This window comes from Novosphingopyxis sp. YJ-S2-01, assembly GCF_016093175.1.
GTDB classification, from domain to species: Bacteria; Pseudomonadota; Alphaproteobacteria; order Sphingomonadales; family Sphingomonadaceae; genus Novosphingopyxis; species Novosphingopyxis iocasae.
Window position 1 is genome coordinate 1,266,361 of the sequence record NZ_JAEDAI010000001.1, and the last position, 56,673, is coordinate 1,323,033.

53 protein-coding genes, 1 other RNA gene and 1 pseudogene (1 of these 55 only partly in view) are annotated in these 56,673 nt (G+C 64.0%); 23 read left to right on the top strand and 32 right to left on the bottom strand.

All coding sequences use genetic code 11. The features are described from left to right. The 13 genes from I6A82_RS06070 to astD all read right to left on the bottom strand — a co-directional run. Nucleotides 1-533: the 5' portion of a glutathione S-transferase family protein gene (locus I6A82_RS06070; RefSeq protein ID WP_187335573.1), read on the bottom strand. 139 nt of this gene lie to the left of the window's left edge; the window shows 533 of its 672 coding nt (coding positions 1-533); it begins with the start codon at nt 531-533; its stop codon lies off the left edge, out of view. A 45-nt stretch (nt 534-578) separates the two neighbouring features. After that, the gene (gene yihA / locus I6A82_RS06075) at nt 579-1,199 is read right to left on the bottom strand and encodes a ribosome biogenesis GTP-binding protein YihA/YsxC (RefSeq protein WP_198094154.1); all 621 of its coding nucleotides are present in this window, start codon (nt 1,197-1,199) and stop codon (nt 579-581) included. A 400-nt stretch (nt 1,200-1,599) separates the two neighbouring features. Next, nucleotides 1,600-3,354 (bottom strand): membrane protein insertase YidC, encoded by a 1,755-nt coding sequence (gene yidC / locus I6A82_RS06080; RefSeq protein ID WP_198094155.1) that lies wholly within the window; start codon nt 3,352-3,354, stop codon nt 1,600-1,602. A 51-nt stretch (nt 3,355-3,405) separates the two neighbouring features. Next, nucleotides 3,406-3,618, bottom strand: coding sequence for a membrane protein insertion efficiency factor YidD (yidD, locus tag I6A82_RS06085; protein ID WP_187335576.1), 213 nt, complete (start codon nt 3,616-3,618; stop codon nt 3,406-3,408). Further along, a complete protein-coding gene (rnpA, locus tag I6A82_RS06090; protein ID WP_232343324.1) occupies nt 3,615-3,989 on the bottom strand; it encodes a ribonuclease P protein component in 375 nt (124 codons plus the stop codon). Before rnpA ends, yidD begins: the two co-directional genes overlap by 4 nt. Before the next feature lie 29 nt (nt 3,990-4,018). Further along, complete coding sequence (gene rpmH, locus I6A82_RS06095; protein ID WP_187335577.1) at nt 4,019-4,153, bottom strand: 50S ribosomal protein L34; 135 nt, start codon at nt 4,151-4,153, stop codon at nt 4,019-4,021. Nucleotides 4,154-4,247: 94 nt separating this feature from the next. Further along, nucleotides 4,248-4,658, bottom strand: a complete 411-nt coding sequence (locus I6A82_RS06100) for a BLUF domain-containing protein (protein WP_198094156.1) — start codon at nt 4,656-4,658, stop codon at nt 4,248-4,250. 149 nt (nt 4,659-4,807) lie between these two features. Further along, nucleotides 4,808-5,566, bottom strand: a complete 759-nt coding sequence (locus I6A82_RS06105) for a phosphoadenylyl-sulfate reductase (protein WP_198094157.1) — start codon at nt 5,564-5,566, stop codon at nt 4,808-4,810. Next, complete coding sequence (locus tag I6A82_RS06110; RefSeq protein WP_187335580.1) at nt 5,559-5,987, bottom strand: DUF934 domain-containing protein; 429 nt, start codon at nt 5,985-5,987, stop codon at nt 5,559-5,561. The genes I6A82_RS06105 and I6A82_RS06110 overlap by 8 nt, the downstream gene beginning before the upstream one ends. Then, nucleotides 5,980-7,614 (bottom strand): nitrite/sulfite reductase, encoded by a 1,635-nt coding sequence (locus tag I6A82_RS06115; RefSeq protein WP_198094158.1) that lies wholly within the window; start codon nt 7,612-7,614, stop codon nt 5,980-5,982. The genes I6A82_RS06110 and I6A82_RS06115 overlap by 8 nt, the downstream gene beginning before the upstream one ends. A gap of 5 nt (nt 7,615-7,619) precedes the next feature. Further along, nucleotides 7,620-7,910: a DUF2849 domain-containing protein gene (locus I6A82_RS06120; RefSeq protein ID WP_187335582.1), complete on the bottom strand. Its 291-nt coding sequence runs from the start codon at nt 7,908-7,910 to the stop codon at nt 7,620-7,622. Further along, nucleotides 7,907-8,698: a uroporphyrinogen-III C-methyltransferase gene (cobA, locus tag I6A82_RS06125; protein ID WP_198094159.1), complete on the bottom strand. Its 792-nt coding sequence runs from the start codon at nt 8,696-8,698 to the stop codon at nt 7,907-7,909. The genes I6A82_RS06120 and cobA overlap by 4 nt, the downstream gene beginning before the upstream one ends. A 109-nt stretch (nt 8,699-8,807) precedes the next feature. Further along, entirely contained in the window at nt 8,808-10,244 is a 1,437-nt protein-coding gene (gene astD, locus I6A82_RS06130) for a succinylglutamate-semialdehyde dehydrogenase (RefSeq protein ID WP_198094160.1), read from the bottom strand. 180 nt (nt 10,245-10,424) lie between these two features. Between astD and I6A82_RS06135 the strand changes: the two genes are divergently transcribed. The 3 genes from I6A82_RS06135 (at nt 10,425) to I6A82_RS06145 (ending at nt 11,776) form a co-directional block, all read left to right on the top strand. After that, nucleotides 10,425-10,970 carry a hypothetical protein gene (locus tag I6A82_RS06135; RefSeq protein ID WP_198094161.1) on the top strand — a complete coding sequence of 182 codons (546 nt, stop codon included), beginning with the start codon at nt 10,425-10,427 and terminating at the stop codon, nt 10,968-10,970. 44 nt (nt 10,971-11,014) lie between these two features. After that, nucleotides 11,015-11,358: a transfer-messenger RNA gene (gene ssrA / locus I6A82_RS06140) on the top strand. A gap of 73 nt (nt 11,359-11,431) precedes the next feature. Next, complete coding sequence (locus tag I6A82_RS06145; RefSeq protein ID WP_198094162.1) at nt 11,432-11,776, top strand: hypothetical protein; 345 nt, start codon at nt 11,432-11,434, stop codon at nt 11,774-11,776. On the opposite strand, the gene I6A82_RS06150 is transcribed toward I6A82_RS06145, so the two are convergent. The 9 genes from I6A82_RS06150 to I6A82_RS06190 all read right to left on the bottom strand — a co-directional run bounded on the left by I6A82_RS06150 (nt 11,769) and on the right by I6A82_RS06190 (nt 22,014). Beyond that, on the bottom strand, nt 11,769-12,005 hold the full coding sequence (locus tag I6A82_RS06150; protein WP_198094163.1) for a hypothetical protein: 237 nt from the start codon (nt 12,003-12,005) through the stop codon (nt 11,769-11,771). The two genes, I6A82_RS06145 and I6A82_RS06150, sit on opposite strands and share 8 nt — an antisense overlap. Nucleotides 12,006-12,115: 110 nt before the next feature. Next, nucleotides 12,116-12,583, bottom strand: a complete 468-nt coding sequence (locus I6A82_RS06155; RefSeq protein ID WP_198094164.1) for a DUF1203 domain-containing protein — start codon at nt 12,581-12,583, stop codon at nt 12,116-12,118. Nucleotides 12,584-12,871: 288 nt separating this feature from the next. Continuing rightward, nucleotides 12,872-14,125: an N-succinylarginine dihydrolase gene (locus tag I6A82_RS06160; RefSeq protein ID WP_198094165.1), complete on the bottom strand. Its 1,254-nt coding sequence runs from the start codon at nt 14,123-14,125 to the stop codon at nt 12,872-12,874. 9 nt (nt 14,126-14,134) lie between these two features. Beyond that, on the bottom strand, nt 14,135-15,157 hold the full coding sequence (locus tag I6A82_RS06165; protein ID WP_187335589.1) for an arginine N-succinyltransferase: 1,023 nt from the start codon (nt 15,155-15,157) through the stop codon (nt 14,135-14,137). Next, entirely contained in the window at nt 15,154-16,362 is a 1,209-nt protein-coding gene (locus tag I6A82_RS06170) for a hydrolase (RefSeq protein ID WP_198094166.1), read from the bottom strand. Before I6A82_RS06170 ends, I6A82_RS06165 begins: the two co-directional genes overlap by 4 nt. Before the next feature lie 58 nt (nt 16,363-16,420). Beyond that, the gene (gene rsmA, locus I6A82_RS06175) at nt 16,421-17,242 is read right to left on the bottom strand and encodes a 16S rRNA (adenine(1518)-N(6)/adenine(1519)-N(6))-dimethyltransferase RsmA (protein ID WP_198094167.1); all 822 of its coding nucleotides are present in this window, start codon (nt 17,240-17,242) and stop codon (nt 16,421-16,423) included. Next, a complete protein-coding gene (gene pdxA / locus I6A82_RS06180) occupies nt 17,239-18,246 on the bottom strand; it encodes a 4-hydroxythreonine-4-phosphate dehydrogenase PdxA (protein ID WP_232343325.1) in 1,008 nt (335 codons plus the stop codon). The genes rsmA and pdxA overlap by 4 nt, the downstream gene beginning before the upstream one ends. Before the next feature lie 13 nt (nt 18,247-18,259). Next, nucleotides 18,260-19,600, bottom strand: coding sequence for a peptidylprolyl isomerase (locus I6A82_RS06185; protein WP_198094169.1), 1,341 nt, complete (start codon nt 19,598-19,600; stop codon nt 18,260-18,262). Between the two features lie 110 nt (nt 19,601-19,710). Further along, nucleotides 19,711-22,014, bottom strand: a complete 2,304-nt coding sequence (locus tag I6A82_RS06190) for an LPS-assembly protein LptD (protein ID WP_232343326.1) — start codon at nt 22,012-22,014, stop codon at nt 19,711-19,713. A 154-nt stretch (nt 22,015-22,168) separates the two neighbouring features. Here I6A82_RS06190 and I6A82_RS06195 point away from each other — a divergent pair, with 154 nt between their 5' ends. Genes I6A82_RS06195 through I6A82_RS06210 form a run of 4 tightly spaced genes read left to right on the top strand, consistent with a single transcriptional unit; the run spans nt 22,169 to nt 24,747 of the window. Further along, nucleotides 22,169-23,617: a leucyl aminopeptidase gene (locus I6A82_RS06195; protein WP_198095518.1), complete on the top strand. Its 1,449-nt coding sequence runs from the start codon at nt 22,169-22,171 to the stop codon at nt 23,615-23,617. 10 nt (nt 23,618-23,627) lie between these two features. Continuing rightward, nucleotides 23,628-24,104 (top strand): DNA polymerase III subunit chi, encoded by a 477-nt coding sequence (locus tag I6A82_RS06200; RefSeq protein WP_198094170.1) that lies wholly within the window; start codon nt 23,628-23,630, stop codon nt 24,102-24,104. A gap of 50 nt (nt 24,105-24,154) precedes the next feature. Further along, complete coding sequence (gene ndk / locus I6A82_RS06205) at nt 24,155-24,577, top strand: nucleoside-diphosphate kinase (protein ID WP_187335595.1); 423 nt, start codon at nt 24,155-24,157, stop codon at nt 24,575-24,577. Nucleotides 24,578-24,588: 11 nt separating this feature from the next. After that, on the top strand, nt 24,589-24,747 hold the full coding sequence (locus tag I6A82_RS06210; protein ID WP_198094171.1) for a DUF2256 domain-containing protein: 159 nt from the start codon (nt 24,589-24,591) through the stop codon (nt 24,745-24,747). 9 nt (nt 24,748-24,756) lie between these two features. Here the strand turns inward: I6A82_RS06210 and I6A82_RS06215 are convergent, their stop codons facing one another. From I6A82_RS06215 to purM, 3 genes and pseudogenes are all read right to left on the bottom strand, one after another. Continuing rightward, on the bottom strand, nt 24,757-25,413 hold the full coding sequence (locus I6A82_RS06215; protein ID WP_198094172.1) for a YoaK family protein: 657 nt from the start codon (nt 25,411-25,413) through the stop codon (nt 24,757-24,759). 30 nt (nt 25,414-25,443) lie between these two features. Continuing rightward, nucleotides 25,444-26,007, bottom strand: a pseudogene (gene purN / locus I6A82_RS06220) (phosphoribosylglycinamide formyltransferase); the annotation flags it as partial. Between the two features lie 32 nt (nt 26,008-26,039). After that, nucleotides 26,040-27,146 carry a phosphoribosylformylglycinamidine cyclo-ligase gene (gene purM / locus I6A82_RS06225; protein WP_198094174.1) on the bottom strand — a complete coding sequence of 369 codons (1,107 nt, stop codon included), beginning with the start codon at nt 27,144-27,146 and terminating at the stop codon, nt 26,040-26,042. A gap of 62 nt (nt 27,147-27,208) precedes the next feature. Between purM and I6A82_RS06230 the strand changes: the two genes are divergently transcribed. From I6A82_RS06230 to I6A82_RS06245, 4 genes are read left to right on the top strand one after another with little or no spacing between them, the layout of a single operon-like run. Next, nucleotides 27,209-28,489 carry a heavy-metal-associated domain-containing protein gene (locus I6A82_RS06230; protein ID WP_232343328.1) on the top strand — a complete coding sequence of 427 codons (1,281 nt, stop codon included), beginning with the start codon at nt 27,209-27,211 and terminating at the stop codon, nt 28,487-28,489. Between the two features lie 17 nt (nt 28,490-28,506). Continuing rightward, nucleotides 28,507-29,109 (top strand): DnaA/Hda family protein, encoded by a 603-nt coding sequence (locus I6A82_RS06235; RefSeq protein ID WP_198094175.1) that lies wholly within the window; start codon nt 28,507-28,509, stop codon nt 29,107-29,109. A 1-nt stretch (nt 29,110) separates the two neighbouring features. Continuing rightward, on the top strand, nt 29,111-31,276 hold the full coding sequence (locus I6A82_RS06240; protein WP_198094176.1) for an RNA degradosome polyphosphate kinase: 2,166 nt from the start codon (nt 29,111-29,113) through the stop codon (nt 31,274-31,276). Then, the gene (locus I6A82_RS06245) at nt 31,273-32,766 is read left to right on the top strand and encodes a Ppx/GppA family phosphatase (protein ID WP_332310941.1); all 1,494 of its coding nucleotides are present in this window, start codon (nt 31,273-31,275) and stop codon (nt 32,764-32,766) included. The genes I6A82_RS06240 and I6A82_RS06245 overlap by 4 nt, the downstream gene beginning before the upstream one ends. Nucleotides 32,767-32,899: 133 nt before the next feature. Here I6A82_RS06245 and I6A82_RS06250 read toward each other — a convergent pair whose 3' ends face one another. Both I6A82_RS06250 and rnd read right to left on the bottom strand, forming a co-directional pair. Next, on the bottom strand, nt 32,900-33,220 hold the full coding sequence (locus I6A82_RS06250; protein ID WP_198094177.1) for an I78 family peptidase inhibitor: 321 nt from the start codon (nt 33,218-33,220) through the stop codon (nt 32,900-32,902). Next, a complete protein-coding gene (gene rnd, locus I6A82_RS06255; RefSeq protein WP_198094178.1) occupies nt 33,217-34,389 on the bottom strand; it encodes a ribonuclease D in 1,173 nt (390 codons plus the stop codon). Before rnd ends, I6A82_RS06250 begins: the two co-directional genes overlap by 4 nt. Before the next feature lie 268 nt (nt 34,390-34,657). Here rnd and aspS point away from each other — a divergent pair, with 268 nt between their 5' ends. The 3 genes from aspS to I6A82_RS06270 all read left to right on the top strand — a co-directional run bounded on the left by aspS (nt 34,658) and on the right by I6A82_RS06270 (nt 37,592). Next, entirely contained in the window at nt 34,658-36,475 is a 1,818-nt protein-coding gene (gene aspS, locus I6A82_RS06260) for an aspartate--tRNA ligase (RefSeq protein WP_198094179.1), read from the top strand. Nucleotides 36,476-36,544: 69 nt separating this feature from the next. Continuing rightward, complete coding sequence (locus I6A82_RS06265; RefSeq protein WP_198094180.1) at nt 36,545-37,351, top strand: polyphosphate kinase 2 family protein; 807 nt, start codon at nt 36,545-36,547, stop codon at nt 37,349-37,351. 46 nt (nt 37,352-37,397) lie between these two features. Beyond that, complete coding sequence (locus I6A82_RS06270) at nt 37,398-37,592, top strand: hypothetical protein (RefSeq protein ID WP_187335606.1); 195 nt, start codon at nt 37,398-37,400, stop codon at nt 37,590-37,592. Nucleotides 37,593-37,608: 16 nt separating this feature from the next. Here the strand turns inward: I6A82_RS06270 and I6A82_RS06275 are convergent, their stop codons facing one another. Next, nucleotides 37,609-38,118, bottom strand: a complete 510-nt coding sequence (locus tag I6A82_RS06275; protein ID WP_198094181.1) for a GreA/GreB family elongation factor — start codon at nt 38,116-38,118, stop codon at nt 37,609-37,611. 11 nt (nt 38,119-38,129) lie between these two features. Beyond that, complete coding sequence (locus I6A82_RS06280; RefSeq protein ID WP_198094182.1) at nt 38,130-40,382, bottom strand: lytic transglycosylase domain-containing protein; 2,253 nt, start codon at nt 40,380-40,382, stop codon at nt 38,130-38,132. A 104-nt stretch (nt 40,383-40,486) separates the two neighbouring features. Here I6A82_RS06280 and dapA point away from each other — a divergent pair, with 104 nt between their 5' ends. The 9 genes from dapA to I6A82_RS06325 all read left to right on the top strand — a co-directional run bounded on the left by dapA (nt 40,487) and on the right by I6A82_RS06325 (nt 53,372). Then, nucleotides 40,487-41,362, top strand: coding sequence for a 4-hydroxy-tetrahydrodipicolinate synthase (gene dapA, locus I6A82_RS06285; protein WP_198095521.1), 876 nt, complete (start codon nt 40,487-40,489; stop codon nt 41,360-41,362). 224 nt (nt 41,363-41,586) lie between these two features. Next, a complete protein-coding gene (gene smpB, locus I6A82_RS06290) occupies nt 41,587-42,069 on the top strand; it encodes an SsrA-binding protein SmpB (protein ID WP_187335609.1) in 483 nt (160 codons plus the stop codon). Next, on the top strand, nt 42,062-42,658 hold the full coding sequence (locus I6A82_RS06295; protein ID WP_232343329.1) for a DUF2062 domain-containing protein: 597 nt from the start codon (nt 42,062-42,064) through the stop codon (nt 42,656-42,658). The genes smpB and I6A82_RS06295 overlap by 8 nt, the downstream gene beginning before the upstream one ends. 158 nt (nt 42,659-42,816) lie before the next feature. Next, complete coding sequence (locus tag I6A82_RS06300; protein WP_198094183.1) at nt 42,817-44,916, top strand: M13 family metallopeptidase; 2,100 nt, start codon at nt 42,817-42,819, stop codon at nt 44,914-44,916. A gap of 78 nt (nt 44,917-44,994) precedes the next feature. Further along, complete coding sequence (locus I6A82_RS06305; RefSeq protein WP_198095523.1) at nt 44,995-47,352, top strand: hybrid sensor histidine kinase/response regulator; 2,358 nt, start codon at nt 44,995-44,997, stop codon at nt 47,350-47,352. Between the two features lie 120 nt (nt 47,353-47,472). Further along, entirely contained in the window at nt 47,473-48,537 is a 1,065-nt protein-coding gene (gene recA, locus I6A82_RS06310; RefSeq protein WP_187335611.1) for a recombinase RecA, read from the top strand. An 88-nt stretch (nt 48,538-48,625) separates the two neighbouring features. Next, nucleotides 48,626-49,921 (top strand): M24 family metallopeptidase, encoded by a 1,296-nt coding sequence (locus I6A82_RS06315; RefSeq protein ID WP_232343330.1) that lies wholly within the window; start codon nt 48,626-48,628, stop codon nt 49,919-49,921. 95 nt (nt 49,922-50,016) lie between these two features. Then, nucleotides 50,017-52,665 carry an alanine--tRNA ligase gene (gene alaS / locus I6A82_RS06320; protein ID WP_198094184.1) on the top strand — a complete coding sequence of 883 codons (2,649 nt, stop codon included), beginning with the start codon at nt 50,017-50,019 and terminating at the stop codon, nt 52,663-52,665. Further along, on the top strand, nt 52,665-53,372 hold the full coding sequence (locus I6A82_RS06325) for an NAD-dependent deacylase (RefSeq protein WP_198094185.1): 708 nt from the start codon (nt 52,665-52,667) through the stop codon (nt 53,370-53,372). The genes alaS and I6A82_RS06325 overlap by 1 nt, the downstream gene beginning before the upstream one ends. Before the next feature lie 54 nt (nt 53,373-53,426). Here I6A82_RS06325 and I6A82_RS06330 read toward each other — a convergent pair whose 3' ends face one another. The 3 genes from I6A82_RS06330 to sucC all read right to left on the bottom strand — a co-directional run bounded on the left by I6A82_RS06330 (nt 53,427) and on the right by sucC (nt 56,589). Then, nucleotides 53,427-54,356: an electron transfer flavoprotein subunit alpha/FixB family protein gene (locus tag I6A82_RS06330; protein ID WP_187335614.1), complete on the bottom strand. Its 930-nt coding sequence runs from the start codon at nt 54,354-54,356 to the stop codon at nt 53,427-53,429. A gap of 1 nt (nt 54,357) precedes the next feature. Continuing rightward, on the bottom strand, nt 54,358-55,104 hold the full coding sequence (locus tag I6A82_RS06335; RefSeq protein ID WP_198094186.1) for an electron transfer flavoprotein subunit beta/FixA family protein: 747 nt from the start codon (nt 55,102-55,104) through the stop codon (nt 54,358-54,360). 285 nt (nt 55,105-55,389) lie between these two features. Continuing rightward, complete coding sequence (gene sucC / locus I6A82_RS06340) at nt 55,390-56,589, bottom strand: ADP-forming succinate--CoA ligase subunit beta (RefSeq protein WP_198094187.1); 1,200 nt, start codon at nt 56,587-56,589, stop codon at nt 55,390-55,392. Between the last annotated feature and the right edge of the window lie 84 nt (nt 56,590-56,673).

The window sequence follows — 56,673 nt, forward strand, 5'->3', positions numbered from 1 at the left end:
TCATAGGTGCGAAAGCGCGAGGCGACGGGCGCGTACATGATGTCCGCCGCGCTGAACGTACCGAACAGGAACGGGCCAGCCTTGCCGAAGCGGGCGCGGGCCTCCGCCCATAATTGCAGTACGCGGATGGCATCGGCGCGCGCATCTTCGCTGATTTCATGATCGGGGAACTGGCGGCGCGTGTTCATCGGGCATTCGCGGCGCAGCGCCATGAAGCTGCAGTGCATCTCCGCGCACATGGATCGGGCCATGCCGCGTGCGACCTCGTCCTTGGGCCAGAAGCGATCCCGCCCGGTCTTGTCGGCCAGCCAGTCGACGATCGCGATCGAATCCCAGATTACGCTTTCCCCGTCCCACAGGATCGGCACCTTGCCGTGACTGGGCGCCATGTCTTCCTCGCGCTTCCGGTCATCCCAGTCGTCGGTATAGAGGGGCACGAGGATTTCCTCGAAGGACAGGCCGGATTGCTTGGCCGCCAGCCAGCCGCGCATGGACCAGCTGGAATAGGCCTTGTTGCCGATGATCAGTTTCATGTGCCTGGGCCTAACGGTTGGCGGGGAAGGGGGGAAGGGCGTTGCTCACTCCGGCACCGCGTCGAGCACGGCGTTGCGCAGTTCCTCGATGCCATAGCCTTTTTCGGAAGAGGTCAGGATCAGGCCCGGAAAGGCGGCGGGGTGCTTGCGCAGTTCGGCCTCCACTTTCGCGGCCACCGCGTCGCGCTCGGTCTGTTTCACTTTGTCCGTCTTGGTAAGGACGGCGGCATAGCTGACGGCGGCGGCATCCAGCATGGCCATCATCTCCTCGTCCATCTTGCCGATGCCGCGGCGCGCATCGATCAGCAGGAAGGTGCGCGTCAGCACTTGCCGCCCGCGCAGATAATCGTTCACGAGATAGCGCCAGCGCTGCACCGTTTTCACGGGCGCCTTGGCGTAACCGTAGCCGGGCATATCGACGATGCGGAAGAGCGGCGGGGTGCCGACTTCGAAGAAGTTGAGTTCCTGTGTGCGGCCCGGCGTCACCGATGTCCGCGCGATCGCCTTGCGGCCGAGCAGCGCGTTGATCAGCGAAGATTTGCCGACATTGGAACGGCCCGCAAAGGCGATCTCGGGCGCGTCCGGCTCGGGCAGGAATTCCAGTTTCGGCGCGGACTTCAGGAAGTTCACCGGCCCTGAGAAAAGGGCGTTGTGGTCTGCAATCACGGGCGCGTCTCCTGATCGATCGAATCGATGAATAGGGCAGCCGGTGATCGTAAGGTCACGAACGTCCGCATACGGGGGAGGCTGTTTTCCCCCGCCCTATTGAGAGCGTGCGGCATGTAGAGGCTGGGCGTGTCGGTCATGCAGGCGATCCTAGGGGAGGGGGGCCGAGTAGGATAGAAAATCCTACCTGCGCAAAAGAGCGGATGATGGAGCGAAACACCTCGATCATCCCAAATCCGTAGGTGCTGAGCTTGTCGAAGCACGGTTCTCGAACGAGAAACGCCCTTCGACAGGCTCAGGGCTACGGAATCGTTTCGGGATGCCGTTCAGGCATAATCGAAGGCAATCTCGCGATTGTCTGGAAATCCTCCCCAAACCCCGGGCCCGGGGAGGATTTCGATCAGTTCGAAGCCTTTTTCGCCTCGCGTTCGCGCTGCTTTTCCTCGGCGTCGCGCTTCATCTGCTCCTTCAGCTCGGGATGGCGGGCGTAGAGCAGGCGCTGCTGGGCGATGGTGAACAGGTTGCTCGCCACCCAGTAGAGCTGCAGACCCGCGGCGAACGGCGCCATGAACACCATCATCACCCAGGGCATGATGGAGAACATCTGCTTCTGCACCGGATCGGTCATCGGCTGCATACGGAACTGGAAGAACATGGTGACGCCCAAGAGGATCGGCAGCAGGCCGATGTGCAGCATGCCGGGCGGATCGAACGGCAGCAGGCCGAACAGGTTCACCGGCGTCAGCGGATCGGGCGCGGAAAGATCCTGAATCCACAGCGCGAAGGGCTGGTGGCGCATCTCGATCGACAGCATGAGCAGCTTGTAGAGCGCGAAGAACACCGGGATCTGAAGGAACATCGGGAGGCAGCCGGCCAGCGGATTGACCTTCTCCTCCTTGTAAAGCTTCATCAGCTCCTGCTGCTGCTTCTGCTTGTCCTCCTTATGCTTTTCCTGAAGCTTCTTCATCTTCGGCTGGATGGCCTTCATCTGCGCCATCGATTTGAACTGCTTCTGCGCAATGGGGAACATCAGGCCGCGCACAATCAGCGTCAGGCAGATGATCGCCACACCGAAATTGCCGGTCAGATCGTACAGCCAGGTGAGGATGTAGAGGAACATCTTCTCGATCGGCCGGAACCAGCCCCAGTCGATCGCGAGCGAGAATTTCTCGAAGCCCAGCTTGTCCTGATAGGCATCCAGAACGTCGGTTTCCTTCGCGCCGACGAAGAAATAGCTGCGCTGCGTGATCTGCTTGCCCGGCTGAATGACGCTGGGCGTCTTGCGCAGCATCTCGTCCTGATAAACGTCTCCAGACGCGCGGAAGGCCGCGTCGATCGGCGATTTCTGGTCGGGCACCAGCGCGGTCAGCCAATATTTGTCGGTGAAGCCCAGCCAGCCGCCGGTCGTCTCGAACTGCGCGCCCTTGGGCCCGGCTTCCTCGACATCGTCATAGTTCCAGTCATAATCGGCGGCGCCGTCGAACACGCCCATCGGGCCGACATGGATGGTCCAGGTGCTCTTGTCGGGAGAGCCGCCGCGGCGGCTGATGAGGCCGTAGGGGCGCACCGCAACCGGGCCGCCGCCCTGATTGGCGACCTTCTGATCGACGGTGATGAGATAATTGTCGTCGATCGACAGCACCAGTTGGAAGATCTGCCCGGTGCCGTTCCGCCAGCTGAGTGTGACCGGGGTCTCGGGCGTCAGGCGCGGGCCGCTTGCCTGCCAGACGGTCTTGTCGTTGGGTAGCTCGATGCCCTCGCCAAGCCAGCCGAAGCGCGAGAAATAGGCGTCCTTGGTGCCCGGAGGGGCCAGCAGGCGGACCTCCGGCGAATCCTTGGCAAGGCCGACGCGATATTTCTTCAGCATCATATCGTCGATGCGCGCGCCGGTGAGGCTGATCGAGCCGTCGAGCTTTGGCGTATCGACCTGGATGCGCGGCCCGTCGGACAAGGCGGCCTGCAGATTGCGCTGCCCCGCCGCGCTCGTGGGCACGACCACATCGGGATTGGCTGGCGGCGCGGCTTCATCCGTGGTGGCAACCGGCGCGGACGCGGCCTCGTTGTTCGGAAAGAAATGGCCCGTGATATAGGGCCAGCCAAACAGAATGATGCCGATCAGCAGGACGGCGATGATGATATTGCGGCGATCTTCCACGTGGGTTCCGTTGGTCAGTGGGGACGCGAGACGAACAGGCCTCGGAAAGCGTCAGGGCACGGGGTCATGGCCATGGCCGCCCCAAGGTTGGCAGCGCAATAACCGCTTCGCCGCAAGCCAGCTACCCTTAATCGCGCCGTGGCGCTGCAGGGCTTCGATCGCGTAAGCGGAACAGCTGGGCGTGTAGCGGCAGGTGGGCGGCAGGATGCGCGAGGGGCCGAGCTGCCATCCGCGCGCGATCAGGATCAACGCGCGGGCGATCACTGGCCAGCTTTCCCGAAATCGCTAGGGCTTTCGGTCTTGGGGGAGGGCGCGCGCACCGTTTTGGCCAGCGCCTTTGCCAGCTCCGCGCGCAGCGTCTGATAATCGCGCTCGATCCCGCCGGCGCGTCCGATCAGCACATGGTCCGCGCCGGGCTGGCCGCCTCCCGGCAGCGCTGCGCGCGCGAGTTCGCGCAGGCGGCGCTTCATGCGGTTGCGCACAACCGCATTGCCGATTTTCTTGGTGACGGTGTAGCCGACGCGAATCGAGGGATCGCCGTCTCGCCGGTCATGGACGAGCAGCACGAAACCGGGCGCCGCAAAGCGACGCCCGCGATTGGCGGCAAGAAAGGATTTGCGATCCCGCATCTTCATGAGAGGCGGGAGCGCGGGCCGGCTTTCGCTCAGGCGGACAGCTTCTTGCGGCCGCGTGCACGGCGGGCGCGCAGAATCTTGCGGCCGCTGGCAGTCGCCATGCGCTTGCGGAAACCGTGGCGGCGGGCGCGCACGAGATTGCTCGGCTGAAAGGTGCGCTTCATGACATCAAGTCCACTTCGTCAAAACAAAAAGGGCCGCCGTCTCCGGCGACCGCGAATTTCTATGTGCGGCTGCATAACGCCGCGCGCGTGAAAGTCAATCGGCCCGCAGCATATTGATGCGCTCGATATCGTGATAGCCAGCGCTGACCACCATCGGCTCCCCAGATACGTTCTCGAACCCGCGATCGAGCAGTTGTACCGCACGCTCGTCATTCTCGCAGATTACCGCCATCGCCCACTGCCCAAATTCACGCTCGGGAATATCGCGGCGGCTTATCACCTCAATCTCATGATGGCGCCCGTCGTCGGCGATCTTTTCCATCATCAGCTCTACGGCGCTGCGCGGCCCTTCAAGCACTTGGATGAACATGCCATCTTGGTGACAGAGAAGACCGGTAAGGCCGAAGGTTGGATTCCGTTCCTCCGCCTGATGCCCGATGCATGCGAGAATCACGGGCGACACTTCGATGTCGGCTCGGCTCCGATAGAGCAACTGGTGAATCATAAACTAACCACGGCTGAGCATATGGGGTAGGCAATCAGACGCATGAGCCATGCGCGCGGTTCCGGTCTCTGACAAATTTATGTCAGTTAACGGTCGCTGTTGCTGCCGCGCAACGAATGACGGAAATGGCGGAAGGTTCCCGCGCGTTTTCAGAATACCGCCTGGTCGCCGTCCGAATGGATGCCGCACTCGGTCTTGTCCCAGCCGGACCAGCGGCCCGAACGGGGGTCTTCACCTGGGCGCACCTTGTTGGTGCAAGGCGCGCAGCCGATCGAGGGATAACCTTCGGCCACCAGCGGATGGCGCGGCAGATCGTGACGCTCGAAATAGTCCTCGATCCGCGCGGCGTCCCAATCGGCCAGCGGGTTGATCTTAAGCCGCCCCTCGCCATCGCCGGTATCGATCTCGAACCGGGGCAGGCCGCGGCGGGTGGCCGACTGGAACCCCTTGCGCCCGGTGATCGAGGCATCGAAGCGTTCCATCGCCCGGGCGAGCGGACGCACCTTGCGGATGTCGCAGCAGCCGTCAGGATCATAGGACCAGCGCAGGCCCGACTCATCCTTTGCGGCCAACTCGTCCGGATCGGGCACAAGGTTGATAAGGTTGAGGCGCAGCCGCTCGGCGAGCTTATCGCGATAAGCGAGCGTTTCGGGGAAGTGCTTGCCGGTTTCCAGGAAGAGCACCGGAAGATCGCGGTCAACCTGCGACACCAGATGCAGCAACACCGCGCTTTCCGCCCCGAAGGACGAAACAAGCGCGATATCCCCCGCAAGTTGATCACGAATGACGCTTTCCAGCATTTCCGCCGTGTCGCGTCCCCGGAACATGTTGTTCAGGCGAATCGCATCGCTCTCCACGAAACGCGGCGAAACGTCGATCCGGTCGCGGATGCGCACTTCCTTACCCATGGCGCAGCTTCCAGACCGGCACTGCGTCGTCGGCGGCGGGCTGATAGACATGGTCGTAAAAGCCGAGCGCTCGTTCGACGGCAGCCTCGTCCAGCGGCTCGTCCGGCGCAAAACTGTCGAACCCGCAGCGGCGCATATAGCGGATCTGATCGACCAGCACGTCGCCGCTGGCGCGCAGTTCGCCCTTATATCCTGCCTCGCGCAAGATGCGGGCGGCAGAATAGCCGCGCCCATCCATGAAGGACGGGAAATGCACGATGACGAGCTTCAGCCGGTCCAGCACGGGCAGCAGCTCGCGCGCATCCTCGCCCGATTCGAGCAGGACAGTGGAGGCGTTGGTCTGGCCCTGGAAGGCTTCGACCGAAACAGCCGGTTCGGCGGACGGTTCGTCGTCGCGGTAGCGGAGTTGGACGTCAGCCATAAAGCGCCTCCTTGAATGGCTCCATGCCGATACGGCGATAGGTGTCGACGAAGCGTTCGCCTTCTTCGCGCCGTTCCAGATAGAGGTTGGTCGCGGTTTCGATCGCATCGACCACGCCGTCCTCGGTGAAACCGGGGCCGGTGATCTTGGCGAGGCTCACATCCTCCGCGCCCGATCCGCCGAAGAGCAGCTGGTAATTCTCCACGCCCTTCCGATCGACGCCGAGGATGCCGATATGGCCGGCATGGTGATGGCCGCAGGCGTTGATGCAGCCGGAGATTTTCAGTTTCAGCTCGCCCAGGTCCTTCTGGCGGCCCTGATCGGCGAAGCGCTGCGAAATCTTCTGCGCCAGCGGGATCGAGCGGGCATTGGCCAGGCTGCAATAATCGAGGCCGGGGCAGGCGATCATGTCGCCGATCAGATCGAGATTGGCAGGCGCCAGGCCGGCCGCGTCGAGCTTCTGCCACAGCGCGTAGAGATCGGCCTTCTTCACATGCGGTAGCACGATGTTCTGCGAATGCGTCACGCGGCACTCGTCGAAGCTATATTGCTCGGCAAGGTCCGCCATCAGGTCCATCTGGTCCGCCGTCGCATCGCCCGGAATGCCGCCGACCGGCTTCAGGCTGATGGTGGCGATGGCATAGCCGGGGTGCTTGTGCTCAGCCACATTCTGATCGTGCCAGATGCGGAAATCGGGATCGGTCAGATCGACCTGCGTCGGCGCATCGTCTTCGAATGCGGGGGCCGCGAAGAAGGCCTGGATACGCTCCAGCTCCGCCGCAGGAGGATCGAGGTTCAGCGTCTTGATATGCGCGAATTCTTCCTCGACCTGGCGGGTATATTCTTCCGCGCCAAGTTCGTGGACCAGAATCTTGATGCGCGCCTTGTACTTGTTGTCGCGCCGTCCGTAGCGGTTGTAGACGCGCAGGCACGCCTCGCAGTAGCTGATCAGATCGTCGGCGGAGACGAACTCGCGGATCATCGGGGCGATCATCGGCGTCCGGCCCATGCCGCCGCCGACAAAGAAGCGCGCGCCAAGCTCACCCGCATCGTTCGTCACCAGTTGAATGCCGATATCGTGCAGCCGCATGGCCGCACGGTCGGTGTCGGACGCGATAACGCAAATCTTGAACTTGCGCGGCAGGTGCGCGAATTCGGGGTGGAAGCTGGACCATTGGCGCAGCAGTTCCGCCCAAGGCCGCGGATCTGCGGCCTCTTCGGCGCTGGCGCCGGCATATTGATCGGACGAAATATTGCGGATGCAGTTTCCGCTCGTCTGGATCGCGTGCATCTCCACGGTCGAGAGATCGGCCAGGATATCGGCAGCGTCTTCCAGCTTGATCCAGTTGTACTGGATGTTCTGCCGCGTGGTGAAGTGCCCGTAATCGCGGTCATATTTGCGCGCGATGGTCGCCAGCATGCGCATCTGATCGCCCGACAGCGTGCCATAGGGAATCGCGACGCGCAGCATATAGGCGTGCAGCTGAAGATAGAGGCCGTTCTGCAGGCGCAGCGGCTTGAACTGATCCTCGGTCATTTCGCCGGACAGGCGGCGTTCGCACTGATCGCGGAATTCCGCGACGCGCGAGGCAACGAGGCTGTGGTCATATTGATCGTACTGGTACATCGGTCTTATGCCTTTTCGATCGGTACGCTGGTGTCGATGGCAAGGTCTTGCCGCACCGTCGGGCCGCTGGCGCGCACCCGGTCCTTGATGTGGAGCGGCATGGGGCCGCGATCGGTCTGCTCGGCTTCCACGCTATAGCCCGCATTGACCCGGCGCGCGGCATCCTCGCGCTGCAGGATCGCGTCCGCTTCCGTGCCCGCATCGACGGCGTCGGACAGGTGGCGGGACCATTCAGTCTCGCCCGCCCACCAGATGACGTCTCCGGTCTTGAGGTCGTTGCCGGTTAGAATGATCATCGCAATTCTCCAGAAACCATTAGCTCAGCGCGAACGGACTGCCGAAATTTATCCAGCGCGTTCGAGCGCTTCACTACATCGCCCACCACGATCAGCGCGGGGCTTTTCACCTTTTCGCGCGCTATCATTGCGCCAAGATCGGTGAGCAGCGTTCGGATGGCGCGGGCGTCGCCGCGGGTGCCGTTTTCCAGCACCGCGACCGGCGTATCGGGCGAAAGGCCGTCGTCGATGAGCTTTTCCGAAATCGCATCGGCCGTCGCAACGCCCATATAGATGACGAGCGTGCGGCCCTTGCCCGCTAGCCCCGCCCAATTCTGATCGCTCAGCCCCTTGCACTGGCCCGCGACGAAGCTGACGGCGCTCGCATCCTCGCGGTGGGTAAGGGGGAGCAGCGCTTCGGCCGCGCAGCCATTCGCCGCGCTGATGCCGGGGACGACTTCCACCGGCACGCCCGCGGCGCGTAGTTCCTCGGCCTCTTCCCCACCACGCCCGAAGACGAACGGATCGCCGCCCTTCAGCCGCAGGACATCGTGGCCCGCCTTGGCTTCAACCACCAGCAGCGCGTTGATGTCTTCCTGCGGTAAGGTGTGGCGCGCGCGTTTCTTGGCGACCGAGATCAAGCGCGCATCGGGGCGCGCCATCGCCATGATCTCCGGCGCAACGAGGCCGTCATGCACGATCAGCCGCGCCCGCTCGATCAGCCGCGCGGCTTTCAGCGTCAGCAGCTCAGGGTCGCCGGGGCCTGCACCGACCAGATGGACGGTGCCGATGGTGGTAGCTTCAGTCATGATGCAGGAGATGGAGGCGGGCGTCCTCCGGCGCAAATGAGGAAGCGTTGGCCGGGGTGAAGGGAAGCTTTAGCTAAGAATATCCTAACCCGTCCGCTTTCGCGCAGACCTATTCCTCGCTTGCTTCGGCGGGGTGATATTCGTCGGCCTTGATGCCGATGCCGATACGGGCATTTGGCTTGTCGTTCTCCGCGGATACCACCGGAAAGGCGCAATAGTCGGCGGCGTAATAGGCGCTCGGGCGGTGGTTGCCAGACAGGCCGATGCCGCCAAACGGCGCGTGGCTGGTGGCACCGTTGGTGGTGCCGTTCCAATTGACGATCCCGGCGCGGCTGTTCGCCCAGAATTTGTCGTAGAGCTTGCTGTCGCCGCCCACCAGCGCGGCGGATAGGCCGAAGCGGGTGTTGTTCGCCTCCGCAATCGCTTCGTCGAACTCATCGACGCGGATCACCTGGAGGAGCGGTCCGAACAGCTCGATATCGGGGCGTTCGGGCATCTCGGTGACATCGATAATGCCCGGCGTTACGAACGGAAGGGTCTCATCGGGGCGGCGCATATGTTTGATCGGCCGGCCACCATGGCTCATCAGCGCGACGAAGCTTTCGGTCAGGCCGTCGGCGGTATTGTTATCGATCACCGGGCCCATGAACGGCGCGGGATCGGCATGGGGGTGGTCGATGATCAGCCGGTCCGCGGTGCGTTTTACCTCGGCGATCAATTGGTCGGCCTGACTGCGCTTTACGATCAGGCGGCGCGCGGCGGTGCAGCGCTGTCCGGCGGTGAGGAAAGCGGACTGGATCACCAGCACGGCGGCGCTGTGAATGTCGTCCGCATCCCAGGCAATGATCGGATTGTTACCGCCCATTTCCAGCGCCAGGATCTTGTCCGGACGCGTGGCGAATTGCCGGTTGAGCGCAATGCCGGTGCGCGCGGAGCCGGTGAACAGCAGCCCGTCGATGTCGTCATGACTGCTGAGCTGTTTGCCGACATCCGGCCCGCCCTGAACGCAGCGGACCACGCCCTTCGGGATGCCTGCCCGGTGATAAAGCTCCACCAGTTTCTCACCCACTCCGGGGGTCTTTTCGGAAGGCTTGAACAGCACCGTATTGCCCGCGATCATCGCCGGGATCATGTGCCCGTTCGGCAGATGCGCGGGGAAGTTATAGGGGCCAAGCACCGCCAGCACGCCATGCGGTTTGTGGCGCAGCGCGTTGCGCGCGCCCGATCCCTCGACACGGCGCTGCGAGGTGCGATCGGCATAAGCCTTGATCGAGATATCCACCTTGCCGACGACGGCGGCCACTTCGGTGCGCGCTTCCCACACTGGCTTGCCGGTCTCGCGCGCGATCAGGTCCGCCAGCTCGTCCTCGGCATCGCGCGCAATATTGGCGAAACGGCGGATCACCTCGATCCGGTCGGTCAGCGATGCGCTTGCCCATTTCGGCCAGGCGGCGCGTGCTTCGGCAACTTCGGCATCCACGTCGGACTGCGTGCCTTCCCAGAGGCGCTCGCCCGTCGCCGGCTCGCGGGAGATCAGTTGGACCATAACTACCTGTTCATAAACGTGGATGCAGTTCGGACGCGGGTCTATAGCATGTCCGGAGAGAGGTAAATGCGCGGTTGTCTCCGGCGTTCCGGACTGGCGGGCTACAGGCGAAAGCGCTTGATCGGGCAGCGCCATGGCCTGATGCAGGAGGCCGTGCTGGAGAGATATGGAGGTGATGATATGACCAGGATGTATCGGCCGATGCTGGGCGCGATGGTTTTTCTGGCATCGGGCCTTGCCATCCCGGCGGGCCTTTCGGCGCAGGGTGCCACGCCGCCCCCGGTCAGTAGCCAGCCGGTGCCGGGCGAGCTGGAGATGGCCAAGCTGATCTGGAGCACGATGGTTGCGGTCGATCAGGCGAACCGTTCGGGCAATTATTCCGTGCTGCGCGATATAAGCGCGCCCGCATTCCAGATTGCCAACGATCCCGGCCAGCTTGCGCGCATCTTCGCCGGCTTGCGGGCCAGCGGAACGGACCTGTCCAATACGCTGCTGCTGGCCCCTACTTATCGCGCGCCGCCCGCCATCGTGTCTCCCGGCGTCATGCGTGTGCAGGGGTATTTCGGGCTGCGGCCCACGGCGGTGAATTTCGATTTCAGCTATCAGTGGGTGGAAGGGCGCTGGCGGCTTGTCGGCGTTTCGATTGCGCCCGCCAGCCTCGGCACCGTGCAGCCGGGCGATCCGGAGCCGTTGCAGACCGCGCCCGAGGCCCGGCCGGGACGCTGAGGCGGAGGGCGACCCCACGCCTTTCCACCAGCTGCGGTTTGCAATCACTTTTCATTCAGCTTCAAGCGCCTATATGGGTGCTTGCCGGTTTCGATCGGCTATGGCGATAAAGTGTGTTGTGCAATAGGCGCAGCGGACCCGGGGGCAGTACCCGGCGGCTCCACCATAAACCGCAGTTTTCTGCGGCTCATGACGGGGCCGAACCAGGATCGACGTGTGTTGAAAGACAGCGCTTTCGCCCGGGCTGAGTAACCCGTTAAAGGCTCAAAACTCATAAGTGCCAACGATAACGAAGCACTTGCTCTTGCTGCGTAATTGATGCCCTAACGGGCTGACATTACACAAATAGAACGCGGCCGGGTCGGCCGGGCAACAGAAAGACTACAGCGGTTTGGGGGGCACCGGGCAACAGAAGCCTCCCACTCCTTCGACACTCAATCCTTGTGCGGCGAACGGACCTCATGAACCTCGTCGAACTCTATCACGATGCGATCATTTCGCTTGGTGATGACACCGGCGCATCGGATTCTCTGCTGCATGTCCATGCCGGGCTGGCGATCATGCTGATCGCGCGGCTGGTAACGCGCAAATCGCTGGCGACGCCGATCCCCTTTCTGGTCGTCTGCTTGGCCGAGCTGTTCAACGAGGTGATGGACCGACTGGCTACAGGCAGCTGGCGACCGGCCGATACCGGCCTGGATGTGGTGAATACATTGTTCTGGCCGTTTATGCTGATGATCGGCCTGCGCATCCGCCGCGCTCGAGAAATCGAACGGCGCAAACCGGATGGCGAGAAGCCTAGCTGAGCCCGTCCCGCTCGCGCTCCAGATCCACGGCCTGCAACATCTTTGCGCCCGCCATGAACACGGCGGCGCAGCAACATCCGAACATGATCCAGCCCGGCCAGCCCGGATAGGTCTGCACATAGGTCGCGCCGCGCTGCGTCGCGCCGAGCGCCAGGCCGAAGGTGATGAGGAAAACCTCGGCCCTGGATTTTACGATAAACAGGCGCAGGAAACGGTGAAACAAGGACATGTTAACGGTTTAGCAACCATCATGCCAAGCCTGGAAGACTGCGGATCGTTACGGGTCCGGCGCGAGCCGATTGTAAAGTTATCCGACAGTTAACCATGACAGCAGAACTGTCAGTCTCGGTCGACCCGGGCTGCGAAGCATCCATATTTGGCATAGTGGACGTGGAGATAGTCCGCCGCGCCGCTGCCGAGCAGCCGCTTGATCGCCGGTTCGATGGCGTCCCCCTCGGCCAGTTCTGCGTCGACGATATTGCCGTCGGCGTCGAACGCGCGTAGCGCCACCATCCGCTGCCGCATGACGGCGGGGACTTCGTCGCGAAACTGGGCGCGAGTATCGGCGCCCTCGCGTACAAATATGGCGTAACGCGATCGGTAGGGGCTGTCAGCCAGCTGATGCTCGTAATTGAGCAGGATGGCGGTTTCGCCGACGTCTAGGTCGCGCAGTTCGATGCGGTCCGGCACGCCGGGGCTGCTGTCCGCCACCACGCGCCGCGCGCCCAGGTTTGCGAGCTCGGTGTCGCTGAGGCCGTAGAGCGATTTGAAGGGAGCGGGGTCGAGTCCGCGGATGCAATAGGTCATAGGGAGGTCCTTTCGTGAGTCGGGACCGAAGCTAAGTCGGGCGGGCATGGACGGCTTCCCGAACCTTGCGGTCGAAGCGATTTTCTTTTGCATGCATGTGCAATCCCCTCCCGCTCAATGGCAGAGGCGCGAGACTTGCTAAGCGCAGCGAACCTAGTCGCAGCGGTGGGGGTAATGGTTCCGGAACGCGCTAACGGTCCATAAAACCGGGCTTACCCTCATCCAACTCCGCCTAGCTGGCGGAGCTAGCAAAGTTAGGTATCCTTCCCCCGGCAGGAGAAGGACGGATTAGCGCAACTCGCCCAGCTCCAGCGCATGCAGCAGCGCGGCACGGGCCCTTCCGACCTCTTCAGCCAGTTTCGGATCGGCGAGCTGCGCGGGCGCAATATCCTCGGGCCAGTGCTGCGCGATCACTTCGGCGATCCGATCCAGCTTCGCCTCTTCTGCCAGGAAGCGTGGATCCACCGTCGCGGGATCGGCGACAACGCGCAAACGCAGGCAGGCAGGGCCGCCGCCATTGGCCATGGACTGGCGCACATCGACCGGGATCACGCGGCGGATCGGGCCGTTGCCGGCGGTCATTTCCTGCAGCCAATCCCACACCGAAGTCGTTTCTTTCGCCTCGAGCGGGACGATCAGCGCCATCTCGCCCTCCGGCAGCGTCACGAGCTGTGCGTTGAACAGATAGCTTGCGATGGCATCGGCCAAGGACACGCGCGCGGCGGGCACGGTGACGATTTCCGCCTCCGGCAGCTTGGCGCGGATCTCGGCATAGGTCGCGTCGGGATCGGCGAAGGCCTGCTCATGCGCGAACAGCACATTCTCGTTGGCGACGGCGACGACATCATTGTGGAACGCGCCCTCGGCAATCGCCTTGGCGGCCTGTTCGATATGGATCACACGAGCAGGATCCAGTCCATGCGCCCGCGCGACGGCCTTGCTGGCCTCGATATGCTGGCGCGCGGGGAAGGCACCGCCTGTTCGGCCGTGCACGAACAATTCGATCCCGGCGGCATCATGGCTGGCTGCCATGCGCATATGGTTGGCCGCGCCTTCGTCTCCGAACGGCGGGGGCACGGGACCATGCACCGCGAAATGGGCTTCGTCTGCAAAAGCCAGCTTCAGCTGCGCCAGTGTGCCGCGCCATTCGTGGCTGCGGTGCGGCATAGTGATGAGGTTCGCGACCGTCAGATGGCAGCGCCCGTCCTGCGTATCCGGCGCGGGCGAAACGGTGGCGGCGTTCGCGGTCCACATGGCAGACGCACTGTAGGCGGCAGCGCGGATATGATCCTCTGCAGTGGATAGGTCCGTGGATAAACTGTTCAGCCACTGTCGATTGGGCCGATCGAGCGGCAAGAAGAAGCCCTGCGGCAGCCCGCGCCGCAAATTGCCGCGCATCTTCTCGACGCCCTGCAGCGCCGCGGCGCGCGGATGCGAGACCGATCCTTTGTTGTTGGTTGCCGCGAGGTTGCCCGGGCTGAGGCCCGCGTAATTGTGGCTCGGACCGACGATGCCGTCGAAATTGATTTCGGTGATGGTCATGCTTCTTCCTTAGCGCGCGATCCAGGTGACGGTGTCGCCGACATCCACCTTCAGGCGCTTCGCCGCGTCCGGCCTAAGCACGATGCCACCCTCGCGGCGCGCCACCTTGGCATATCCGCCGCGCCAATCGGCAAGGCGGCCGGTGGCAACCAGCGCTTGTTCGCAGTCGTCCTTCTCCAGCTCTTCCACCGCCACGATCTGCGCTTCTTGCGCATCGCGCACGGTGGTCACCTGATCGGTGCGCGCGACCATGCTGGGGCCGCCGTCGAAAATGTCGACATAGCCTTCATAGGCGAAGCCTTCATTTTCCAGCATGCGCATGGCCGCGCGGCCGCTGGGATGGGGCAGGCCGATCACGGACCGCGCGCTTTCGCTCAGCATCGCGGTATAGATCGGGTGCTTGGGCATCAGATCGGCGATGAACTGGTTGCCGTGGATGGCGTTGAAATAGTCCGCTTCCTGAAAGCTCATGCCGAAGAAGCGGCCCGCAAGACCGTCCCAGAAAGGCGATCCACCCGCTTCGTCGATGATGCCGCGTAGCTCCGCCAGGATACGATCGCCGAAGCGCGCGCGGTGCTGACGGACGAACAGATAGCGGCTACGCGCTAGCAGCAGGCCGAGCCCCCCGGCGCGATGGTTCGGGTGCAGGAACAGCCCGCCCACCTCGCTCGAACCTTCCAGATCGGTGACGAGGCTGAGCATCTCCGCGCGGAAGGTGCGGTTGAGCTCCTCGCTCTGCTGGGTCAGCGTGCTGAGGCGATAGCTGTAGAAGGGCCAGCGCTGCCCCACCTGTGCGAAAAGCTGGCAGGTGCCGCGAACCTCACCGGTCTCGACCTCTTCCAGCGCCAGCACGAACAGATCGTCCTGCAACTCGTCGCCTGCGCGGGTGAAGGCTTGGTTCGATCGGTCCAGCTTGGCCGTGAGAGATTTGCGGTCTGGCGGCAGGTTGGTGAATCCACCGCCGGTGAGCTTGGCCATCTCGTAGAGCGCGCCCAGATCGCTGGGGCGCGCGGCGCGGATGATGTAGCTCATGCAAGACCCTTTTCGGCGAGGCGGAGGATGGTGAGCGCGGAGAGGCGCGCGCGTTCGGCGAGGCTATCGACGATCAGGATTTCGTCCGCGCTGTGGATGGCGTCGCCGCGCACGCCCATCGTGTCGACCACCGGGATGCCGCAATCGGCGATATTGTTGCCGTCGCATACCCCGCCGGTGGTGCGCCAACCGATGTCCAGGCCGAGATCGGCACCCGAGCGCTTGACCAGACCGAACAGCTTTTCCGCGCCTTCGCTCAGCGGCTTGGGCGGCCGTCCGAAGCCGCCATGCGGGTGGACGCTGACATCATGTTCCATCGCGATAGCGGCGCAGGCGCGCTCCAGCGCTTCCTCGGCTTCCGCTTGGTCTCGCGGATCGCGCGGCCGGAAATTGACGCGAAGGATCGCATGATCGGGCACCACATTATTGGCACCGCCGCCGTCGATCTTCGCCGGATTGACCGACAGTCCGTCACGCATCAGCGCCTTCAGCCGGAGCGCGAGGTCCGCCGCGGCGACAACGGCGTTGCGCCCGTCCTCCGGATTGCGCCCGGCATGGGCGCTGCGCCCGCCAATCTTGATCGAGTAGTTGCCGCTGCCGCCGCGCGCGCCTGCCAGCGTGCCGTCGGGAAGCGCGGGTTCGTAGGTCAGCGCCGCGGTCTTGCCTTGCGCAAGGCGCTTGATCAGCGCGGCGGAGGAGCCGGAACCCACCTCCTCATCGCTGTTGATCATGACCTGATAGCCGATGCGATCCTTCGCGTCGGAGCCTTCCAGCGCCATTAGCGCGTGCAGCATGACGGCGATGCCGCCTTTCATGTCGGCGACGCCGGGGCCGTTCAGGATATTGTCCTCACGCCAGCTCAGTTCCTGGAAGCCGCTGTCCTTCGGAAAGACGGTATCCATATGGCCGGTGAAGAGCAGTTGGACGGGCGCATCGGGCCGCACCGTGGCGACGAGATGCTTGCCGCGCTCTAGCGTCTGGATCGCGCCGTCCGGCTGCATTGTCTCGACCGGATCGGGCGCCACCAGCTCGACCTCTCCGGGCAGCTCGGCGAAGGCATCGCCCAGTTGCTGCGCCATGGCGGCGAGGCCTTCCAGATTGGCGGTGCCGCTGTTGATCTTCGCCCATGTCATGGTGCGATCGAGCATGGGCTGCTGCTCGATCCGCTCCAGCACGGCGGCTTCGCTTTTAGTAATCTGTGTCATGGCGCAAGGGGATAGCGCGGGCAGGGCGGGTAGGCCAGTGCCGTGCAATGACGTTGGTTCAGTTCGACAGCACCCGCGCAACCGACACGAATTCATCCACGTTTAGCGTTTCCGCCCGCCGCGTCGGATCGATCCCCGCCGCTTCCAGCGCATCGAGAGCGCCCGGCAGCGCCTTCAGACTCTGCCGCAGCATCTTGCGGCGCTGGCCAAAGGCGGCGGCGGTGAGCTTTTCGAGGACAGCGAAGCGCACCCCTTCGGGCGCATCCGTTGGAACCAGATGCACCACCGCGCTCATCACCTTGGGCGGTGGGGTGAAAGCGCTGCGATGGACCTTCATCGCCAGCCTGGCACTGCTGCGCCACTGGGCGAGCACCGAGAGCCGCCCGTAATGGCTGCTGCCGGGCTCGGCGACGATGCGGTCCGCCACCTCCTTCTGAAACATCAGCGTGCACGAGGCCCAGTCCGGCGGCCAGCTCTCCCCGCTCAGCCAGCGGACGAGAAGTGCCGTGCCGACATTATAGGGCAGGTTGGAGACGATGTGATAGGGCGCGGCCAACGGCGGCTGCTCGGCGAGTGCATCGCCCTCCTGCACGGACAATTTGCCCGGATAGGCCTCCGCGATTTCGGCGAGCGCTGGCAGGCAGCGGGCATCGCGTTCGATCACGCTGACCTCGGCCCCTGCGCGCAGCAGGGCGCGGGTCAGGCCGCCGGGACCGGGGCCGACTTCGTAGACGCGCGCGCCTTCCAGCTCGCCCGGCACGGCGGCAATGCGATCGAGAAGCTGCTCGTCGAACAGAAAATTCTGCCCCAACGCCTTGGATGCGCTGAGCCCGTGCTTCGCGATCACCTCGCGCAGCGGCGCCAGAGCGGGCTGGCTCAATCGAGCGCCTGACGGTTGCGCACGGCGTCGCTGGCCATGCGGATCGCGGCGATCATCGAACTGGCACGGGCCTTGTTCTGTCCGGCGATACCGAAGGCGGTGCCGTGATCGGGCGAGGTGCGCACGATCGGCAGGCCCAGCGTGATGTTCACCGCATCGTCGAAATACAGCGTCTTCAGCGGCACCAGCGCCTGATCGTGATAGGCGCACACGGCTGCGTCGTATCCGATGCGCGCTTCCTCGTGAAACATGGTGTCGGCGGGTAGGGGGCCTGTGACGTCGCAGCCATCGGCAAGCAGCCTCTCGACCGCGGGCACGAACAGCTCTTCTTCTTCCCGGCCCATCTTGCCGGATTCCCCGGCATGGGGGTTGAGGCCTGCCAGCGCGATGCGGGGATTGTCGATGCCGAAATTGCGGGTAAGGCCGCGCGCGGTGGCCTGAACCCGCTCGACGATCAGATCGATCGACAGCGCATCCGGTACATCGCGCAGCGCGATATGGGTGGTCATGGGCACGACGCGCAGGCCGGGGCCTGCCAGCATCATGATCGCATTCTGCCGGGAGACACCGCAGCGTTCGGCGATGAATTCGGTCTGCCCGGGATGCGTGAAGCCGACGGAATAGAGCTGCGCTTTCGAAATGGGGGCAGTGATGACCGCGCCCGCGCTGCCGCTGCGGGCCAGCCCTACCGCGGCTTCCAGCGACTGATAGGCGCATTGCGCGCCCGCCGCGCTCGGCTGGCCGGGCGTCACCGCGCCGCATTCCAGCACCTGCATCACCGGCAAGGCGGTTTCGAAAACGTCTGCCGCCTTCGCGGGATCGTCGATCGTCTGAACCGGGCCGTCCCAATGCGGCGCAAAAGCGGAGGCGTCGCCCACGGCGAAAAACGGCGAAAGGCCCGCGCTGCCGCGGGCCTCCCAGCTTTTACCGATAATTTCCGGTCCGATGCCCGCCGGGTCGCCCAAGGATATGGCGAAGGGAGCGATCGGGGGACTGTCCGTCATGCAGGCACCGCCATCAGTTGTAATCGATAATGGCATCGCGCCGCAGATCGCGCAGATAGATCTGCGCCCGGCGCGATACGCGGTCTTCCTCCAGGCGTGACTGGATCTGATCGAAGGACGGGGCATTGCCCACCTGCGCATCGTCACGGCCGCACAGCACGAACACGCGCACGCCTTCTTCCAGCGAACCGTATGGCGGGGTGGACCGGCCGATCTCCAGCTTCGCCATCACCTCCTGCAGCGGCCCGGGCAGATCGCCCAGACGCACGCCGTCGCGGTTCACGACATCGGCGTTCAGCGTTGCGGCGATATCGTCCGCATTGCCGCAGCCGCGAATGTCCTGCGTCTCCTGCGCGAAGCGATCCAGAATCGGCTGCGCGGCCGCTTGGCTGGCATTGGCCGGGAACTTGATCGAGATTTGCTTGAGGCTGAGCTGCGCGTCGCGGGGATCGGCCGTCAGGATCTGCCGCTTGTCGATCAGGTAGAGGATCGAAACGCCGCCGGGCGACTGCACCGGTCCGACAAGTTGATTGGGCTGCATCTGCTGCGCAGCTTCGGCGAGCGAGGTGGGAAGCCGCGCGGGGCGCACCCAGCCCAGATCGCCGCCCACCGCCGCGGTGGACGCTTCGGAGAACTGACGCGCATAGGCCACGAAGCTGCCGCCTTCGCTGATCTGCTTCACGATATTGCGCGCCTGCGCCACCACCTGCGCCTCATTTTCCGGCGTCGCGGCGAGATAGATTTCGCCCAGGCGATATTCGGTGGTGCCCTTGCTCTCGTTCAGCCGGTCAATGATCGACTGAACCTCGTCATCGCTGACGTTGATGAAGGGGCTGATGTTGCGGCGCAGGAGACGGCTCCACGCCAGCTCCGCCTGAATCTGGCGATGCAGCGATGCGGGCGCGGAGCCGATCGAGCGCAGATACTGGTCGAACGCGGCGGCGCTGCCCTGGCCGTTCTGCTGGGCAACACGGGCATAGGTCTGGCCGATTTCATCCGCACTGATCGAGATGTCGTTGGCCGCGGCTTCCTGGATCTGCAGCGTCTCATCGATCAGATTGCGCAGCACCTGCAGGCGCAGCCTCTGCTTTTCCGCGTCGGGAATATTGCCGCCATTGGCCGCCACGATCAGCGCCATGCGCTGGTCCACATCGGTGCCGGTGATGATCGATCCGTTCACCACCGCGGTTGCGCGACGCACATTGGGATCATCATTGCCGAACAGGGTCAGGCCGTCCGGCATATCCAGGCCCACATTGGGCACCGGCGTTTCGTTGACCGTCTGCGCGGGCAGGGCGGTGGGGGCCAGCAGGCTCAGCGCCGCACTCATGCCGAGAAGATTGGTGAATTTCATAAGGTCAGCCAGTCGGTTCCATACGGTTACAGGGACAATCAGCCATTGCGGGCTAGTCCGCGCGCGCTGAACCGCGGATGAAAGATGGCCGTCCCCCGGACGCGGGTGCCTTATACGCCCAGATTGCGAAATGCCAGCCGGAACAGGAAGCTGTTGCCGCGCTGGGCATCGCCCACCTTCTGATAGTCGCGCCGCCAGGTAAGCCCTAAGCTGATGCACTCGTCATCATAAGCAACGCCGAGGCGGTGGCGGATCGGCCGGAAGCCGTCGCTGTCCGCCAACGGGTCCTCCTCCGCATCGGTAAGATCGACGATGGCCGATCCGAACACGGACCAGTAGCGCGCAAAGGCCACGCGCGCGCCGGCGCGCAGCTCCTCACGATCGCGCAGGTCTTCCACAGCGGTGCTGATATCGCGGTTGAGACGCAGATAGCCGATCTCGGCATAGGTCTTCTCGGAGCCGACCAGCGCGTCGATTTCATTGCGGCGGACCTTGAAGCCGTCCTTGTCCAGCCGATAGCGATGGGTCAGCCGCACGAAATTCTTGTAACGGATATCGGTTCGCCCGACGATGTCGGACAATTGCCGCGACAGGCCTGTGCCGTCCGGGAAAGCCGTCGGCTCTTTGGTGAAGCTGTAGCTCTGACCGATATTGGCGTGGATCGACAGATTGGTGGTCAGCAGCGAGTAATCGATGCCGTAGACCACCCGGTAGCCATCCTCGTAACGGTCATAGCCGGGGAAGCGGTTGAGCGAGAAGAGATTGATGTCTTCCAGATCGACGGCGCGCGAATCTTCGTTCGGAATCCTGTTATTGTCGACCGCCGGCGTGGCGACCAGCTGAACGCGCGGCGTGATGATCTGCGTGCCGCCGAACGCCTGGCCTACGAAAGGCCAGCTGGCATCGGCCGCCGCGGTGGCGATGAAGCGGCTCTGAAACCCCGGCTCGCCGCGATAGATCAGCGTCCGGGTCAGGTCGTTCTCGCTGCTGTGGTAAAGGTCTCCGCGGCCCAGCAAGGTGAAGGTGAGAAGCTGGCCAAGGTCCGACACCAGCCGCTTGTCCCAGCGTGCCTGCGCAAAGGCGCGTTGCGTGTCCTGCCCTTCGGTCCGGCCGATGGCGAGGCTGTTGGCCTGCAGCATGATCTGCCCGCCCAGAAGCGGATCGGCGATCTTGCGGCGATAATCGATCTCCGGCAGCACCAGCGGAACCAGCCCCTGGTCCGCGCCGACACGCAGCGTCTGGAAGGCCCAGCCGGCAAGGCGGAAATAGCTGTTCGAATCGATCCGCTCCGCCTGGATGGTGGAACGCAGCCGATCATCCCGGCTGATGTCGTAGCGGCGCAGGAAGGTGCGGTCGGTGACCCGGCGGATCGATCCGCGCAGCGTCCAATATTCGTCCGGGCGCAGTTCCCCGCTGGCGTCGATATAACCGCGGAACTGCTGCTGCGATACGGGCGCGCCGGTGATCGAGGTTTGCCGGCTGTAGGTTCCGTATCCGGTGATCTGATAGGCGCCCAGCTCGTTCAGTTCACGGTAGCTGGCGCTGACCATCGGCAGCACTTCGGAAAAGATATAGGGCGTGATCACGATGTCCCGGTTGGGGCCGAGCGGGATCAGATAGGGCAGCTGCAATTCTGCGCCATTATTGTTGGTATAGCCGATATTGGGCACCAGCAGCCCGCCTTCGGTACGGTCTCCCAAGGGGTGCGACAGACCGGGCAGGGGTATCAGCGGCAGGCCGAACAATTCGATCCGCGCACCGGAATAGCTGACACGTTCTTTATTGGGATCATAGGTGACGCGCACGGCATTGACCTGCCAGGTCGGGTCCTTCGGACAGCCTTTGCTGTCGACCACCGCGCACGGTGTGTAGGCGGCGCGTTGCAGCTGCACCACGCCGCTGGGCAACCGCTCCCCGCGTACCGCAGCCAGGCGGCCGCCTTCCTTCATGACGAGCAGCAGGTTCTCGATCGCGCCCTCGCGCAGGCTGTCCGACAGGGTGACGCGGTCGCCATAAGCGATATCGCCATTAGGGCTGAGCGCGCGGACCGATCCGGTTGCCACCACCTCTCCGCTGTTGCGATTCCACTCGATCTGGTCGGCGAACACCTGATAGCCGTCGCGCGCCAGCTCCACATTCCCGCTGGCCGTGACGATTTCCGCATCGCTGTCATAATTCAGGGTGTCGGCAGCGAAGCCGATCTGATCACTGTCACTTACGGGCGCTAAGGGCGTTTGCGGCGCGGGCGGGGTGGTGGCTGCGGCGCTTTCAGCAGGCGGAATCGGAACATCGGGCGCATCGAAAGCGCCGTCCTGCTGGCTGCGCTCTTGCGCCCCGGCAGGCGCGCCGGCGGCCAGCGCAATCGCCATCGCGAGGCCGCATGCAGCGTACAATCCCGGCTTTTGCGATTTCATCTACCGAACCCTTATCGCACCTGCTGGCGCATTCAGAGTGCACCCCTTGCACCAGCGCGCCCGATCCCGCAATGCGCGAGGTGGAACCGTCGCGGGCCGTGAACCGTCTGAGTCCATAGACAGCAGAATTCAGTACCAGAAGGATTAAACCTTGATCGATATCCGCTTTTCCGCAGACCGCCCGCAAGACGCCGACGTCCTCGTCATTCCCGTAGGTGAGGGCGGCGCGGATGCCGGTGCTCTAGGCATTGCGCAGGGCGCAATGGTGGCAGGTGCCGCCAAGTCCGCCCGTTTCGAGGGCAAGGCCGGGCAGAGCTTCTCCACTTTCGCCGAAGAAGATGGCAGCGCCGTGCGCGTGCTCCTGGTCGGCACCGGCAAGGATGGTTTCGACAAGGCGGGCGGCGCCATCAGCGCGCAGCTGCTCACTTCGGGCGCGAAGCATGCCTCGCTGAAGGCCGACGGCTTGAGCGCCGAGCAGGCTGCCGAGATTGCCTATGGCGCGAAGCTGCGCAGCTGGCGGATCGATACCTATCGCACACAACTGAAGGATCATGAAAAGCCCAGCCTGACCGCGCTGACGCTGGTCGGTGCGCCGGACGGCACCGAGGATCGCTGGACGCGCCTCGACGCGATTGCAGAGGGCGTGGCCTTCACGCGCGAGCTGGTGTCGGAGCCGGCCAACATCATCTATCCGGAAAGCTTCGTTGAGCGTGCGCGTGCCAAGATGGAGCCGCTCGGTGTCACCTTGCGCGTGCTGGATGAGCCGGAGATGGAAAAGCTCGGCATGAACGCGCTGCTCGGCGTTTCGATGGGTTCGGAGAAGCCGGGCCGCTTGCTCGCGCTCGAATATATGGGCGGCAAGGACGGCGAGAAGCCGATCGTGTTTGTCGGTAAGGGCGTTACTTTCGATACCGGCGGCATTTCGCTGAAGGCCCCGCAGGGCATGGAAGACATGAAGTGGGATATGGGCGGTGCGGGCGCTGTTGCCGGTGCCATGACCGCAATTGCCGGGCGCAAGGCCAAGGCGAATGTGATCGGCATTTGCGGCCTGGTAGAGAATATGCCGGACGGCAAGGCTCAGCGCCCCGGCGATGTCGTCACTTCCATGAGCGGCCAGACGATCGAAGTGATCAACACCGATGCCGAGGGTCGGCTGGTGCTGTGCGACGCGCTGCATTGGGCGCAGGAAACCTACGATCCGGAATATATCGTCGATCTCGCCACGCTGACCGGCGCGATGCTGGTCTCGCTCGGCCATGAGCAGGCGGGCCTGTTCTCGAACGATGACGGTCTGGCCGACAAGCTGACCGCGGCGGGCAAGACGTCGGGCGATCCGCTGTGGCGTCTGCCGCTCGGCAAGGCCTATGACAAGCTGCTCGACAGTCCGATCGCCGACATGAAGAATGTGGGGCCGCGGTCTGCCGGTTCGATCACCGCGGCGCAGTTCCTGCAGCGCTTCATTCAGGATGGCGTGAAGTGGGCGCATCTCGACATCGCGGGTATGGCCTGGGCGGATAAGGACAGCGCCACGGCGGCCAAGGGCGCGACCGGTTTCGGCGTGCGTCTGCTCGATCGCCTGATCGCGGACAATTTCGAGGGGTAAGGCAAAAGCGGTGCCCCAGGTGGATTTCTATCAGCTCACGCGTGATCCCGCTGCGGCGATCCTGCCGGTGCTGGTCCAGAAATCGCTTGCCGAGGGGCACCGCGTTTACATTGCGCACGCCAGCGAGGAAGCGCGCGATGCGCTGTCCGAGGCGCTATGGAATGCGTCTCCGGAAAGTTTTCTGGCGCATGGCGAAGTCGGCTCCTGCGATGAGGCGGCGCAGCCCGTGCTGCTCGGCTCGGGCGTTATCGGCGGCAACGGCGCGCAATATTGCGCAATCGCCGATGGCGACTGGCGTGAGGGCGTTGACGGCTATCAGCGCATCTTCTTCCTCTTCGAACCGGACAAGATCGAAGGTGCCCGCGCCGCCTGGAAGGCGCTGTCCGCCCGCGAAGGCTGGCAATGCCATTACTGGAAACAGGACGGCCGCCGCTGGACGAGGGCGGCCGGAAGCGCGCCGCTTGCCACCCGCGTGCGCGGGCGCTAGGGGCGCGCTCAATCTTTCAAGACCAATCCCTAAAATCTCAGGAGTTCATCATGGCGGTTACCCGCACCTTTTCGATCATCAAGCCCGATGCCACCCGCCGCAACATCACCGGCGCGGTCACCAAGATGCTGGAAGACGCCGGGCTGCGCGTCGTCGCGTCCAAGCGCATCCAGATGACCGAGGAGCAGGCCAAGGGTTTCTACGCCGTCCACGCAGAGCGTCCCTTCTACGGTGAGCTCGTCGAGTTCATGACCAGCGGCCCCGTCGTCGTGCAGGTGCTCGAAGGCGAAGACGCCGTAAAGCGCAACCGCGACATCATGGGCGCGACCAACCCCGCCGACGCCGAAGCCGGCACCATCCGCAAGGAACTGGCCGAAAGCATCGAGGCGAACACCGTCCACGGCTCGGACAGCGAAGAAAACGCCGCGAACGAGATCAAGTTCTTCTTCACCGAAGACGAAATCGTCGGCTGATCGACCGGATCATGGTGGGCAAGCGCGTCGAAAAGGCGAACCTGCCCACCAAGACCTGCGCCGCCTGCGGACGCCCGTTTACCTGGCGTCGCAAGTGGAAGGATGTGTGGGACGAGGTGAAATATTGCTCGAAGCGCTGCCGCGGTTCGGCGCGTTTCTCGTCCAGCTAGAACCCGGCCTCAGCGGTCGGTCTCGCCGCTCTCGTCCTGTTCGTCATGATGGCGCAGCACGAAGGCGAGAATCAGGAGCGTCGCGACCGGCCCCCACAGAGCATCCAAGCTCCAGTGCGCATAGATAAGCGCGCCGCTCGCCCCGCCCGCCAGCATAGCAATCCAGAGCGCTGCATAGTGCAGCCAGTCCCAGCGCGGCCCTCCGCCCAGCGCGCGGCCGATATGCTGGCCGATCTTCACCAGCGTCCCCGTCATATAGGTGATGCCGAAGCGCACCTCGCCGTCGCGTTCGAAAACGAGATTTTCCGCGCCCATGCCGAAAGCGATGATCGCCACGCCGACCATTTTCCAGTCATGATCGAACAGCAGCTGGCTTACCGCCAAACAGGCTGCGATCCCGATCAACAGAAGGCTCGCGATATGCTTGCGCGCGGTGATCCGCAGCACCGTGCCGGCAATTACGCCGAGTACGAAGGAGCCGATCAACATCAGCGCGATCGCCGCCGCGCTCGACTGCTCCGCTAGCCCGATGCCCGCCCGCGTCGAGTTGCCGCTCATGAACGAAGGGAAGAATCCGCCGGTCACCAGATAGCCGGTTGCATCGACATAGCCCGCCAGTGCCGTCAGAACTGCGGCCGCCGGAAGGTTCCTGCGCGCGTCGGCCAAGGATCAGCCGCCCTGTTCCAAGCGCCCACCGACATAGGCGGCGAGCGTGCGCGGATAGAGCTGATGTTCTGCGATCAGAACGCGCGCGGCCAGACTGTCCGCATCGTCGTCCGGCAATATGGCCACCTGCGTCTGCGCGAGTAGCGGCCCGTCATCGACCCCGGCGTTGACGAGATGGACCGAGCAGCCGGCAAAGGCATCGCCCGCTTCCAGCGCGCGCTCATGGGTGTGGAGGCCTTTGTATTTGGGCAGCAGGGATGGGTGGATGTTCAGCATCCGGCCTTTCCAGGCGGACACGAACGCTTCGCCAAGGATGCGCATATATCCGGCGAGCGCGATATAGTCGGCGCCCGCCTCGCGCACGGCTGCGTCCATGATCGCATCATGATCGGCGCGGGCCAAACCTTTGTGCGGACGCGCGAAGGTGGCGATGCCTTCCGCCGCGGCAAGCTTCAGGCCGGGCGCTTCGGGATCATTGGAGGCGACGAGAATGATCTCATAGGGGCAGTCCGCAGCCTTCGCCGCATAGAGGAGCGCCGCCATGTTCGAGCCGCGACCCGACAGCAGGACGGCGACTTTGGCCTTACCGGCCACGGTACAGAACGCTCATGGAGGGACGCGCAGTCTCAGGCATCATGCGCGGCTTCCCATTCGGCGCTCGCGCCCCAGTCGCCGCGGGCGGCGCCGATGCGGCAGCCGCGCTTGCCAGCGCCAATACGGCCGATGGCGTGAACGGTCTCACCTGCGTCTTCCAGCGCCTGCGTCACGCGGCCCGCGCGGTCCTCGCGCACGATCACCGCCATGCCGATGCCGCAGTTGAAGGTGCGGGCCATTTCGCCCGGATCGATCGATCCCTGTTCCTGCAGAAATGCCATCAGGTCCGGCTGGTCCCAGGCACCGGCGTCGATCATTGCACGGCATCCTTCGGGCAACACGCGCGGGATATTTTCCAGCAGCCCGCCGCCGGTGATATGGGCGAGGCCGTTGATATGGCCTTCGCGAAGGAGCGGCAGCAGCGCCTTCACATAAATGCGCGTGGGCGCGATCAGGGCATCGAGCAGGCTGCGGCTGTCATCGAACGGCGCGGGCGCATGCATATCCCAGTTCTTGTCGGCGGCGAGGCGACGGACCAGCGAGAAGCCGTTGGAATGCACGCCCGAGCTTTCCAGCCCCAGAATGATGTCGCCCGGCGCAATGGCTTCTCCGGTAAGCTGCTCGCCGCGCTCGACCGCGCCGACGGAAAAGCCCGCCAGATCGTAATCGCCCGCCGCATACATGCCGGGCATTTCCGCCGTTTCGCCGCCGATGAGTGCGCATCCCGCCAGCTTGCAGCCGTCCGCGATTCCGGAAACGACCCGCTCGGCAACGCCCTGATCCAGCTTCCCGGTCGCGAAATAATCGAGGAAGAACAACGGCTCTGCGCCCTGCACGATCAGATCGTTGACGCACATCGCCACCAGATCCACGCCGATCGCGTCGTGCCGGTCATGATCGATGGCGAGCTTTACCTTGGTGCCCACGCCGTCGTTCGCGGCAACCAGCAGCGGATCGCTGAACCCTGCCGCCTTCGGATCGAAAAATCCGCCGAAACCGCCCAGATCGGCGTCCGCGCCGGGCCGCGCCGTGGCACGAGCGAGCGGCGCAATGGCGCGCACCAGCGCGTTGCCGGCGGCAATGGAAACGCCGGACTGTTCGTAGCTATAAGGGGCGGACGGGTCGTTTGTGTCGCTCATCCTTTGAGCGCCTAGCCAGATCGCGCTTGGAATTCCATGCTTCAGTCGCCAAAAGAGCGCCGATGCGTTTGCCCAGTCCCCCCCGTAAATGGATGATCGCCGCCGCGGCCACAGTGCTCGCCGGTTCCTCCGCGCTCGTCTACGCGCAGATCGAAGGGCCGGAGCGCGGCGTTCCACCGATCGCCTCCACCGGGGATTTCGAGGTGAGCGGGATCGAGGTGAACGTCACCGGCAAGGATGCAGAGGACGCGCGCCGCAATGGCTGGGCGGAGGCGCAGCGCCTCGGCTGGGCCAAATTGTGGGCGCGCACCCATGGCGGGCAGAAGTCCAGCCTGCCCGATTCGCGGCTCAACGACATGGTCTCCGCCATTGTAGTGGAGGAAGAGGAGATCGGCCCGCGCCGCTATGTCGCGCGCCTGGGTGTGGTGTTCGACCGGGCACGGGCAGGGCAGTTGCTGGGCGTCAGCGGCAAGGTGACCCGTTCCGCGCCGCTGATGATCATCCCGGTGACAATCAACGCTGGCGCGCCGATGGTGTTCGAACAGCGCACCGACTGGCAGCGCGCCTGGGCGCGTTATCGCACGTCCGAAAGCGCGATCGACTATATCCGGCCTTATGGCGGCGGCGGCGATTCGCTGGTGCTGACGGCGGGGCAGATCGACCGGCGCAGCCGTATCTGGTGGCGCGCCCTGCTCGATCAGTTCGGTGCGGCCGACATCCTGATCCCGATCGTGCGGATCGAGCGGCAGTGGCCCGGCGGCCCGGTGGAGGCGACCTTCACCGCGCGCTACGGCCCGGACAACACTTATCTGGAAAGCTTCGGGCTGCGCACGTCCGGCCCCGGCGGCATCGCCAAGATGATGGACGAGGGCGTGCGCCGCATCAATGCAATCTATGAGCGCGCCCTGGCCGCCGGCATGCTGGCACCGGACAAGTCGCTGATCGTGCAGGAACCGGTGGACGAGAGCGAGCTGATCGATCTCGAAGAACCGGCACCGGTCGTGGACAGCGGGCCGAGCCGGCCGGGTGACGACAACTATGTGCCCTCGATCGGCCCGCCCCCGCCAAGCGGTACAGCCGCGGCTACTCCGGCGGCAGCACCGTCGATGCAGAGCTTCAACGTGCAGTTCGCAACGCCCGATGCATCCGCCGTGACCGCCGCCGAGGCCGCGGTGCGCGGGGCACCGGGCGTGCAGGGCGCGACCACGTCCAGCCTGGCACTGGGTGGTACATCCGTCATGCGGGTGACCTTTGCCGGAGACCGCGATGCCTTGCGCGCGGCACTGGCGGCGCGCGGCTTCACCGTCCAGGATGCGGGCGGCGCGCTCAGGATCAGCCGCTAGGCGAGGCTGGCCCGGCGATGCGGCAGATCGCGCTTCCCCTGGACTGGTCCGCCGGTAGCGGCACGGAACTGATCGTTACGCCCGCCAATGAAGGGGCGGCGGGACTGATCGAAAATCACAGCTATTGGCCGCAGGGCGGCGTGATCCTCTCCGGACCGCCGCGATCGGGCAAGAGCCTGATGGCCGCGCATTTCGAAGTCAGCCACTCCGGCACTGCGATCGACGATGCCGATCAGTGGGAGGACGAGGCGCTGTTCCACGCCTGGAACGCGGCAAAGGGGGCGGGCAAGCCGCTGCTCCTTACCGCACGCACGCCGCCGGGCGAATGGGGCACCGCATTACCGGACTTGCGATCGCGCCTTGCCGCGATGCAACTGACCCAGCTGGCTGAGCCGGACGATGCGATGCTGGAGGGACTACTGCGGCTTCATCTGGCGCGCGCGGGAACCGGGGCGACCGACGAGACGCTCTCTTATATCGTGAAGCGCATCGACCGCAGCTACGCCGCGACCGAGCGATTCGTTCGCGAAGCCAATGCCCGCGCGCTGGAACAAGGCGGCCCGGTGGGCATGAAGCTGGCGCGCAATCTGTTCGAACATCAGGACGAGTTGGATATCTGAGATGGCTGAAAGCGACGCGAAGTTCCGGAAGACGCCGCCCAGCCCCAATCCGCCGGAAGGCGCGCGGCGCTACATCAACCGCGAACTCAGCTGGCTGAAATTCAACGAACGCGTGCTGGAGGAGGCCCGCAACCCCAGCCATCCGCTGATCGAGCGGCTGCGTTTCCTCTCCATCTCCGGTAGCAATCTGGACGAGTTCTTCATGGTCCGCGTCGCGGGCCTGGTCGGGCAGGTGGCGCAGGGGGTGGAGTTGTGCTCGCCCGACGGCCTGACCCCCGCCCAGCAGCTTGAGGCGATTTACGAACAGAGCGACCGGCTGATGCAGGCGCAGCAGCAGGCGTGGGAATTTCTCCGCGGCGCACTGGAGGAAGAGGGCGTCGCGGTGGTCATGCCGTCGTCGCTGGACGAAGAGGGCGCGGCCTGGCTGCGCGATCATTTCAATGATCAGATTTTCCCTATCCTGACGCCGCAGGCGCTGGACCCGGCGCATCCTTTCCCCTTCATTCCCAATCTGGGGCTGAGCATCGTGCTGGATATGAAGCGGCAGAAGGATGGTCGCTCGATCCGCGAACTGCTGATGATCCCCGCCGCATTGCCGCGCTTCCTGCGCGTGCCAGGGGGCGCGGCGCGATACGTTACCATAGAGGATACGGTGCTGTTCTTCGTGGAACGGCTTTTTCCGGGATATGATCTGATCGGATCGGGCACATTCCGCATCGTGCGCGACAGCGATATCGAAGTGGAGGAAGAGGCCGAAGATCTGGTCCGCTACTTCAAGAGCGCGATCAAGCGGCGGCGCAAGGGCCAGGTGATCCGGCTGGAGCTGAACGACAGCCTGCCCGATGCCGTGTCGGCCACGATCCGTGAGGATCTCCTCGTCGTCGGCTCCTCCCGCGCGCTCGTCCACGGATTTATCGGCATCAGCGATCTGGCGATCCTGTGCAATGAGGACCGGCCGGACCTGAAATTCCCCGCCTTTACCCCGCGCTTCCCGGAGCGCATCCGCGAATATGACGGGGATTGCTTCGCCGCGATCCAGGCGAAGGACATCATCGTCCACCACCCATATGAAAGCTTCGACGTGGTGGTCGCCATGATCGAGCAGGCGGCGTCCGACCCCGATGTGGTCGCGATCAAGCTGGCGCTTTACCGCGCGGGGCGCCAGTCGCGCATCATCCGTGCCCTGATTGACGCGGCGGAGGCAGGCAAGTCCGTGACGGCGGTAGTGGAGCTGAAGGCGCGCTTCGATGAGGAACAGAACCTCGCTTGGGCGGCGCAGCTGGAGCGCGCGGGCGTGCAGGTGGTCTATGGTTTCATCGAGTGGAAGACGCACGCCAAGGTCACCATGATCGTGCGTAAGGAAGAGGGCGGCTACCGCACCTACTGCCATTTCGGCACCGGCAATTATCACCCGGTCACCGCCAAAATTTACACCGATCTCAGCTATTTCACCGCCGATCCGGCTGCCGGGCATGATGCCGCGCAGCTGTTCAACTATATCACCGGCTATGTCGAACCGGGCGAGCTCAGCCGCATCTCGATCTCACCGGTCGATCTTCGGCAGGATCTGGAGGCGTTGATCGCGGCTGAAATGGCGAACGCCGCAGAAGGCAAGCCCGCTGCAATCTGGGCCAAAATGAACTCGCTGGTCGATGCGCAGATGATCGACCGGCTATATGAGGCAAGCCAGGCGGGCGTACAGATCGATCTGGTCGTGCGCGGCATCTGCTGCCTGCGGCCCGGCATCGCCGGCCTTTCGGAAAATATCCGCGTGAAATCGGTGATCGGGCGCTTTCTGGAACACAGCCGCATCTGGGCTTTCGCCAATGGCCGCGCGCTGCCCAATGACGGCGCAAAGCTGTTCATCAGCTCTGCCGACTGGATGCCGCGCAATCTGGAGCGGCGCGTGGAATATATGATGCCGATTGCCAACCCCACCGTGCATGACCAGGTGCTCGATCAGGTGATGGTCGCCAATCTGATCGATAATGAACAGAGCTGGGAAATGGATGGAGAAGGGCAGTATGAACGCGTCCAGCCGGAGGGCAAGCGCTTCAACCTGCACCAGTATTTCATGACCAACCCCTCCTTGTCCGGGCGCGGCAAAGCGCTCAAGAAATCGAAATCGGTGCCCAAGCTGCGGCTCGACCGGCGCAAGCCCAAGTGATCCTTCGCCGCAGCAAGGCCGCCGCCCCCGAAGCCGCGGCAACGCCCAGCATGCGATCGGCAGTGGTGGACATCGGCTCCAACTCGGTGCGACTGGTGGTGCATTCCGGCCATCCGCGCGCGCCCTCCATGATCTTCAACGAGAAGGTAATGGCGGGCCTTGGCGGCGACTTGGCGGCAACGGGCCGGATCGGCGAGGAATCGAGCGCGCGTGCGCTGCGTGCCCTCTCGCGCTTCCGCTTGCTGTGCGACCGGTTTGAGGTGGAGCGGGTGGACGTGATTGCCACCGCTGCGGTGCGCGATGCCGAAAATGGCGATCAGTTTCTGGAAGGCGCCCGCGCGTACGGGTTCGAACCGCGGGTGCTGAGCGGCGAGGAAGAGGCCTATTTCGCCGGCATGGGCGTGCTCGCCGCCTTTCCGGATGCCAAAGGTTGGGTCGGCGATCTGGGCGGCGGCAGTCTGGAGATTGCCCGGATCGGCAAGGGGCAGGTGAAGCAGGGCCTTTCGCTGCCCTTCGGCGTGCTGCGCGCCAAGCCGATCCTGGACAAGGGCGCGGGCGCGCTCGCCAAGCGCTTCGGCAAGGCCCTTGCCGAGAGCGATCTTGCCATCAAGGACAAGCCGATGCCGCTGTATCTTGTCGGTGGAAGCTGGCGATCGCTGGCGCGTATCGACATGGAGGCTGGCGACTGGCCGCTGCGCGTGGTCCATCATTATGAGATCGCGCCGGCGCGCGCCGTGAAGCTCGCCGATAGGGTTGCGGCCATGGACGCGGCGGAGATCGGCAAGGTGCCCGGCGTCGGATCGAGCCGCGTGCCTTATATGCGCGAGGCGAGCAGACTGTTGGCGCTGCTGGTGGAGCAACTGAAACCCAGTACCATCCTGATTTCCGCCTTCGGCGTGCGTGAGGGCACGCATTTCGACGCGCTGGACGCGCAGATGCGTAGCGCCGATCCTTTGCTCGCCGGAACAGCGGACATGGGCCGGGCAGAGGGGCGCTTTCCGCTGCACGGCATCGCGGTTGATGAATGGATCGCGCCCTTGTTCGAGAGCGACAGCGCCGAATGGCAGCGTCTGCGCCGCGCGGCCTGTAACCTTGGCGATGTCGCGTGGCGCGCGAACCCGGATTTCCGGGCCGAGCGTGGTCTTGAGGCGGGGCTTCACGGGAACTGGGTCGGCATCGACGGCGCGGGGCGCGAAATGCTGGGGCAGGCGCTTTATACCAGCTTCGGCGGGGGCACGTCGGTCTTTCCTGGCGGCGGCGCTCTGGCGGGGGCGAGAGCAATCGAACGCGCCATCGCCTGGGGCCTCGCCATGCGACTTGCGCAGCGGATCAGCGCCGGCATGGCCGCGCCGCTGAAGGAAAGCGGCATCCGGGTGGAGGGCGACCGGCTGGTCCTGAGCGCCACTGCCGACGCGCTGCTCTCCGAAACGGTGGAAAAGCGCCTTGGCCAGCTGGCGAGCTATATGGGGTTGGAGGCTGCGGTTCGGTGAAAAGAACGATGCGGCCTGGAAACCCAGCCCATAAGTCCTGAGCCTGTCGAAGGACGTTTATGCCTAACGCCGTACCTAATAGACGCCCTTCGACAGGCTCAGGGCTACGGAAATCGGAGAAAGGGGAGCTCCCTCAACCGCAATCGATGCCCGTCACCCGGTAATCCTCATCGTAGCGGATGTTCAGGCGGTCTTCGCGGAAATCCATCGTCACCATCATCCCTGGGCCGATCCAGCGCAGGCTCCGCGCGCCGCTAAGGTTCAGCGCGCGCTGGCCGAGTTCTTCGCTGGGTCGTTCACCGATCAGCTCGGCCGCAGCCTCCGCCTGGCAGGCGAAGCCGCCAGCCTCGTCCATCGGCACTTCGGCCGTCGTGTCGCCGGGCAGGCGGGCGCCATCCTGTGTCATCGCGCAGGCTCCCAGCAGGAAAGGGGCGAGGAGGATGACGCGCGTCATTCGCTGTCTTCCGTGCGCGTCATCTTCAGCTTCCCGTTCTTCACCGCGAAGGCAAGGCGGCCTTCGACCAAGTCCAGTGCATCGCGGCCGAACTGTTCGTAGCGCCAGCCTTCCAGCATCGGCATGTCATCGCGCTCGCCCGCGGCGAGCCGTTCTAGATCGCCCGCCTTGGCGATCAGGCGTGAGGCCACATCGATGTCGCGCGAGCGGATCTTGAGCAGCAATTTCAGAAGGTCCGCCACCAGCGCGCCGTCCTTGCCCGGCCCCTGCCGGTTCTTGCGATCGGGCATGTCGTCGGAATCGAGCGGCTCGGCCGATTGCAGCACCTTCATCATGCGGCGGCCGATGTCGTTATTTGCCCAAGCGCCGGACAGCCCGCGTTTCTTCGCTAGATCCTTCTGTTCGCGCGGGGGATGGCCGGCAATATCGGCCAGCGTCTCGTCCTTCATGATGCGCCCGCGCGGCAAATCCTTGTCCTGCGCCTCGCGCTCACGCCAGGCAGCCAGCGCCTTCAGGCGGCCCAGCACATCGGCCTTGCGCGACTGGATCTTCACGCGCTTCCAGGCTTCCTCGGGATCATTGGCGTAATTCGCCGGATCGGTCAGCCGCTCCATCTCTCCGTTCAGCCAGACGCCGCGGTTCGTCTCCTTCAGCTTCTCCAGCATCATCGGGAAGATTTCCGACAGATGCGTCACATCGCCGATCGCATAATCGATCTGCCGCTTGTCGAGCGGGCGGCGGCTCCAGTCGGTGAAGCGTGCGCCCTTGTCCAGCGTGTGGCCGAGCCATAGCGAAACAAGGTTGGAATAGCCGATCTGCTCGCCCTGACCCAGCGCCATCGCAGCGATCTGCGTGTCGAACATGGGATGCGGAGTTCCGCCGGCGTGGTTGTAGACGATCTCGACGTCCTGCCCGCCGGCGTGGAAGACTTTCAGCACGTCCTCATTGTGGACGAGGAGGTCCCACAGCGGTTTCAGATCGATGCCGTCGGCCAGTGGATCGATCGCGGCGGCTTCCTTGTCATCCGCGATCTGCACCAGACAAAGCAGCGGATAATAGGTGTTCTCGCGCATGAACTCGGTGTCGACGGCAACGAAATCGGCCTTGGCAAGACGCTCGCAAAGTTCGGCAAGCGGGGCGGACTGGGTGATCAGGGGATGTATTTTCATGAGTGTCGCAAGGCTTACACAGCTTAAGGTGGAGTGCCTAGTGGCATGCATGCAGTTCACCCCACTCCCGTAGCCCTGAGCCTGTCGAAGGGCGCTTATCGGATGCAGCGCTAGGAGGAGAAACGTCCCTCGACAGGCTCAGGACTTCCGGATTTGGCGCGCGCGCGGGGCGGGACGCTTGACATTATGCCCTCGGCCCTGTGTTAGCGCCCGCATATTGCGCAACACATCTGCGCCGATTTCAAACTATCCTGAACGGTATCACGCCATGCACGCCTATCGCACCCATAATTGCTCCCAGCTCCGCGCCGCCGATGTCGGTGAGACCGTCCGCCTGTCCGGCTGGGTGCACCGCAAGCGCGATCATGGCGGTGTGCTGTTCGTCGATCTGCGCGATCATTACGGCATGACGCAGATCGTCGCGGACGAAGATAGCCCGGCGCTGCCGATCCTAGATCGCTTGCGCGTGGAAAGCGTCGTCACGATCGACGGCGAAGTAAAGGCCCGCGCCGAAGGCACGATGAACGCCAACTTGCCGACCGGCGAGATCGAGGTCTTCGCGCGCGATGTGACCATTCAGTCCGCCGCGGACGAGCTGCCGCTGCCGGTGGCCGGCGAGCAGGAATATCCCGAGGACATCCGCCTTAAATATCGCTTCGTCGATTTGCGACGCGAGCGCGTTCATGCCAACATCATGCTGCGCAACCAGGTCATCACCTCGCTGCGCCGACGCATGACCGACCAGGGGTTTTCCGAATTTCAGACGCCGATCCTGGGCGCGTCGAGCCCCGAAGGCGCGCGCGATTATCTGGTGCCCAGCCGCCTGCATCCGGGCCGCTTCTACGCGCTGCCGCAGGCCCCGCAGATGTTCAAGCAGCTGCTGATGGTCGCGGGGTTCGATCGCTATTTCCAGATCGCGCCCTGTTTCCGCGATGAGGATCTGCGCGCCGACCGCAGCCCGGAGTTCTACCAGCTCGATTTCGAGATGAGCTTCGTGACGCAGGAAGATGTGTTTCAGGCGATCGAGCCGGTGCTGGCCGGCGTGTTCGAGGAATTCTCAGGCGGCAAGAGCGTGACGCCCGCCGGTGAGTTTCCGCGCATTCCCTATGCCGAAGCGATGCTGAAATATGGCAGCGACAAGCCCGATCTGCGCAACCCGCTGATCATCAGCGACGTGACCTCGCACTTCGAAAAATCGGGCTTCGGCCTGTTCGAGAAGATCGTGGGTGGCGGTGGCCGCGTGCGCGTGATCCCGGCGCCGAACACTGAAGGCAAGAGCCGCAAGTTCTTCGACGATATGAACGACTGGGCGCGCAAGGAAGGTTTTGCCGGCCTCGGCTATGTCACCCGCAAGGGCGGCGATTTCGGCGGGCCGATCGCGAAGAATCACGGGCCGGACAAGATGGCCGCGCTCTACGACGAGCTGGGCCTGGGCGAGAATGATGGCCTGTTCTTCGCCGCTGGCAAGGAAAAGGAAGCCGCCAAGCTGGCCGGTGCCGCGCGTACCCGCGTGGGCGAGGAGCTGGAGCTGATCGAGCAGGGCTGCTTCAAATTCTGCTGGATCGTCGACTTCCCGATGTTCGAATATGACGAAGACCTGAAAAAGGTCGATTTCAGCCACAACCCCTTCTCCATGCCTCAGGGCGAGATGGAGGCGCTGGAGACCAAGGATCCGCTCGATATCCTGGCCTGGCAGTATGACATCGTATGCAACGGCTATGAGCTGAGCTCGGGCGCGATCCGGAACCACCGTCCGGACATCATGTACAAGGCGTTCGAGGTCGCGGGCTACACGAAGGAAGATGTCGACGCGAACTTCTCCGGCATGATCGAGGCGTTCAAGCTGGGCGCCCCTCCGCATGGCGGCTCCGCTCCGGGCATCGACCGGATCGTTATGCTGCTCGCGGACGAGCCGAATATTCGCGAAGTGATCGCCTTCCCGCTGAACCAGCGCGCGCAGGATCTGATGATGGGCGCGCCCTCCGCGGTCAGCCCGCGCCAGCTGCGCGACGTGCATATCCGCTTGATGGAACAGCCCAAGGCGGAATCCGGAGAGACCACGCGCACCGATATTATCGGCGACTGATCCGTCCCTCCCATGGACAGCCGCGGCAACGCTCTGGCGCGGCCGCGGCGGCTTGCTTAAAAGCGCGGCATGACGATCGACTTGTCCGATTACGAACGCGGCGAGCCCCTGGCGGGCGACTATTCCTATGAGCTGAAAGATTTGCAGGATCGGCTTGCACGGCTGCAGGCGCGAATGATCGTGCACGGCAAGCGCGCGATCCTGCTATTGGAAGGCTGGGACGCGGCGGGCAAAGGCGGCATCGTCAAGCGCCTGACCGCCGGTCTCGATCCGCGCTATTTCGAAGTCTTCCCGATCGCCGCGCCCACCCCGCCGGAGAGGGAGCGTCATTTCCTCTGGCGCTTCTGGCGCGATCTGCCGGGCGCGGGCGACTGGTCGATCTTCGACCGGAGCTGGTACGGCCGTGTGCTGGTGGAACGTGTCGAAGGCTTTGCGAGCGAGGCGGAGTGGACGAGGGGCTTTGACGAGATCAACGAGTTCGAGGCGAGCCAGACCGATCTGGGCACGATCCTGATCAAGCTGTTCGTCCACGTGACGCAGGAGGAGCAGGACCGGCGCTTTATCGATCGCCTGGAAAAGCCGCATAAGCGCTGGAAAATCACCACCGACGATTTCCGCAACCGCAAGAAGCGCGGTGACTATCTGGCGGCAATGCACGACATGTTCGCGCGGACCGACACGCGCTGGGCGCCGTGGACCGTCGTCGACGGGAATGACAAGAAAGCCGCGCGCATTGCCGCACTGACCACGGTGGCGGATCGGTTGGACGCTGCTTTGCCAGTGGACTTTCCCGAGCTTGATAAACAGGTCGCCAAGGCGGCGAAAAAGGCGCTCGGCTGGGGCAAGAACGAGAAGGGCCGCGCGGAACCGAAATAGCTTTCCGACGCTTTGCTGGGATCAATCTCAGATCAGAAAGACCCCCATGCTCGGATCCATCATCGGCGCACTTATCGACAGGCAGGACGGCGATAGCGGCGTGGAAGGCGCTCTCTGGGGCGCTGTTGCCGAAAAAGCGGTGAAAGTTGTGTTCCCGGTAATCGTCACCTTTGCAATCGGCTATGCCGTGCAGAAGGGCGCGAAAGTGGCGTGGGAGAAAGCAACCGGGGAAGAGGCTTGAGGCTTTCGCCGCCTCCTCAAGCTGCTCCGCCAATGTTGTCGCCCGCGGCCGGATAGCTGATCGTCATCACTTCCCATTCTTTCGGGCCTGCGGGAAGCTGTACCACGCGCAGATCGCCCACCGCCGCGCGCCGCAGCGCTTTTGACAGCGGGCTGCTCCAGCCGATGCGGCCCGCGCCGGGGTCGGCTTCGTCATCACCGACCAGCGTCACCGTGCGGCGCTCATCGTCTTCGTCCGCCAGCTCAACCGTGGCGCCGAAATAGATGCGGCTGCGGTCCGGCTGCTCGGAAGGGTCGATTGGCTGAGCGCGCTTCATCTTTTTCGACAGGCGGTTCAACTGCCGGTCGATCTCACGCAGGCGCTTGCGACCGTAAATATAGTCGCCATTCTCGCTGCGGTCGCCATTGCCGGCGGCCCAGCTCACCGTTTCGACGAGCTTGGGCCGCTCGACCTGGAACAGCTCCTCATATTCCGCGCGCAGAGCCGCATAGCCCGCATGCGTAATCGGGTTGGTACGCTCGCTCATGGAAACGACGCTCAGTTTCCCAGATAATTGCTGATCGTGCGTGTCTTGCCGCTGCCGAAGCGCGCATGCTCAGGATAAAGCTGATCATACATGACCGCGTTTTCGAGCACGCGCTGGACATAGTTCTTGGTCTCGTAGATCGGGATTTCCTCGATCCATTTGACGATATCCACGCCGCCGTTTCTGGGATCGCCATTGGCACGGATGAACTTGTTCACGTTCCCCGGCCCTGCATTATAAGCCGCCACGGCCAGCGGATAATTGCCGTCATAATAATCGAGCATGCGCTGGAAGTAGCTGGAGCCGAGGCGGATATTGTAGCTGGGATCGCTGGTGAGCGCGCTCGGCGAATAGCTGAGGTTCTGCCGCCCGGCGACTTCGCGCGCGGTGCCCGGCATCAACTGCATCAGGCCGCTCGCCCCGGCATGGCTGCGCGCCTCCCGGTCGAACTGGCTTTCCTGCCGTGCGATGGCGTGGACCATCGTCCAGTTATAGGCTTCCTCGCCCGGCACCGGCACGGTGGGGAAGGCGAAGGGGATGAGGGCGTCGAGCTCGTTCACCCGCGCGTTCCGGCCCGCCATCACGGCAAGGTCGGGCCGCCCGAGATAGGTGGACAGGTTGACCGCGGCGAGATGCTCCTGCTCGCTCTTTGCCTCGTTGGCGATGGCGCGCAGGAAGGTCGATTGATCCTGCCAGCTGCCATATTGCCCGGCGGCCTGTGCGGCCATGTAGATCGGCCGGGAATCGGGCTTGCCCGATGCGGTCAGCTTGGCGACGTCTTTCGTCACCTTCGGGATTGGTCGGCCGAGTTTTTCGAGCGCGAGCTGGCCGTAGAAATGGTCGTAATATTTTGCGGCCTGCTCCCAATATTGGTTGGCCGCGGCCATGTCACCGGCCTGCTGGGAAGCCTTTGCCGCCCAGTAGAGGCCCTTGGTGATAGTCTGCGGTGAGCGTGCGGCAGCACCGTAAAGCGCAAACATGCGCGCGGCATCCTTGGGTCGGCCCAGCTTGTAATAAGCGGTCTGCCCGGCAAGCCAGGTGAGGCTGGTATAGTCGTCGCGCACGCCAAGCGGCTGCGCCGTGATGTCGGTGCCCAGCGGAAAGGCATCTTCGACGCGGCTGGCGATACGATAGGCCAGCTCGTTTTGGTTGTCGTTCTCCGCCGCACGTGCGTTGACGAGCAGCGTTTCATACCATTCCTCCGGGTCTTCCGGATAGCTGGCGAGGTTGGGACGATTGGCGAGAAGCTGGCGCGTTTCCCAGCTCTGGCCATTGGCGCGGCCATAGGTGGCGCGGTCGGTCAGGTAGCCCGGATCGCTGAGCGCGGCCTGATTATTGCGGGCCAGCGCCGAAGCGCGGTCCCCGCTACCGGTTTTGATCGCGAGGCGATCCATGAACAGCTGGCGCTTTTCGGGCGTCGCATAGGCAAGCAGATCGCCCGCATCGCCAGTCGCGCCCGCCCAAATTAGCGAATCGATGCGCCGGTCATAATCCTGCGGCGTGAACTGTGCGCCGAACATGCCGAGCAGCGTTGTCTCGGCGGTGTCCGACAGCGGGCCGCCGGTCCATGCCTTTCGCGCCCAGTCGAGCGCCCTCACGCGGTCTCCGCTATTGGCCAGCGCGATAGCGTATTGCGCGCGGCCGGTATTGGTCACCGGCTCGAAGCGCTGGAAGAATCCGATAAGCTGCGACGGCGAATAATTGCCCAGCTCGATCGATTGCTCGGCATTCTTGCGCATCCGCTCTTCACCTGGCCAGCCGGGATAGCTCATCAGGAAGCCGGCATAATCGGCAAAGCCCAGATTATCGCTCTGGCTCAGGGCCTTCCAACGCTGAAAGGCGGCAGGAATGTTGCCGCGGCTCGGGTCGGCAAGCTGCGCGGCTGCAGCATCCCACTGCTGCTGAAGCTGCGACGCAGCGGCGGGATCGAGCGGCTGAACCGTCGGCTGCTGCGGTTGAGCCGGAACAGGCGCCTGCTGCTGGACCTGCTGCGTCGGCGGGGTCCAGTCGATCGTGGACTGCGCCTGCTGGCCGGGTGCGGGCGCAAGCGGCTTGGGCTCGCCGAACTCCGGAGAACTGCGATAACCACCACCGGATTGCTGCGCGGCCTGCCGTGCAGCCGGCAAAAGCGAGGTTGGCGCACCACTCTTTCGCGCGGCAAAACTTTCCGGCACGAGCTGCTGCTGCGCGGAGGCGGGCACCATGGCGCTGGTGGAACAGAGGAGGGCGAGGGGAACGGAGAGACGCTTTACCATGCTGGACATGATAGGGCTTGGCTCCTTATCAGGCGCTGAACGGGGATGGCGGGCGCGAACTGCGCGCCGCGCCGTTGATCTTCATGCACTGCCCTTTCGGGAGAATCCGATCAATGTTTTCCGGCTCCATTCCCGCTCTGGTGACGCCCTTTCGCGACGGAGCGTTCGACGAGGAGGCGTTTCGCGCATTCGTCGAGTGGCAGATCGAGAGTGGCAGCCACGCGCTTGTCCCCTGCGGCACCACCGGAGAGGCGGCGACCCAGACGATCGACGATCACTTTAACGTCGTGCGCGTGTGCGTGGAGCAAGCGGCGGGCCGCGTTCCGGTGATCGCCGGCTGTGGCTCCAATGACAGCGCGGTGGCGCTCGTCAACCTGCAGCGCGCCAAGGATTCGGGCGCCGATGCCGGGCTGATGGTGCCGCCATATTATAACAAGCCCAGCCAGGATGGCATTCTGGCGCATTTCGAACATGTCGCGGCGGGCTGCGATCTGCCGATCGTGGTGTACAATATTCCGGGGCGCACCGCGGTCGACATTTCGGTGGAGACGATGGCGAAGCTTGCCGCGCTGCCGTCCATCGTCGGCGTTAAGGACGCTACTGCCGACATGGAGCGCATTCCGCGCCAGCGCATCGCCTGCGGCAGCGATTTCGCGCAGATTTCGGGCAACGACTATCTGGGGCTGGGCTTCATGGCGATGGGGGGGCAAGGCTGCATTTCCGTTACCGCCAATGCGGCGCCGAAGCTGTGCGCCGATTTCCAGAATGCCTGTCTTGCCGGAGACTATGCCCGCGCGCTGGAATTGCAGGACAAGCTCTATCCGCTGCACAGCGCGATGTTCTGCGACACCTCTCCGGGGCCAGCCAAATATGCGGTTTCGCGTGTGCGGCCGGATTTCCCCACTGCAGTGCGCCTGCCGATTCTGGAGCCGCGCGAGGAAGCCCGCCGCACGATCGACGCGGCGCTGGAACATGCCGGGTTGACCTGACCTTCTCCTCTCCCACAAGCGGGAGGGGGCAACAGATACGGATCCGTAAGTTCTGAGCCTGTCAGAGGCGCAGACGGTGCGCTGTATTCACGACGCTGCTCGTTCGGGAAAGGCGCCGTTCGGCAGGCTTGGCGCTGCGGTTTTCGATCGGCACCGAACTTTCCTGCCCGGATCGCAAACGCCCCTTCGCATTCGCTGCAACCTTCCTATATACGCCCCCTCCCATGGCCCGACCTCGCCCCACCACCTTCGATAAAGCCAAGACCGTCGCCGAGAACCGGCGCGCGCGGTTCGATTTCTTTATCGATGAAACGTTCGAGGCGGGAATTGCGCTCACCGGCACCGAGGTGAAGTCGCTGCGCTTCGGCGAGGGATCGATCGCCGAGAGTTTCGCAGAGGTGCGCGATGAGGAGGTGTTCCTGGTGAACGCCAACATTCCCGAGTTCAGCCACGGCAACCGCTTCAACCATGAGCCCAAGCGGCCGCGCAAGCTGCTGCTGCATGCCCGCGAGATCGAGAAGCTCTACGGCGCGGTGGCGCGCAGGGGCATGACCCTGGTGCCGCTGTCGATCTACTTCAATTCGCGCGGGCGAGCGAAGGTCGAATTGGCGCTCGCCAAGGGCAAGAAGGCCCCGGACAAGCGCGCGACCGAGAAGGAACGCGACTGGAAACGGGAACAGGGCCGCCTGATGCGTCAGCATGGCTGACGAAAAGCGCCCGCTGCATCATCGGCTGGGCATGAAAATGCCTACGCGTGACGAGATGGGGCGCAATCGCTTCCTGAAACCTTTCGCCGATCGCGTGATGCGGCCGGATCTGTGGCGTTTCACCCGCCGATCCGTGCCGCGCGGGATCGCGCTGGGCATGCTGGCGGGGTTCTGGATTCCGGTGGGACAGATCTTCGCGGCCGCGCTGCTGGCATGGCCGATCCGTGCCAATGTGCCGATCGCGGCGGCAACCACATTCATCACCAACCCGATCACCTATCCCTTCTGGGTCGTGGTGGCGAACAAGCTGGGGCGGTTTATCCTGCGCATCGATGCGATGACGGTGGGCGCGCCGCTCAACAATCAGGTGCAGAGCGAGTTCGGCCGCTGGCTAAGCTGGCTGTTGCGCGAGGCGGGGGTGACCGCTTTTGGCATGGTTGTGCTCGGCATCCTGTTCGCCTCGGTCGGCTATTTGCTGGCGAGCTTCGCCTGGCGTCTCAAGCAGGGCAAGAAACGGCGTGGGCGTCTGCGCGCCTATGCCATCCGCCGCCGGCAACGCGAGCGGGAGCGCGAACGCGCTGCCCAATAGAGGCCGGTGTTGCTCCTGCATCCGTTCAGCCTGGCGTAAACCGCCGTCGTTTATCGTCTGATTTTCGCCGTCCGCCGATTGGCAGGCCGCATGGCTTGCGCGGCATCGGTTCCCGGTTCATCGGGGCCGACAACAAAATAATTCACCGAGGATCGAATATGACTGCATTGCGCACCATGCTTCTTCTGGCCGCCGCTCCGCTGGCGCTGGCCGCAAATCCCGCCGCCGCACAGCAGGCCGGCGCGAACACTGAGTCCAAGGCCGAAAGCGCCTTGTCCGCCGATGCTGATGCCTCGGCAGAGGCGAACCGCGCCGATGGTAAGGCGGAAATCGGCGATTTCGGGTTCGATATGCAAGGCATGGACACCTCGATCCGTCCCGGTGACGATTTTTACGGCTATGCCAATGGCGGCTGGGCCGAAACCACTGCGATTCCAGCCGACAAGTCTAATTACGGCATGTTCACCGCGCTGGCGGATCTCAGCCAGGAGCGCGTGAAGAATGTGCTCGAGCAGGCGAAGATGGACCCGAACAGCCGCATCGGACGGGCTTTCTCTAGCTATCTCGATACCGACACGGTGGAGGCCAAGGGCCTCGCGCCGATCCAGCCCTGGCTGAGCCAGATCGATGGTCTGCAGAACAAGGAAGACTATGCGCTGCTGCTGGTCGATGCCGCCAAGAACGGCGTGCGCGGGCCGGTTGCGGGCTATGTCGGCCAGGACGACAAGAACCCCGACACCTACATTTTCAACATGTATCAGGCCGGCCTCGGCCTGCCCGACCGGGACTATTATCTGGGCGATTCCGAGCGTTTTCAGGACATCCGCACGAAATATATCGCGCATCTGACGAAGATGTTCGAACTGGCGGGTGAGGACAATGCCGCCGCCCGTGCGCAGGGGGTGTTCGATCTGGAGAAGAAAATCGCCGAGGTGCACTGGAACAAGGAAGACAGTTCCGACGCCACCAAGACCTATAACAAGATGAGCGTGGCCGATCTGCAGGCGATGGCACCCGGCCTCGATCTTGCCGCGATGCTGCAGAAGACCAGCCCCAAGATTCAGGAACTGATTGTGGCGCAGCCGAGCGCGGTGCAGGGCATCGCCCGCATCATCGGCGATGCGGACATGAGCGTGCTGAAGGATCAGTTGATGATCCGCAGCCTCGACAATCTGTCGGACGTTCTGCCCGAAGCGATCGCTAATGAAAGCTTCGATTTTTACGGCACCACGCTGAACGGCACGCCCGAGCGCGAAGTGCGCTGGAAGCGCGGCGTTGGTTTCACCGAGGACGTGCTGGGCCAGGAAGTCGGCCAGGAATATGCCGCGCGTTACTTCCCGCCGGAAACCAAGGCGGCGATGAACAAGCTGGTCGACAATGTGCTCGCCGCGATGGGCCGCCGTATCCAGGGTCTGGAATGGATGCAGCCCGAAACCAAGGAGCGCGCGCTGGCCAAGCTCGCCAACTTCACGGTGAAGGTCGGCTATCCCGATCGCTGGAAGGACTATGGCGATCTGGAAATCACGTCGGACGACCTGTTCGGCAACCAGATCCGCGGCAACAACTGGCAATATGCCGACAATATCTCAAAGCTCGGTGAGCCGATCCGCCGCTGGGAATGGGGCATGCTGCCCGAAACCGTCAACGCTTACGCCAATTTCGGCATGAGCGAAGTGGTGTTCCCGGCCGCAATCCTGCAGCCGCCCTTCTTCGATCCCAATGCCGATCCGGCGATCAACTATGGCGGCATCGGCGCAGTGATCGGCCATGAGATCAGCCACCATTTCGATGATCAGGGCTCGAAATATGACGAGAACGGCCGCCTGTCCGACTGGTGGACGCCCGAAGACGTCGCCGCGTTCGACAAGGCGACCAAGGCGCTCGTCGCCCAGTATGACGAATATGAACCGCTGCCCGGCGAACATGTGAAGGGCGAGTTCACGCTCGGCGAGAATATCGGCGACCTTGCCGGCCTCACCGTGGCCTATGACGCCTATCGCCATTCGCTGAACGGCAAGGAAGCTCCGGTGCTCGACGGTCTGACCGGCGATCAGCGCTTCTTCCTCGGCTGGGCGCAGGTGTGGCGCCGCAATTATCGCGAGGCCAACCTCTCGCAGCGGCTCAACACCGATCCGCACAGCCCGTCGCAGCAGCGCGCATGGGTCGTGCGCAACCTTGACAAATGGTATGACGCCTTCGATCCGCAGCCTGATAGCAAGCTCTATCTCGCACCGGATCAGCGGGTGCGCATCTGGTAAGGAACTGATTTGAACGACGGGGGAGCCAAGGCAGCGACAAGCGGTTTCGATGCCGCGGCCCGGCTCCCCTTATCCTTGATGGTGGGCGGCGCGCTGGCGCTGTCCGCCTTTTGTTTATGGGCCGCAACGGACAGCGTCGTGCTGGCCGCCGGGCTTGTTGCGGGCATGGCGTGCCTGGGCGCGTTTGCGCTGCTTTTCCGCCAGAATGTGGACCATGCCCCGCGTCAGGACGTGCTGCCGCCGGATTGGTCCGTCACCCATGCCGCCGCCGACTTCGCCGATTTCGGCTTGGCTATCACGGACCGTGCCGGGCGCTTGGTCTGCGCCAACGATCTCTATTCTCGCTGGATGGGTGGGCCGCGTCCACCGGCGGCGCTCCAGTTCGACGGTAAGGGTGCCGAAGACATCGCCGCCGCGCTGCGCGCCGCCTGGCGCGATGGCCGCTCCGAATTGCCGATGCTGTCGCGCGGCGCCGCCGAATATCGCGTGGCGCTGCGCCGGTCGGGCGCGAGCGACGATTATATGGTCTGGCAGTTCGAGCCGTTTCTGCGCCGCAGCCTTGCAGTGGAAGCGGCCGAGCTCGTTTCCGGCAATCTGGGTGATCTGCTCGCCCGTTCCGGCCTCATGGCGGTCACGCTTGGCCCCGAAGGCCGGATCCGCGCCTGCAATAGCGCCTTTGCCCTGCGCGCGACGGGCGACGGCGCGGCAAACCTGACGGGACGCGATTTCGCATCCTATCTGCGGTCGGACGAACGCGGCGCGATCTTTTTCGAGACCGAAGGGCGGCGCGGCGTGCCGCTGCGGCTGGTCCATCTGCCGATCGAGGCGGACCGGGATGATGGCCCCGCGCTTGTTCTGCTGCGCGACGATGACGGCGCGGTTCATGATCGCACGGCCGCGCTTGCGCATGTCGAGAACCTGCTCGCCAATCTGCCGCTGGGCCTTGCCCTGCTGGACCGCGACGGGCGCTTCCTGTTCGCCAATGACAGCTTTGCGAAAATGGCCGGCCTCGCCGATGGCAGCCTGCCGCCATACCCGGGCGATCTGGTGATCCGCGAGGACAAGGGCGCGCTGGCCGATGCGGTGCGCCGCCATGCCGGTGGCCAGCTGACGAGCGGAGACCTGGCGGTGCGCCCGCACGGACGGCCGGACGAGGTGCTCTCACTTACGCTTTCGGGCGTGCGCGGTCTCGGCGAGGCCGCGGTCATGCTTTCCCTCAAGGATTCGGGCGAGGAGACCAAGCTGAAGCGCCAGATCGCGCAGCAGACCAAGATGGAAGCGGTCGGCCAGCTGGCGGGCGGCGTGGCGCATGATTTCAACAATATCCTGACCGCGATCATCGGCCACTGCGATCTGATGCTGCTGCGCCTGACGCCGGGCGACAGCCATTATGACGACATTCAGCAGATCAAGAACAACTCCAATCGCGCCGCCAGTCTGACGCGCCAGCTGCTCGCTTTCTCGCGGCAGCAGACGCTGCGCCCGCAGGTGTTGCAGCTGCCCGATCTGGTCTCCGACGTATCGAACCTGCTGAAGCGTCTGCTGGGCGAGCAGGTGAAGCTGGAAGTGCGGCATGGGCGGGGCCTGGGGCCCGTGCGCGCCGATCCGGGGCAGCTGGAACAGGTGATCGTGAACCTGGGCGTTAACGCGCGCGATGCGATCCTCGATGCCGTGCGCCGCTCCGGCGCGAAGAACGGCACGGTGACGATCGAGACCGCCGCCGTCGGCCCCGCCGATGTGCGCGCGATGGAGAGCGATGTGTTGCCGGAAGGGGACTATATCCGCCTCTCGGTCACCGACAGTGGCACCGGCATTCCGAAGGATGTGCTGGGCAAGATTTTCGAACCCTTTTTCACCACCAAGGAAATGGGGAAGGGCACCGGCCTTGGCCTGTCCACCGTGTACGGCATCGTCAAACAATCGGGCGGTTATATCTTTGCGCGCAACGTGAAGGGCGGCGGCGCGCGGTTCGAGGTGTTTCTGCCGGTGCATAAGACCGCGCGGGGCGAAACCGGACGGCGCATCGAAAAGGCGCAGGAAAAACCGCAGGACACCTGGGGCACCGGCACGATCTTGCTGGTGGAGGATGAGGACATGGTGCGCGCCGTGGCCGAACGCGCGCTCACGCGGCAGGGCTACACCGTGGAAACCGCGAGCGATGGGGAGGAAGCGCTGGAGATTTTCGCGCAGGGCCGGGCCTATGACTTGATCGTGTCGGACGTGGTGATGCCGAACATGGATGGCCCCGCCATGGCGCGTGAATTGCGCAAGAAGCGGCCCGATCTGCCGATCCTGTTCATGTCCGGCTATGCCGAGGAACAGCTACGCCAGAGTATCGATCTCGACAATGTCGCCTTCCTGCCCAAGCCCTTCAGCGTGCAGCAGATCGCCGAAGCGGTGGGCGATGTGTTGCGGAAAGAACGGGCGAGAAAGTAGTCCTTCGCGGCCTGCGCCCCATTCGTATGTTCCCTACTTGTTCTGTCCGAACAAATACGGTACAGCGCAAAAACTGCCGTCGCGCCGACGGCATTGCTGAACCAGTGCAGGGGACGTGATATGGCCGCCAAACTCAAAGTCATCGAATCGAACGAAAGAAAAAGCGACATGGACCGCGAAAAGGCACTCGACGCCGCGCTGGCGCAGATCGACCGCGCCTTCGGCAAGGGCTCGGCAATGAAGCTGGGTAGCCGTGAGGCGATCGAGATTGAGGCAATCTCCACCGGCTCGCTCGGCCTCGATATCGCACTCGGCATCGGCGGCCTTCCCAAGGGGCGCATCATCGAAGTTTACGGCCCGGAAAGCTCGGGCAAAACCACGCTGGCGCTGCACACGGTGGCCGAATGCCAGAAGAAGGGCGGTACCGCGGCGTTCATCGATGCCGAGCACGCGCTTGATCCGGTCTACGCCAAGAAGCTGGGTGTGGATATCGACAATCTCATCGTCTCGCAGCCAGACACGGGCGAACAGGCGTTGGAGATTTGCGACACGCTGGTGCGCTCCAACGCGATCGACATTCTGGTGGTCGATTCGGTGGCCGCGCTGGTGCCCCGCGCGGAGATCGAGGGCGAGATGGGCGATAGCCATGTCGGCCTGCAGGCCCGGTTGATGAGCCAGTCGCTGCGCAAGCTGACCGGCTCCATCTCCAAATCCAAATGCATGGTGATCTTCATTAACCAGCTGCGCATGAAGATCGGCGTGATGTACGGCAATCCGGAGACGACCACGGGCGGCAACGCGCTGAAATTCTACGCCTCCGTGCGCCTCGACATCCGCCGCACCGGCCAGATCAAGGACCGTGACGAAGTGGTCGGCAACGCCACGCGCGTGAAGGTGGTGAAGAACAAGGTTGCCCCGCCGTTCAAGCAGGTGGAGTTCGACATCATGTATGGCGAGGGCATCTCCAAGATCGGCGAGATCATCGATCTGGGCGTGAAGGCCGGCATCGTCGAGAAAGCGGGCGCCTGGTTCAGCTATGACAGCACCCGCATCGGCCAGGGCCGCGAGAATGCGAAGAACTTCCTGCGCGAGAACCCGGAGATGCTCGAAAAGCTGGAAGCGCAGATCCGCGGCAAGAAGGACGATGTCGCCGAAGAAATGATGGTCGGCCCCGACGCCGACTGACGGGTCCTCATGCTCCCCCCGTATCCTAACCGTTGCGACCTTTCGGACAGCCGTTAGGGTCTGCGGTGCGATACGGAGGGAAGCGAACATGATGAAGTTGAACATGATGCGGGGCAGCCCGGCTCTCTCGCGCCGCCGCCTTATGGGCTCGATGGCGCTAGGCTCCGCGGCGCTCGCGTCCGCGCCGCTGACGGGCCTTCGTGCGCAAGCCGGCGCGGCCGCTGAACTGGAGCCTATCACCGGCGGCGCTATCCCGATCGGACGTGCGGAACGCGCCGAGCGATTGAAACGCGCGCAGGCTTTGATGGCAGCCAACGACATCGGCGCGATCCTGATCGAGCCCGGGGCCAGCCTCGTCTATTTTACTGGCGTGCGCTGGTGGCGCAGCGAACGGCTGACCGCCGCGATCATCCCGGCCAGTGGCGATCCCATCATCGTCACGCCCTTCTTCGAACGTCCCTCGGTTGCCGAGTCGCTTGGCATCGACGCCGACATCCGCGTCTGGCAGGAGGATGAGAGCCCGACCCGATTGGTCGCCCAGGTCCTCACGGAACGCGGCCTCGCCGATTCCCGCATTGGCATCGAGGAGACCGTCCGCTTCTTCGCCTCCGATGGGCTCGCCCAAGCGCTTCCGAAGGCCCCTCTGGTTTCAGCCGCTCCCGTCGTGCGCGGTTGTCGCATGCGCAAGACGCCCGCTGAGATCGCGTTGATGCAGATAGCGAACGACGTGACGCTCGCGGCCTATCGCTACGTCTATCCGCGGATCGAAGAGGGCATGGGCCCGGCGCGAATCGGCGCGATGATGGATGAAGCCACGCGCGCTCTGGGCGGCCGCGATCCCTGGTCGCTGATCCTGCTCGGTGAAGCATCGGCCTATCCCCATGGCAGCGGCAAGCCGCAGCGCGTGGAACGCGGTGGCATCGTCCTCATGGACTGCGGCTGTTCGGTCGAGGACTATCAGTCGGACATTTCACGCACCTTCGTTTTCGGTCCCGACCCGACCGCCGAGCAGGCCCGCGTCTGGAACGAGGTCGCTCGCGGACAGCAGGTCGCGTTCGATGCCGCCCAGCTCGGGGCCCCCGCCGGATCGGTCGACGATGCCGTCCGCGCTTATTACGTATCGCTCGGCTACGGCCCGCGCTACGAACTGCCGGGCCTCTCGCACCGCACCGGCCACGGCATTGGAATGGAAGGCCATGAACCGGTGAACCTCGTCCATGGCGAGCAAACAACTCTCGCAGAAGGCATGTGCTTCTCAAACGAACCGGGCCTCTACGCCCCCGGCCAATTCGGCGTGCGCCTGGAAGATTGTTTCCACATGACAGCCACCGGCCCGGAATATTTCACCCAGCCGCCGCCATCCATCGACCAGCCCTTCGGATGAGGCGGCAACAAGGGCCGCAGTAGAAGTTCCCCGATCGAAACTGAGGCCGAGCCGTTTCGCTTGAGCGCGCCCCGCTGCCCGCTTACATGGGCGCTATGACATCGACCAACGACATCCGCCGCAGTTTCCTCGATTATTTCGCCGACGCCGGGCATGAGCGCGTGCCCTCCGCGCCGCTGGTGCCGCATAACGATCCGACGCTGATGTTCGTGAATGCGGGCATGGTGCCGTTCAAGAATGTTTTCACCGGCCTGGAATCGCGGCCCTATGACCGGGCGACCAGCGCGCAGAAATGCGTGCGCGCGGGCGGCAAGCATAACGATCTCGACAATGTCGGCTACACCGCGCGGCACCACACCTTCTTCGAGATGATGGGCAATTTTTCGTTCGGCGATTATTTCAAGGAACAGGCGGTCGAGCATGCCTGGACGCTGGTGACGAAGGAATGGGGCATCGATCCCAGCCGCCTGACCGCCACCGTCTATCACACCGATGATGAGGCGTTCGATCTCTGGCGCAAGATCGCGGGACTGCCGGAAGATCGCATCATCCGCATCGCCACCAAGGACAATTTCTGGGCGATGGGCGACAATGGCCCCTGCGGCCCGTGCAGCGAGCTGTTCTACGATCATGGCGATGAGATCTGGGGCGGCCCGCCCGGAACGCCGGAAGAGGATGGCGACCGCTTCGTCGAAATCTGGAACCTAGTCTTCATGCAGCACCGGCAGGAAGAGGGGGAGATCGTCGGCGATCTGCCCAAGCCTTCCATCGACACCGGCATGGGGCTGGAGCGTGCCGCGGCGGTGATGCAGGGCGTGCACGACAATTATGATATCGATCTGTTCAAGACACTGATCGCCGCGTCGGTGGACCTCACCGATCAGCCGGAAACGGACGAAACGCGCGCCAGCCACCGCGTGATCGCGGACCATCTGCGCTCGGTGAGCTTCCTGATGGCGGACGGCGTGCTGCCCGCCAACGAAGGGCGCGGCTATGTGCTGCGCCGGATCATGCGCCGCGCCATGCGCCACGCGCATCTGCTGGGTGCGAAGGACCCGCTGATGCACCGGCTGGTGCCGACGCTCGCTTCCGAAATGGGCGCGGCCTATCCCGAACTGATCCGCGCACAGCCGCTGATCCGCGAAACGCTGGAGCGCGAGGAAACGCGTTTCCGCCAGACGCTGGAGAAGGGCCTGCGTCTGCTGGACGACGCCACCGAAGACATGGCCGAGGGCGCCGAACTTCCCGGCGAGACCGCTTTCAAGCTCTACGATACCTATGGTTTCCCCTATGATCTGACCGAGGATGCGCTGCGCGCCCGCGGCTTGACGGTCGACCGCGCCGGCTTCGATGCCGCCATGGCCGAGCAGAAGAAGGCCGCGCGCGCCGCCTGGAAGGGTTCGGGCGAGAGCGCCGACAGCGAAGTCTGGTTCGACATTGCCGAGCGTGAGGGCGGCAGCGAGTTCATCGGCTATCAGGCGACCGAGGGGGAGGGCACCATCGTCGCGCTGGTGAAGGATGGCGCGGAAGTGTCCGAACTGTCCGAGGGCGATCGGGGTGTGATCCTGACCAACCAGACGCCCTTTTATGCCGAAAGCGGCGGGCAGATGGGCGATAGCGGGCGCATTTCCGGTCCCCATGATTTCGCGGCCAGCGTGAGCGACACGTCCAAGCCGCTCGGGCGGCTCCATGCGCATCATGCGACGGTGGAAAAGGGCACGATCAAGATCGGCGACGGCGTGCAGATGCTGGTGGACGGCGAACGGCGCGACCGGCTGCGCGCGAACCACAGCGCGACGCATCTGCTGCACGCGGCGCTGCGTGGACGGCTGGGCGAGCATGTGACGCAGAAGGGCAGCCTGGTGGCGCCCGAACGGTTGCGGTTCGACTTCTCTAACCCCACAGCGCTGAGCGATGAGGACATCGCCGCGATCGAGGCCGAGGTGAACGAGGAAATTCGCGCCAACGATCCGGTGACGACGCGGCTGATGTCGCCCGACGACGCCGTGGGGGCTGGGGCGCTGGCGCTGTTCGGCGAAAAATATGGCGACGAGGTGCGCGTGCTTTCGATGGGCCGCCAGACCGACAAGCACTATTCGATCGAGCTATGCGGCGGGACGCATGTCGATGCGCTGGGCGATATCGCTTTGTTCAAGATCGTCGGCGAGAGCGCGGTGTCGAGCGGTGTGCGCCGGATCGAGGCACTGACAGGAGAGGCCGCGCGGCAATATCTGACGGGGCGCGAGGCCATGCTGCGGCAGGCGGCATCCGCGCTGAAGGCGGCCCCCGAAGAGGTGGCCGAGCGCGTGGGCACGCTGGTGGCGGAACGCCGCCGGCTGGAGGCCGAGCTGGCCGAAGCGAAGAAGCAGCTGGCGCTCGGCGGAGGCGGTGGATCGTCTGCCGGGCCGGAGATCGAGGAAATTGCGGGCACCAAGTTCCTCGGCCAGGCGCTGGACGGCGTCGATCCGAAGTCACTGCGCTCGATCCTCGATGACATGAAGGACAAGCTTGGCAGCGGCGTTGCGGCGCTGGCGGCGGTGAATGAAGGCCGTGCGGCGTTCGCGGTGGCGGTAACCGACGATCTGACCGAAAAGTTCGACGCGGTGGCGCTGGTGCGCGCGGGCGTGGCGGAGCTGGGCGGCAAGGGTGGCGGTGGCCGTGCCGACATGGCGCAGGGCGGGGGACCGGACGGCGACAAGGCCCCTGAGGCGCTCGACGCGGTGCGCGCCGCGCTGAAGGGCTGATGACGCTCCCGCCGGACGGCAATATCGTCATCCTGACCGGCGCAGGTATCAGCGCCGAATCGGGGCTCGATACCTTCCGCGATTCGGGCGGGTTTTGGGAACGGCACCGCGTGGAGGATGTCGCGACACCGGAAGCGTTCGCGCGCGATCCCGATCTGGTGCTGAATTTCTACGATGCGCGTCGCAAAGGCGCGGCGGGCGTGGAGCCCAATGCCGCGCACCGCGCGCTCGCCCGGTTGCAGCGCGAATGGCAGGGCGGGCTGTTGCTCGTCACCCAGAATGTCGATGATCTCCACGAGCGGGCAGGCGCGGACCCTCTGCATATGCATGGGGACCTTGCGCACGCCTGGTGCACCACCTGCGATGCGCGGCTGAGGATCACGCAGGATCTGATCGGCCGTCCCGCCTGTCCGGAATGCGGCGCGGCGGGATCGCTGCGGCCCGATGTCGTGTGGTTCGGCGAGATGCCGTACGAGATGGACCGCATTTATGCAGCGCTTGGCGCGGCGGACCTGTTCGTCTCGATCGGCACCAGCGGCGCGGTCTATCCCGCGGCCGGCTTCGTGACCGAAGCACGCGGCGCGGGTGCGCGCTGTCTGGAACTCAATCTGGAGCCGAGCCAAGGCACGCATTATTTCCATGAGGCGCGGCATGGGCCCGCGGGGCAGATCGTGCCCGAATGGGTGGACGAGGTGCTGGGGCAATAAGAAAGGGCCGCGAATCGCTTCGCGGCCCTTTGCTGTTTGGATTCACCAAAAGCGTCAGAGCTTTTCGGTCAGCTCCGGCACGATCTTGAACAGATCGCCGACGAGGCCGAGGTCCGCGACCTGGAAGATCGGCGCGTCTTCGTCCTTGTTGATCGCGACAATGGTCTTCGAATCCTTCATGCCCGCAAGATGCTGGATCGCGCCGGAAATGCCGATGGCGATATAGCATTCGGGGGCGACGATCTTGCCGGTCTGGCCGACCTGATAGTCGTTGGGCGCATAGCCCGCATCGACGGCGGCGCGGCTGGCACCGACACCGGCGTCCAGCTTGTCGGCGAGCGGATCGAGCAGTTCGTGGAAGCTTTCCTTCGAACCGAAGGCGCGGCCGCCGGACACGATCACGCTTGCGCTGGTCAGTTCCGGACGGTCGCTCTTGGCGAGGTCCTGGCTGACGAATTCGCTGCTGCCGTTGCCGGTAGGGCCGGACACGGCTTCGATCTCGCCCGAGCCGCCTTCGGCTTCGGCCTTGTCGAATGCGGTGCCGCGCACGGTGACGACCAGCTTTTCGTCCGTGGACTGGACGGTCGCGATGGCATTGCCGGCATAGATCGGACGGGTGAACGTCTTGTCGCCTTCGACTGACAGAATGTCCGACACCTGCATGACGTCGAGCAGCGCGGCGACGCGCGGTGCGATGTTCTTGCCGTTGGTGGTGGCGGGCGCGACGAAGGCATCGTGCGAACCCATCTGATCGGCGGCGAGCGCGGCCACCGCTTCGGGCAGCATATGCGCATAGGCCGGATCGTCGGCGACATGGACCTTGCCCACGCCGGCGATCTTCGCGGCCTGCTCACCAACCGCAGCGCAATCGCTGCCGGCGACGAGGAGGTGCACTTCGCCCATCTGCGAGGCTGCCGTGACGGCGGCGAGGGTAGCGTCGTTCACCGACGCATTGTCATGTTCTACGAGAACCAGGGTTTTCATATCAGGCAACTCCCAGTGCTTTGAGCTTGGTGACCAGCTGGTCCACATCCTCGACCTTGATACCGGCCTGGCGGACGGGCGGTTCGGAGACATTGGTGGTCTTCAGCCGCGGTGCGATGTCGACGCCGTAATCGGCGGGCGATTTGGTATCGAGCGGCTTCTTCTTCGCCTTCATGATGTTCGGCAGCGATGCATAGCGCGGCTCGTTCAGGCGAAGATCGGTGGTGATGATGGCGGGAAGCTGCAGCTTCACCGTTTCCAGGCCGCCGTCGATCTCACGCTTCACGGTGACGCTGTCACCTTCCAGCTCGACCGTGTTGGCGAAGGTACCCTGCGGACGATCCATCAGCGCCGCCAGCATCTGGCCGGTCTGGTTCGAATCGTCGTCGATCGCCTGCTTACCGAGGATGATCAGGCCGGGCTCTTCTTCCTCAGCCACCTTCTTCAGCAGCTTGGCGACGCCCAGCGGCTCCACCTCGTCATCGGTTTCGATCAGAATGCCGCGGTCAGCGCCCATGGCGAGCGCGGTACGCAGCGTTTCCTGCGCCTTGGCCGGGCCGATGGAAACGACCACGATCTCTTCGACCTTGCCGGCTTCTTTCAGGCGAATGGCTTCTTCGACGCTGATTTCGTCGAACGGGTTCATCGACATTTTGACATTGGCGAGATCGACCCCGGAGCCGTCGGCTTTGACGCGCGGCTTCACATTATAGTCGATCACCCGTTTGACGGGCACGAGGGCTTTCATGCGGTATCCTTTCCTTGAGAGCCAGCAGCTTTACGTTGACGTAAACGTTACGTAGCAGTTCGAATGACAGATTGCCACCCCGTAACGAGCGGGAGCGAGAAACGTTTCGCTGAAAAAGGGGGCAGCTAAGCGCGGCCGCGCGCCATACCGCTCGCCCGAAACGGGAACGGTCGGGCAAAGGCCGGTCCGGTGGAAGATTGTCCGGAGCAGATAGGAATGCGGGCCGGAAGCGACCAACTCGCCTCCGACCCGCAAGAATGCATGTGATGATAAGGTCGGGCGCGCTTATGCGGCTTCCTTGACCTCCGCGACGATCTTCTTCGCGGCATCACCGAGATTGTCGGCGCTGACGATCGGCAGACCGCTATTGGCGAGGATTTCCTTGCCCTTTTCGACATTGGTGCCTTCGAGGCGGACCACCAGCGGAACCGAGAGGTTCACTTCCTTGGCCGCCGCGACGATGCCGTCGGCGATGATGTCGCACTTCATGATGCCGCCAAAGATGTTGACGAGGATGCCCTTCACGGCGGGATCGCTCAGGATGATCTTGAACGCCGCGGTGACCTTTTCCTTATCGGCGCCGCCGCCGACGTCGAGGAAGTTGGCGGGGAAGGCGCCGTTCAGCTTGATGATATCCATGGTCGCCATGGCGAGGCCCGCGCCGTTCACCATGCAGCCGATGTCGCCGTCCAGCTTGATGTAGGCGAGGTCGTACTTCGAGGCCTCGACTTCCATCGGGTCTTCTTCGCTCTCGTCGCGCAGCGCTTCGACGTCGGGGTGACGGAACATCGCGTTCGAATCGAAGCTCATCTTGGTGTCGAGGACCAGCAGCTTGCCGTCCTTCGTTTCGACGAGCGGATTGATCTCGATCATCGCGCAGTCGAGCCCGGTGAAGGCCTGGTAGAGCTTCTTGGTGAGCGAGACGCACTCATCGGCCAGCGAACCCGAAAGCTTCAGCGCGTCGGCCGCCTTCTTGCCGTCTTCGTCGGTGAAGCCCTTGGCGGGATCGACGGTGATGGTGGTGATCTTTTCCGGGGTGTCGTGCGCCACCGTTTCGATGTCCATGCCGCCTTCGGTCGATACGACCATGGCGACCCGGCCCGAAGCGCGGTCGACGAGCATGGAGAGGTAATATTCCTTCTCGATGTCGACGCCGTCGGTGACGTAGAGGCGGTTCACTTCCTTGCCTTCATCGCCGGTCTGCACGGTGACGAGGGTGTTGCCGAGCATATCCTTGGCGTCCGAGCGCACATCGTCGATCGACTTGGCGAGCCGCACGCCGCCCTTGGCGCCTTCTTCCAGTTCCTTGAACGTGCCCTTGCCGCGGCCGCCGGCGTGGATCTGGGCCTTCACGACATAGAGCGGTCCTGGCAGCTTTTCGGCGCCTTTTACCGCTTCCTCGACGGTCATGGCCGGATAGCCGGTGGGGATGCCGATGCCGTATTTGGCGAGAAGCTCTTTGGCCTGATATTCGTGAATGTTCATGGGGAGATGTCCTTGGACCGGTTCGTTGGAATCGATTGTGTGCGGCTAAAGCATAGCCGGGCGGGCAAGGCTAGGGGGTAGGGT

Coding starts and splice junctions, on each gene's coding strand:
- rnpA (WP_232343324.1), bottom strand. CDS start 3,989: ATGAAGATGCGGGATCGCAAATCCTTTCTTGCCGCCAATCGCGGGCGT.
- rpmH (WP_187335577.1), bottom strand. CDS start 4,153: ATGAAGCGCACCTTTCAGCCGAGCAATCTCGTGCGCGCCCGCCGCCAC.
- I6A82_RS06100 (WP_198094156.1), bottom strand. CDS start 4,658: ATGATTCACCAGTTGCTCTATCGGAGCCGAGCCGACATCGAAGTGTCG.
- I6A82_RS06105 (WP_198094157.1), bottom strand. CDS start 5,566: ATGGGTAAGGAAGTGCGCATCCGCGACCGGATCGACGTTTCGCCGCGT.
- I6A82_RS06110 (WP_187335580.1), bottom strand. CDS start 5,987: ATGGCTGACGTCCAACTCCGCTACCGCGACGACGAACCGTCCGCCGAA.
- I6A82_RS06115 (WP_198094158.1), bottom strand. CDS start 7,614: ATGTACCAGTACGATCAATATGACCACAGCCTCGTTGCCTCGCGCGTC.
- I6A82_RS06120 (WP_187335582.1), bottom strand. CDS start 7,910: ATGATCATTCTAACCGGCAACGACCTCAAGACCGGAGACGTCATCTGG.
- cobA (WP_198094159.1), bottom strand. CDS start 8,698: ATGACTGAAGCTACCACCATCGGCACCGTCCATCTGGTCGGTGCAGGC.
- astD (WP_198094160.1), bottom strand. CDS start 10,244: ATGGTCCAACTGATCTCCCGCGAGCCGGCGACGGGCGAGCGCCTCTGG.
- I6A82_RS06135 (WP_198094161.1), top strand. CDS start 10,425: ATGACCAGGATGTATCGGCCGATGCTGGGCGCGATGGTTTTTCTGGCA.
- I6A82_RS06145 (WP_198094162.1), top strand. CDS start 11,432: ATGAACCTCGTCGAACTCTATCACGATGCGATCATTTCGCTTGGTGAT.
- I6A82_RS06150 (WP_198094163.1), bottom strand. CDS start 12,005: ATGTCCTTGTTTCACCGTTTCCTGCGCCTGTTTATCGTAAAATCCAGG.
- I6A82_RS06155 (WP_198094164.1), bottom strand. CDS start 12,583: ATGACCTATTGCATCCGCGGACTCGACCCCGCTCCCTTCAAATCGCTC.
- I6A82_RS06160 (WP_198094165.1), bottom strand. CDS start 14,125: ATGACCATCACCGAAATCAATTTCGACGGCATCGTCGGTCCGAGCCAC.
- I6A82_RS06165 (WP_187335589.1), bottom strand. CDS start 15,157: ATGAGCTACATCATCCGCGCCGCGCGCCCCAGCGATCTGGGCGCGCTC.
- I6A82_RS06170 (WP_198094166.1), bottom strand. CDS start 16,362: ATGACACAGATTACTAAAAGCGAAGCCGCCGTGCTGGAGCGGATCGAG.
- pdxA (WP_232343325.1), bottom strand. CDS start 18,246: ATGACGGACAGTCCCCCGATCGCTCCCTTCGCCATATCCTTGGGCGAC.
- I6A82_RS06185 (WP_198094169.1), bottom strand. CDS start 19,600: ATGAAATTCACCAATCTTCTCGGCATGAGTGCGGCGCTGAGCCTGCTG.
- I6A82_RS06190 (WP_232343326.1), bottom strand. CDS start 22,014: ATGAAATCGCAAAAGCCGGGATTGTACGCTGCATGCGGCCTCGCGATG.
- ndk (WP_187335595.1), top strand. CDS start 24,155: ATGGCGGTTACCCGCACCTTTTCGATCATCAAGCCCGATGCCACCCGC.
- I6A82_RS06210 (WP_198094171.1), top strand. CDS start 24,589: ATGGTGGGCAAGCGCGTCGAAAAGGCGAACCTGCCCACCAAGACCTGC.
- purM (WP_198094174.1), bottom strand. CDS start 27,146: ATGAGCGACACAAACGACCCGTCCGCCCCTTATAGCTACGAACAGTCC.
- I6A82_RS06230 (WP_232343328.1), top strand. CDS start 27,209: ATGCGTTTGCCCAGTCCCCCCCGTAAATGGATGATCGCCGCCGCGGCC.
- I6A82_RS06235 (WP_198094175.1), top strand. CDS start 28,507: ATGCGGCAGATCGCGCTTCCCCTGGACTGGTCCGCCGGTAGCGGCACG.
- I6A82_RS06240 (WP_198094176.1), top strand. CDS start 29,111: ATGGCTGAAAGCGACGCGAAGTTCCGGAAGACGCCGCCCAGCCCCAAT.
- I6A82_RS06250 (WP_198094177.1), bottom strand. CDS start 33,220: ATGACGCGCGTCATCCTCCTCGCCCCTTTCCTGCTGGGAGCCTGCGCG.
- rnd (WP_198094178.1), bottom strand. CDS start 34,389: ATGAAAATACATCCCCTGATCACCCAGTCCGCCCCGCTTGCCGAACTT.
- aspS (WP_198094179.1), top strand. CDS start 34,658: ATGCACGCCTATCGCACCCATAATTGCTCCCAGCTCCGCGCCGCCGAT.
- I6A82_RS06265 (WP_198094180.1), top strand. CDS start 36,545: ATGACGATCGACTTGTCCGATTACGAACGCGGCGAGCCCCTGGCGGGC.
- I6A82_RS06270 (WP_187335606.1), top strand. CDS start 37,398: ATGCTCGGATCCATCATCGGCGCACTTATCGACAGGCAGGACGGCGAT.
- I6A82_RS06275 (WP_198094181.1), bottom strand. CDS start 38,118: ATGAGCGAGCGTACCAACCCGATTACGCATGCGGGCTATGCGGCTCTG.
- I6A82_RS06280 (WP_198094182.1), bottom strand. CDS start 40,382: ATGTCCAGCATGGTAAAGCGTCTCTCCGTTCCCCTCGCCCTCCTCTGT.
- dapA (WP_198095521.1), top strand. CDS start 40,487: ATGTTTTCCGGCTCCATTCCCGCTCTGGTGACGCCCTTTCGCGACGGA.
- smpB (WP_187335609.1), top strand. CDS start 41,587: ATGGCCCGACCTCGCCCCACCACCTTCGATAAAGCCAAGACCGTCGCC.
- I6A82_RS06295 (WP_232343329.1), top strand. CDS start 42,062: ATGGCTGACGAAAAGCGCCCGCTGCATCATCGGCTGGGCATGAAAATG.
- I6A82_RS06300 (WP_198094183.1), top strand. CDS start 42,817: ATGACTGCATTGCGCACCATGCTTCTTCTGGCCGCCGCTCCGCTGGCG.
- I6A82_RS06305 (WP_198095523.1), top strand. CDS start 44,995: ATGGTGGGCGGCGCGCTGGCGCTGTCCGCCTTTTGTTTATGGGCCGCA.
- recA (WP_187335611.1), top strand. CDS start 47,473: ATGGCCGCCAAACTCAAAGTCATCGAATCGAACGAAAGAAAAAGCGAC.
- I6A82_RS06315 (WP_232343330.1), top strand. CDS start 48,626: ATGATGAAGTTGAACATGATGCGGGGCAGCCCGGCTCTCTCGCGCCGC.
- alaS (WP_198094184.1), top strand. CDS start 50,017: ATGACATCGACCAACGACATCCGCCGCAGTTTCCTCGATTATTTCGCC.
- I6A82_RS06325 (WP_198094185.1), top strand. CDS start 52,665: ATGACGCTCCCGCCGGACGGCAATATCGTCATCCTGACCGGCGCAGGT.
- I6A82_RS06330 (WP_187335614.1), bottom strand. CDS start 54,356: ATGAAAACCCTGGTTCTCGTAGAACATGACAATGCGTCGGTGAACGAC.
- I6A82_RS06335 (WP_198094186.1), bottom strand. CDS start 55,104: ATGAAAGCCCTCGTGCCCGTCAAACGGGTGATCGACTATAATGTGAAG.
- sucC (WP_198094187.1), bottom strand. CDS start 56,589: ATGAACATTCACGAATATCAGGCCAAAGAGCTTCTCGCCAAATACGGC.